54 protein-coding genes and 4 pseudogenes (1 of these 58 cut by a window edge) are annotated in these 56,647 nt (G+C 68.0%); 17 read left to right on the top strand and 41 right to left on the bottom strand.

Annotated features, from left to right (window positions below):
• From A5784_RS39210 to A5784_RS16445, 6 genes and pseudogenes are all read right to left on the bottom strand, one after another.
• Positions 1 to 465: pseudogene (locus A5784_RS39210) on the bottom strand (molybdopterin-dependent oxidoreductase) (its annotated part extends 777 nt beyond the left edge of the window); the annotation flags it as partial.
• A gap of 60 nt (positions 466 to 525) precedes the next feature.
• A pseudogene (locus A5784_RS39205) lies at positions 526 to 642 on the bottom strand (hypothetical protein); the annotation flags it as partial.
• A 131-nt stretch (positions 643 to 773) separates the two neighbouring features.
• Positions 774 to 1,166: a universal stress protein gene (locus A5784_RS16460; RefSeq protein WP_064945976.1), complete on the bottom strand. Its 393-nt coding sequence runs from the start codon at positions 1,164 to 1,166 to the stop codon at positions 774 to 776.
• Entirely contained in the window at positions 1,163 to 2,704 is a 1,542-nt protein-coding gene (locus tag A5784_RS16455) for a tripartite tricarboxylate transporter permease (protein ID WP_064945975.1), read from the bottom strand. Before A5784_RS16455 ends, A5784_RS16460 begins: the two co-directional genes overlap by 4 nt.
• Entirely contained in the window at positions 2,704 to 3,228 is a 525-nt protein-coding gene (locus A5784_RS16450) for a tripartite tricarboxylate transporter TctB family protein (RefSeq protein ID WP_064945974.1), read from the bottom strand. Before A5784_RS16450 ends, A5784_RS16455 begins: the two co-directional genes overlap by 1 nt.
• Entirely contained in the window at positions 3,225 to 4,220 is a 996-nt protein-coding gene (locus A5784_RS16445) for a Bug family tripartite tricarboxylate transporter substrate binding protein (protein ID WP_064945973.1), read from the bottom strand. The genes A5784_RS16450 and A5784_RS16445 overlap by 4 nt, the downstream gene beginning before the upstream one ends.
• Before the next feature lie 64 nt (positions 4,221 to 4,284).
• Here A5784_RS16445 and A5784_RS16440 point away from each other — a divergent pair, with 64 nt between their 5' ends.
• The 3 genes from A5784_RS16440 to A5784_RS16430 all read left to right on the top strand — a co-directional run bounded on the left by A5784_RS16440 (position 4,285) and on the right by A5784_RS16430 (position 7,916).
• Positions 4,285 to 5,928, top strand: coding sequence for a sensor histidine kinase (locus tag A5784_RS16440; protein ID WP_064945972.1), 1,644 nt, complete (start codon positions 4,285 to 4,287; stop codon positions 5,926 to 5,928).
• Positions 5,921 to 6,601 (top strand): response regulator, encoded by a 681-nt coding sequence (locus A5784_RS16435; protein WP_064945971.1) that lies wholly within the window; start codon positions 5,921 to 5,923, stop codon positions 6,599 to 6,601. The genes A5784_RS16440 and A5784_RS16435 overlap by 8 nt, the downstream gene beginning before the upstream one ends.
• 70 nt (positions 6,602 to 6,671) lie before the next feature.
• Positions 6,672 to 7,916: a cytochrome P450 gene (locus A5784_RS16430; protein WP_082944887.1), complete on the top strand. Its 1,245-nt coding sequence runs from the start codon at positions 6,672 to 6,674 to the stop codon at positions 7,914 to 7,916.
• Here the strand turns inward: A5784_RS16430 and A5784_RS16425 are convergent.
• On the bottom strand, positions 7,873 to 8,256 hold the full coding sequence (locus tag A5784_RS16425) for a DUF2784 domain-containing protein (protein ID WP_064945970.1): 384 nt from the start codon (positions 8,254 to 8,256) through the stop codon (positions 7,873 to 7,875). The genes A5784_RS16430 and A5784_RS16425 overlap by 44 nt on opposite strands.
• A 45-nt stretch (positions 8,257 to 8,301) precedes the next feature.
• On the opposite strand from A5784_RS16425, the gene A5784_RS16420 reads away from it, so the two are divergent.
• The gene (locus A5784_RS16420) at positions 8,302 to 9,024 is read left to right on the top strand and encodes a type 1 glutamine amidotransferase (RefSeq protein ID WP_156750607.1); all 723 of its coding nucleotides are present in this window, start codon (positions 8,302 to 8,304) and stop codon (positions 9,022 to 9,024) included.
• Between the two features lie 27 nt (positions 9,025 to 9,051).
• Positions 9,052 to 9,735, top strand: coding sequence for a phosphoribosyltransferase (locus A5784_RS16415; protein WP_064945968.1), 684 nt, complete (start codon positions 9,052 to 9,054; stop codon positions 9,733 to 9,735).
• Here A5784_RS16415 and A5784_RS16410 read toward each other — a convergent pair.
• From A5784_RS16410 to A5784_RS16315, 20 genes are all read right to left on the bottom strand, one after another.
• Positions 9,732 to 10,145 carry a hypothetical protein gene (locus A5784_RS16410; protein WP_064945967.1) on the bottom strand — a complete coding sequence of 138 codons (414 nt, stop codon included), beginning with the start codon at positions 10,143 to 10,145 and terminating at the stop codon, positions 9,732 to 9,734. The two genes, A5784_RS16415 and A5784_RS16410, sit on opposite strands and share 4 nt — an antisense overlap.
• A gap of 54 nt (positions 10,146 to 10,199) precedes the next feature.
• Positions 10,200 to 11,024 (bottom strand): DivIVA-like cell division protein Wag31, encoded by an 825-nt coding sequence (wag31, locus tag A5784_RS16405; protein WP_064945966.1) that lies wholly within the window; start codon positions 11,022 to 11,024, stop codon positions 10,200 to 10,202.
• 218 nt (positions 11,025 to 11,242) lie between these two features.
• Positions 11,243 to 11,533, bottom strand: a complete 291-nt coding sequence (locus A5784_RS16400; protein WP_029368355.1) for a YggT family protein — start codon at positions 11,531 to 11,533, stop codon at positions 11,243 to 11,245.
• Between the two features lie 158 nt (positions 11,534 to 11,691).
• Complete coding sequence (locus tag A5784_RS16395; protein ID WP_064945965.1) at positions 11,692 to 12,333, bottom strand: cell division protein SepF; 642 nt, start codon at positions 12,331 to 12,333, stop codon at positions 11,692 to 11,694.
• Positions 12,330 to 13,163, bottom strand: coding sequence for a YggS family pyridoxal phosphate-dependent enzyme (locus tag A5784_RS16390; protein ID WP_064945988.1), 834 nt, complete (start codon positions 13,161 to 13,163; stop codon positions 12,330 to 12,332). Before A5784_RS16390 ends, A5784_RS16395 begins: the two co-directional genes overlap by 4 nt.
• The gene (gene pgeF / locus A5784_RS16385; protein ID WP_156750606.1) at positions 13,160 to 13,879 is read right to left on the bottom strand and encodes a peptidoglycan editing factor PgeF; all 720 of its coding nucleotides are present in this window, start codon (positions 13,877 to 13,879) and stop codon (positions 13,160 to 13,162) included. Before pgeF ends, A5784_RS16390 begins: the two co-directional genes overlap by 4 nt.
• 37 nt (positions 13,880 to 13,916) lie before the next feature.
• Complete coding sequence (gene ftsZ, locus A5784_RS16380; protein WP_064945963.1) at positions 13,917 to 15,071, bottom strand: cell division protein FtsZ; 1,155 nt, start codon at positions 15,069 to 15,071, stop codon at positions 13,917 to 13,919.
• Between the two features lie 171 nt (positions 15,072 to 15,242).
• The gene (locus A5784_RS16375; RefSeq protein ID WP_082944888.1) at positions 15,243 to 16,193 is read right to left on the bottom strand and encodes a cell division protein FtsQ/DivIB; all 951 of its coding nucleotides are present in this window, start codon (positions 16,191 to 16,193) and stop codon (positions 15,243 to 15,245) included.
• 17 nt (positions 16,194 to 16,210) lie between these two features.
• On the bottom strand, positions 16,211 to 17,656 hold the full coding sequence (murC, locus tag A5784_RS16370; RefSeq protein ID WP_502687518.1) for a UDP-N-acetylmuramate--L-alanine ligase: 1,446 nt from the start codon (positions 17,654 to 17,656) through the stop codon (positions 16,211 to 16,213).
• A gap of 38 nt (positions 17,657 to 17,694) precedes the next feature.
• Positions 17,695 to 18,840: an undecaprenyldiphospho-muramoylpentapeptide beta-N-acetylglucosaminyltransferase gene (murG, locus tag A5784_RS16365; protein ID WP_064945961.1), complete on the bottom strand. Its 1,146-nt coding sequence runs from the start codon at positions 18,838 to 18,840 to the stop codon at positions 17,695 to 17,697.
• Between the two features lie 17 nt (positions 18,841 to 18,857).
• A complete protein-coding gene (gene ftsW / locus A5784_RS16360; protein WP_502687517.1) occupies positions 18,858 to 20,495 on the bottom strand; it encodes a putative lipid II flippase FtsW in 1,638 nt (545 codons plus the stop codon).
• 14 nt (positions 20,496 to 20,509) lie between these two features.
• Positions 20,510 to 21,952: a UDP-N-acetylmuramoyl-L-alanine--D-glutamate ligase gene (murD, locus tag A5784_RS16355; RefSeq protein WP_064945986.1), complete on the bottom strand. Its 1,443-nt coding sequence runs from the start codon at positions 21,950 to 21,952 to the stop codon at positions 20,510 to 20,512.
• Between the two features lie 85 nt (positions 21,953 to 22,037).
• Complete coding sequence (gene mraY, locus A5784_RS16350) at positions 22,038 to 23,117, bottom strand: phospho-N-acetylmuramoyl-pentapeptide-transferase (RefSeq protein WP_064945959.1); 1,080 nt, start codon at positions 23,115 to 23,117, stop codon at positions 22,038 to 22,040.
• Positions 23,114 to 24,637, bottom strand: coding sequence for a UDP-N-acetylmuramoyl-tripeptide--D-alanyl-D-alanine ligase (locus A5784_RS16345; RefSeq protein ID WP_064945958.1), 1,524 nt, complete (start codon positions 24,635 to 24,637; stop codon positions 23,114 to 23,116). The genes mraY and A5784_RS16345 overlap by 4 nt, the downstream gene beginning before the upstream one ends.
• The gene (locus A5784_RS16340; protein WP_064945957.1) at positions 24,634 to 26,223 is read right to left on the bottom strand and encodes a UDP-N-acetylmuramoyl-L-alanyl-D-glutamate--2,6-diaminopimelate ligase; all 1,590 of its coding nucleotides are present in this window, start codon (positions 26,221 to 26,223) and stop codon (positions 24,634 to 24,636) included. Before A5784_RS16340 ends, A5784_RS16345 begins: the two co-directional genes overlap by 4 nt.
• A 38-nt stretch (positions 26,224 to 26,261) precedes the next feature.
• Complete coding sequence (locus A5784_RS16335; protein WP_064945956.1) at positions 26,262 to 28,163, bottom strand: peptidoglycan D,D-transpeptidase FtsI family protein; 1,902 nt, start codon at positions 28,161 to 28,163, stop codon at positions 26,262 to 26,264.
• On the bottom strand, positions 28,160 to 29,263 hold the full coding sequence (ftsL, locus tag A5784_RS16330) for a cell division protein FtsL (protein WP_064945955.1): 1,104 nt from the start codon (positions 29,261 to 29,263) through the stop codon (positions 28,160 to 28,162). The genes A5784_RS16335 and ftsL overlap by 4 nt, the downstream gene beginning before the upstream one ends.
• Complete coding sequence (gene rsmH, locus A5784_RS16325) at positions 29,260 to 30,408, bottom strand: 16S rRNA (cytosine(1402)-N(4))-methyltransferase RsmH (RefSeq protein ID WP_232006075.1); 1,149 nt, start codon at positions 30,406 to 30,408, stop codon at positions 29,260 to 29,262. Before rsmH ends, ftsL begins: the two co-directional genes overlap by 4 nt.
• Positions 30,383 to 30,814, bottom strand: a complete 432-nt coding sequence (gene mraZ / locus A5784_RS16320) for a division/cell wall cluster transcriptional repressor MraZ (protein WP_064945953.1) — start codon at positions 30,812 to 30,814, stop codon at positions 30,383 to 30,385. Before mraZ ends, rsmH begins: the two co-directional genes overlap by 26 nt.
• A 316-nt stretch (positions 30,815 to 31,130) precedes the next feature.
• Positions 31,131 to 31,529, bottom strand: coding sequence for an SCO2097 family morphological protein (locus A5784_RS16315; RefSeq protein ID WP_064945952.1), 399 nt, complete (start codon positions 31,527 to 31,529; stop codon positions 31,131 to 31,133).
• Between the two features lie 231 nt (positions 31,530 to 31,760).
• Between A5784_RS16315 and A5784_RS16310 the strand changes: the two genes are divergently transcribed.
• The 4 genes from A5784_RS16310 (at position 31,761) to A5784_RS16295 (ending at position 35,783) form a co-directional block, all read left to right on the top strand.
• Positions 31,761 to 32,369 (top strand): GNAT family N-acetyltransferase, encoded by a 609-nt coding sequence (locus A5784_RS16310; protein WP_064945951.1) that lies wholly within the window; start codon positions 31,761 to 31,763, stop codon positions 32,367 to 32,369.
• An 82-nt stretch (positions 32,370 to 32,451) separates the two neighbouring features.
• Positions 32,452 to 33,072, top strand: a complete 621-nt coding sequence (locus A5784_RS16305; RefSeq protein ID WP_197514774.1) for an LppM family (lipo)protein — start codon at positions 32,452 to 32,454, stop codon at positions 33,070 to 33,072.
• 90 nt (positions 33,073 to 33,162) lie between these two features.
• Positions 33,163 to 34,251, top strand: coding sequence for a bifunctional (2E,6E)-farnesyl/geranyl diphosphate synthase (gene idsA2, locus A5784_RS16300; protein WP_064945950.1), 1,089 nt, complete (start codon positions 33,163 to 33,165; stop codon positions 34,249 to 34,251).
• On the top strand, positions 34,248 to 35,783 hold the full coding sequence (locus tag A5784_RS16295) for an alpha-(1->6)-mannopyranosyltransferase A (RefSeq protein WP_064945949.1): 1,536 nt from the start codon (positions 34,248 to 34,250) through the stop codon (positions 35,781 to 35,783). The genes idsA2 and A5784_RS16295 overlap by 4 nt, the downstream gene beginning before the upstream one ends.
• Positions 35,784 to 35,838: 55 nt before the next feature.
• On the opposite strand, the gene A5784_RS16290 is transcribed toward A5784_RS16295, so the two are convergent.
• Entirely contained in the window at positions 35,839 to 36,243 is a 405-nt protein-coding gene (locus tag A5784_RS16290) for an Rv2175c family DNA-binding protein (RefSeq protein ID WP_064945948.1), read from the bottom strand.
• A 36-nt stretch (positions 36,244 to 36,279) separates the two neighbouring features.
• On the opposite strand from A5784_RS16290, the gene A5784_RS16285 reads away from it, so the two are divergent.
• Positions 36,280 to 37,539 (top strand): protein kinase domain-containing protein, encoded by a 1,260-nt coding sequence (locus A5784_RS16285; RefSeq protein ID WP_064945947.1) that lies wholly within the window; start codon positions 36,280 to 36,282, stop codon positions 37,537 to 37,539.
• Between the two features lie 18 nt (positions 37,540 to 37,557).
• Here the strand turns inward: A5784_RS16285 and A5784_RS16280 are convergent, their stop codons facing one another.
• The 3 genes from A5784_RS16280 to A5784_RS16270 are packed head-to-tail and all read right to left on the bottom strand — an operon-like array spanning position 37,558 to position 40,353.
• The gene (locus A5784_RS16280; protein ID WP_064945984.1) at positions 37,558 to 38,946 is read right to left on the bottom strand and encodes a class II 3-deoxy-7-phosphoheptulonate synthase; all 1,389 of its coding nucleotides are present in this window, start codon (positions 38,944 to 38,946) and stop codon (positions 37,558 to 37,560) included.
• A gap of 4 nt (positions 38,947 to 38,950) precedes the next feature.
• Entirely contained in the window at positions 38,951 to 39,493 is a 543-nt protein-coding gene (locus tag A5784_RS16275) for a polyadenylate-specific 3'-exoribonuclease AS (RefSeq protein WP_064945946.1), read from the bottom strand.
• The gene (locus A5784_RS16270; RefSeq protein ID WP_064945945.1) at positions 39,493 to 40,353 is read right to left on the bottom strand and encodes a hypothetical protein; all 861 of its coding nucleotides are present in this window, start codon (positions 40,351 to 40,353) and stop codon (positions 39,493 to 39,495) included. Before A5784_RS16270 ends, A5784_RS16275 begins: the two co-directional genes overlap by 1 nt.
• An 83-nt stretch (positions 40,354 to 40,436) precedes the next feature.
• Here A5784_RS16270 and A5784_RS16265 point away from each other — a divergent pair, with 83 nt between their 5' ends.
• The gene (locus tag A5784_RS16265) at positions 40,437 to 41,732 is read left to right on the top strand and encodes a glycosyltransferase family 87 protein (RefSeq protein ID WP_064945944.1); all 1,296 of its coding nucleotides are present in this window, start codon (positions 40,437 to 40,439) and stop codon (positions 41,730 to 41,732) included.
• Between the two features lie 22 nt (positions 41,733 to 41,754).
• Here the strand turns inward: A5784_RS16265 and A5784_RS16260 are convergent, their stop codons facing one another.
• The 5 genes from A5784_RS16260 to A5784_RS16240 all read right to left on the bottom strand — a co-directional run bounded on the left by A5784_RS16260 (position 41,755) and on the right by A5784_RS16240 (position 45,099).
• On the bottom strand, positions 41,755 to 42,483 hold the full coding sequence (locus A5784_RS16260) for a lysophospholipid acyltransferase family protein (protein ID WP_064945943.1): 729 nt from the start codon (positions 42,481 to 42,483) through the stop codon (positions 41,755 to 41,757).
• An 86-nt stretch (positions 42,484 to 42,569) separates the two neighbouring features.
• The gene (locus tag A5784_RS16255) at positions 42,570 to 42,950 is read right to left on the bottom strand and encodes a hypothetical protein (RefSeq protein ID WP_064945983.1); all 381 of its coding nucleotides are present in this window, start codon (positions 42,948 to 42,950) and stop codon (positions 42,570 to 42,572) included.
• Entirely contained in the window at positions 42,947 to 44,188 is a 1,242-nt protein-coding gene (locus tag A5784_RS16250) for an ArsA family ATPase (RefSeq protein WP_082944885.1), read from the bottom strand. Before A5784_RS16250 ends, A5784_RS16255 begins: the two co-directional genes overlap by 4 nt.
• Before the next feature lies 1 nt (position 44,189).
• Positions 44,190 to 44,627 carry an SRPBCC family protein gene (locus tag A5784_RS16245; RefSeq protein WP_064945941.1) on the bottom strand — a complete coding sequence of 146 codons (438 nt, stop codon included), beginning with the start codon at positions 44,625 to 44,627 and terminating at the stop codon, positions 44,190 to 44,192.
• Positions 44,628 to 44,709: 82 nt separating this feature from the next.
• Complete coding sequence (locus A5784_RS16240) at positions 44,710 to 45,099, bottom strand: hypothetical protein (protein ID WP_064945940.1); 390 nt, start codon at positions 45,097 to 45,099, stop codon at positions 44,710 to 44,712.
• A gap of 99 nt (positions 45,100 to 45,198) precedes the next feature.
• On the opposite strand from A5784_RS16240, the gene A5784_RS16235 reads away from it, so the two are divergent.
• Positions 45,199 to 46,995 carry an AMP-dependent synthetase/ligase gene (locus A5784_RS16235; protein ID WP_064945939.1) on the top strand — a complete coding sequence of 599 codons (1,797 nt, stop codon included), beginning with the start codon at positions 45,199 to 45,201 and terminating at the stop codon, positions 46,993 to 46,995.
• Between the two features lie 21 nt (positions 46,996 to 47,016).
• On the opposite strand, the gene pimB is transcribed toward A5784_RS16235, so the two are convergent.
• From pimB to A5784_RS16215, 4 genes are all read right to left on the bottom strand, one after another.
• Positions 47,017 to 48,156, bottom strand: a complete 1,140-nt coding sequence (pimB, locus tag A5784_RS16230) for a GDP-mannose-dependent alpha-(1-6)-phosphatidylinositol monomannoside mannosyltransferase (RefSeq protein ID WP_064945938.1) — start codon at positions 48,154 to 48,156, stop codon at positions 47,017 to 47,019.
• Between the two features lie 79 nt (positions 48,157 to 48,235).
• A complete protein-coding gene (locus A5784_RS16225) occupies positions 48,236 to 49,111 on the bottom strand; it encodes a hypothetical protein (protein ID WP_064945937.1) in 876 nt (291 codons plus the stop codon).
• Positions 49,080 to 50,222: a peptidoglycan hydrolase RipC gene (gene ripC, locus A5784_RS16220; protein WP_064945936.1), complete on the bottom strand. Its 1,143-nt coding sequence runs from the start codon at positions 50,220 to 50,222 to the stop codon at positions 49,080 to 49,082. The genes A5784_RS16225 and ripC overlap by 32 nt, the downstream gene beginning before the upstream one ends.
• A gap of 172 nt (positions 50,223 to 50,394) precedes the next feature.
• Positions 50,395 to 50,637 carry a hypothetical protein gene (locus tag A5784_RS16215; protein ID WP_064945935.1) on the bottom strand — a complete coding sequence of 81 codons (243 nt, stop codon included), beginning with the start codon at positions 50,635 to 50,637 and terminating at the stop codon, positions 50,395 to 50,397.
• Positions 50,638 to 50,831: 194 nt separating this feature from the next.
• Here A5784_RS16215 and A5784_RS16210 point away from each other — a divergent pair.
• Positions 50,832 to 52,640, top strand: a pseudogene (locus A5784_RS16210) (DEDD exonuclease domain-containing protein); the annotation flags it as partial.
• Here A5784_RS16210 and trpD read toward each other — a convergent pair.
• Complete coding sequence (gene trpD, locus A5784_RS37625; RefSeq protein ID WP_082944884.1) at positions 52,578 to 53,672, bottom strand: anthranilate phosphoribosyltransferase; 1,095 nt, start codon at positions 53,670 to 53,672, stop codon at positions 52,578 to 52,580. The pseudogene A5784_RS16210 and the gene trpD sit on opposite strands and share 63 nt — an antisense overlap.
• Positions 53,673 to 53,803: 131 nt before the next feature.
• Between trpD and ctaE the strand changes: the two genes are divergently transcribed.
• The 4 genes and pseudogenes from ctaE to A5784_RS16190 all read left to right on the top strand — a co-directional run.
• Positions 53,804 to 54,415 (top strand): aa3-type cytochrome oxidase subunit III, encoded by a 612-nt coding sequence (gene ctaE / locus A5784_RS16205; RefSeq protein WP_062830356.1) that lies wholly within the window; start codon positions 53,804 to 53,806, stop codon positions 54,413 to 54,415.
• Between the two features lie 11 nt (positions 54,416 to 54,426).
• Positions 54,427 to 55,257, top strand: a complete 831-nt coding sequence (qcrC, locus tag A5784_RS16200) for a cytochrome bc1 complex diheme cytochrome c subunit (RefSeq protein ID WP_170064313.1) — start codon at positions 54,427 to 54,429, stop codon at positions 55,255 to 55,257.
• Positions 55,254 to 56,423, top strand: a complete 1,170-nt coding sequence (gene qcrA / locus A5784_RS16195) for a cytochrome bc1 complex Rieske iron-sulfur subunit (RefSeq protein WP_064945933.1) — start codon at positions 55,254 to 55,256, stop codon at positions 56,421 to 56,423. The genes qcrC and qcrA overlap by 4 nt, the downstream gene beginning before the upstream one ends.
• Positions 56,420 to 56,647, top strand: a pseudogene (locus A5784_RS16190) (cytochrome bc1 complex cytochrome b subunit); the annotation flags it as partial. The gene qcrA and the pseudogene A5784_RS16190, both read left to right, overlap by 4 nt.

The raw sequence follows: 56,647 nt of genomic DNA, 5'->3' as shown, positions 1-56,647 counted from the left end.
CTCGGCCGTGGCGGTGCGGCGCGGGTCCACCACGATCAGCTTGGCCCCGGCCTTGAGCCGGTCGGCCATCCGCAGGAACAGAATCGGGTGGCAATCGGCCATATTCGAGCCGATCACGAAAAACAGGTCCGCACAGTCGAAGTCGGCGTAGGAGCCCGGGGGCCCGTCGGAGCCGAGCGATTGCTTGAAACCCGTTCCGGCACTGGCCATGCACAACCGGGAGTTCGATTCCAGGTGGCGGGTACGCAGATACCCCTTGGCGAGCTTGGTGGCCAGGTACTGGGCTTCCAGCGACAGCTGGCCCGACACGTACAGCGCGACGGCATCCGGACCGTGCTCGTCGATGATGGCCCGCAGCCTGCGGCCGGCCTCGGCGATCGCGTCGTCGACCGGGGTGGGCAGCAGTTCGTCGTCGCGGGTGCACCGCAGCAACGCCGACCGCAGCCGATCGTCGTCGACGGCCATCATCTCGGCGTGCATGAGGCCTTTGGTGCACAACCGGCCGAAGTTCGCCGGGTGCAGTTTGTCCCCTGACACCCGGGCGATCACCGTGCGGTCACCTTCAACCCTGGTGGTGACCTCGATGCCGCAGCCGACACCGCAGTACGAACACGCAGTTCGGGTGGGTGTGCCATCTGCCATGCGGCCATGGTCAGCTGCGGCTGTTCCGGCAACTTTCCCCGCAGGTTATCGCGACGAAAATTGGTCCTCACCGGGCCCGGGGCGCTGCGGTGAGGATGGTTTGCCCAGCTCAGCGGGAGATCGCCCGGCGCTCAAGCCCCTTCGGGTTTGACCGCAAGCACCGGTTTGGGGCATTCCAGCAGCAATCGTTGCGCGACGCTGCCCAGCAGCAGCTTGCCGACCGGGCTGCGGTGCCGGATACCGATGACCAGCAAATCGGCGTCGGCGCGGTCCATCGCCCTCAACAGCTCGCCGACGGTATCGACACCGACTGGACGCTGCAGCTCGAACTGCACCCCGCTCGCCCGCAGCTGCTCCTCCACGTCATGGATCTCACCGGAGCGGGCGAACCGGGTGTCGACGTAGGCATCCCCGGAGGTCGCATTGATCACCAGCAATCCGGTGTCGCGCCGTCTGGCTTCGGCGATGCCGTGCTCGAGGGCTGCCCGGCCGAACGGATCCGCGCTATAGCCGACGACAATCATGAGTGGGCCGCCTTCTCTTTCTGATCCGCATCGTCCTCGACGATCAGCAGGGTTTCCTCGCTACGGTGCATGAGCTTGAGCACCAACGGCACCAGCAGGGGGATCGCCATGAGCACATAGGTGACGATCGCGACCGGTTCGGTGAACAAACTGCTCCAGTCACCGCCGCCGAGCTGCAGACTCTGCCGCAGCTGCCGTTCGATGCGTGGGCCCAGGATGACGCCGATGATCAACGGCAGCACCGGCAATCCGAAGCGGCGCATCATGAGGCCGAGCAGGCCGAACACCAACAGCAGCGCGAGATCCAGCGGTTGCACGTTGACCGCCAACGCTCCCAGGGTCGCGAAGAACAGAATGCCCGCGTACAGGTACGGCCGCGGCGTGCGCAGCAGCTTCGCCCAGATCGGCGCCAACGGCAGGTTGAGCACCAGCAGCAGGAAGTTGCCGATGAACAGGCTCGCGATGAGCGTCCAGATCAGAAGCGGTTCCTTCTCGAAAAGGGTTGGCCCGGGCTGGATTCCGTACGACACGAACGCCGTCAGCATGACCGCCGCGGTGGCGTTGGTGGGTAGGCCCAGCGACAGCATCGGCACCAATGTGCCTGCGGCAGAGGCATTGTTGGCCGCCTCGGGCCCCGCCACGCCTTCGATCGCGCCCTTGCCGAACTCCTCGGGATGCTTGGAGAGCTTCTTCTCGGTGATGTAGGACAGGAACGTCGGAAGTTCGGCACCGCCTGCCGGCAGCGCACCGAACGGGAACCCGTACGCGGTGCCACGCAGCCACGGCTTCCACGACCGCCCCCAGTCCTGCTTGCTCATCCACGGCCTGCCCACGGGGATCACGTCGGCCGGGCGCCGACGCAGGTGCGCGGCCACCCACAGGGCCTCGCCGAGCGCGAAGATCGCCACCGCGATCACCACGATGTCGATGCCGTCGGACAGCAGCGGCAGCCCGAACGTCGCGCGGGGCTGGCCGGTGAGGAAATCGATACCGACGACGCCGATCGCCAGGCCCAGGAACAGGGAGATGGCGCCGCGCAGCTTCGAGGCACCCAGCACCGCGGTCACCGCGACCAGGGCGAACAGCATGATCGCGAGATACGACGGGGCGCCGAGCGTGACCGCGAAGCGCGAGATCGGTGGGGCGAACGCCGCCAGCAGCGCGGTGCCGATCGCCCCCGCGACGAATGATCCGATGGCCGCGGTGGCCAGGGCCTGGGCGGCTCTGCCGGCCTTGGCCATCTTGTTGCCCTCGATCGAGGTGATCACCGACGACGATTCGCCCGGAGTGTTCAGCAGGATCGACGTGGTCGACCCGCCGTACATGCCGCCGTAGAAGATGCCCGCGAACATGATGAACGCCGCACTGGGGCTGACGTTGTAGGTCACCGGCAGCAGCAGCGCCACGGTCATGGCCGGGCCGATGCCCGGCAGAACCCCGACCGCGGTGCCCAGTAGCACGCCGATGCAGGCGTACAACAGATTCATCGGGGTGGCGGCCTGCTCGAACCCCTGCAGCAGCCAGTCGAAGTTCTCCATCACAGAATCCCGTCCAAAATGCCTGCGGGCAGCGGAATTCCGAGCCCGGAGTAGAACCCGTAAAAACTCAGCACCGACAGCACCGCGCCGATCGCGATGTTGCGGACGTAATGCCGATTACCGAGGATGGTCGCGGCTCCACCGAAGAACAGTGCCCCGGCGATCGCCCAGCCCAACGGCTTGACCAGCACGATCAGCAACACGAACAAACCCACCAGCAGCCCGACGGTGCGCCAGTCCCCCGGCGAATTGGGATCGACGTCCTCGCCGGCGTCGGCTTCTCCGACTGACCCGCGGGGTATCGCGATCGCCAGGATGATCGCCAGCACGATCAGCACGACGCCGATGGCCACCGGGAAGAATTTCGGGCCAACGGGGTCGACCTTGGCGAAGCCCGCCGTCAGCGACAGTGCGTCGAAGATCAGGTAAGCCCCGACCGCGACCATCACCACACAGACGAGGTACTGGGCCTTGTCGACCGGTTTGGCGACTTCATCAGCTTGCGGTTCTGGTGCGGCGGTCATATCAGCCCCAACTCGGTGAGTGTCGACGAAACACGTTCGTCCTGGTCCTTCAAGAACTGTTCGAACTGCTCACCGGTGACGAACGCATCGGTCCAACCGTTCTTCACCAGCGCCTCCTTCCACTGCTGCGTGGCGTGCAAATCCTCGAGGGCCTTCAGCATGGCCTTCTTCGCGTCATCGGAAATGCCCGGCGGCGCAAGGACTCCGCGCCAGTTCGCGAAGGTCAGGTCGATACCCGACTCTTTGAGCGTCGGGGCGTCGACGCCCTTGATCCGCTCGTGGCTGGACACCGCAAGCACTCGCAGTTGTCCGGCCTCGATCTGGTCGATGAGTTCACCCGGGCTGGAGGTTCCGACGGTGATCTTCTTGCCGAGCAGCGCGGTCAGCAGATCACCGCCGCCGTCGTAAGTGACGAAGTTGACCGATTTCGGCTGGACGCCAACGGCCTTGGCCAGCTCCATCGGGAACAGGTGGTCGGGGCCGCCGGGTGACGAGCCGCCTCCGATGGTGACCTTCGACGGATCGGCCTTCCACGCCGCGACGAGATCGCCGATCGTCTTCAACGGCGAGTCGGCGGGCACGAAGACCGCACCGGGATCCTCGATCAGCTTCGCCAATGCGGTTGCGTCAGAAGCCTTTATCCGCGATCCGTTGGTGTAGGTGGCACCGACCACACCGAGACCCATCGTCATCATGAGGTCGTCGTTGCCCTTTTCGTTCATCAACCGCGCCATGGCAACCGTGCCGCCCGCGCCGATCACGTTGAACACCTCGACACGTCCGGTGATGTCGGTGTCTTCCATGATCTTCACCGCGGTACGCGCGGTCAGGTCATAGCCGCCGCCCGGGCTGTTCGGCACCATCATGCGCAGCCGGTGCAGCCCGCGTGAGTCGTCGTTGCGGGTCACCCCGCACCCGGTCAGCGCGAGCGCCGCGACCACCGTCAGGATCACCCCGAGCACCGTCGCCAGGTGTCCTCGTCGACACGTCATCAACCCGTCCCCAATCACTTGTGATGCTCAGCAATACTGAATCGTGACGTGACCCAGGTCACTGATGAGTTCGCAAAGGAAGTATTGGTCATTGAGTTCACGCTCGGCGCTAGTGCGCCTGCTGCGGGGCCGGAGCCTCGCCGGCCAGTTCCTGGCCTTCCAGCTGGTGGTGGTCGCGGTGGTGCTGGTCGCCGTCGCGGCGGTGTCGGTCACGCAGTCCACGCGTGAATTCCGCGACGTTCGGGGCCAACGCATGATCGCGGTGGCGGAGAACATCGCCTCGACACCGATCGTGCGGGACCGTTACAGCGATCCGTTCGCCGCGACCATCCTGGCCCCCGACGTGGATCGGGCGGTCGCCCTCTCGGGCGCCGAACTGGCCGAGATCATCGATCCGACCGGCACGGTGCGCGCGTCGTCGGATCCCCAGCGCCTGGGCACGCGGATCGACCTCGGGCCCACCCGCGCCGACGAAGGCCGGGCGTGGTTCGGCGACAGCGACATCGACGGCGCCCACAGCCTGGTCGGCCAGGTGCCGATCCTGGCGCCCGACGGCGATGTCCTCGCCATCGTGTCGGTCAGCGAACGGTATCCGTCGGTGTGGCAACTGCTCGGCGGGGCCGGCGAGCGCCTGCTGATCTACCTCGGCATCGGCGCCGCGCTCGGTCTCGTGGCCTCGTGGCTGCTGTCCCGACGCATCAAACGGCACACCCGCGGCCTGGAGGTCGCCGAGATCGCCGGCCTGGCCGATCATCGGGAAGCGTTGCTGCACAGCATCCGCGAGGGCGTCGTGGCGGTGAGCACCGACGGCGCCATCACGGTGCTCAACGACAGCGCGCAGGAATTGCTGGGTCTCGACGACAGCGCGGTCGGCCGCCGGGTGGACGACGTCGGCCTGGACCCGACGATCGCGGGGTTCCTGCTGGAAGGGGCCGCGGGCCGCGACGAGGACGACGTGATCATCACCACCAGAACACGGGTCCTTGCGCTGAACCGGCGCGCGGCGAGCAGCCAGGGTCAGCGCATCGGTACCGTCACCACGATGCGCGACAGCACCGAACTTGCCGCGCTGCAGGCGCAATTGTCATCGCACCGCAGTGTGACCGACACGCTGCGGGCGCAGACCCACGAGTTCGCCAACCAGCTGCACACCATCTCGGGGCTGACGCAACTCGGGGAGTTCGACGCGGTCCGCGATCTGGTGGGCACGCTCACCCGACGCCGCGCGGAGATCAATGATGCTGTGACCCAACATATTTCCGACCCAGCCGTGGCTGCGCTGCTGATCGCCAAGACCTCGCTGGCCGCCGAGAGCGGCGTCACCCTCATCCTGACCGGCGACAGTCACCTGGCGGCCCTCGACCCGGCCCTTGCCACCGACGTGATCACGCTGCTCGGCAACCTGGTCGACAATGCCGTGGACGTCTCGGTCGGGGCCGGGCCGGCACAGGTGCGCATCCACATCGATGATGCCCAAGGGCTGCTGCTGACCGTGGCTGATTCGGGTCCCGGTGTGCCCCAACACCTTCGGGAGTCCATCTTCTCGCGCGGTGTCACCTCGAAACCCGATGTCCCGGGTGGCCGCGGAATCGGCCTTGCGTTGGTGCGGTTGGTGACCGCCCAGCACGGCGGCACCGTCGAGATCACCGACAACCCCGGCGGCGGTGCGATGTTCACGGTCCGAATCCCGGAGGCCGCCCATGTATGACGTCCTGGTGGTCGACGACGATTTCATGGTCGCCGAGATCCATCGCCGATTCGTCGAACGGGTCGACGGATTCCGCACCACCGGCGTCGCGCGAACCGGAACCGACGCGCTGGCCGCGGTGGCCGAGCTGAATCCCGACCTGGTGCTGCTCGACGTGTATCTGCCCGACATGACCGGGCTGCAGGTTCTGCACCGGTTGCGGTCGGAGGGCAACCGCGTCGGAGTCATCATGATCACCGCGGCCCGCGAACTCGACACCGTGCGCGGCGCCCTGGACGGCGGCGCCGCCGACTACCTGATCAAACCGTTCGAATTCGACCAGCTGCGAGCCAAACTGCTCGCGTACGCGGCGCGTGCCGACGCCCTGGCGGCCGAGGGCGGCGCCGACCAGTCGATGATCGACGCCTTGTTCGGCGGCGGCGCCGCCGCCCCCAAGGCCGCGCTGCCCAAGGGTCTGGGCACCGAGACGGCCGGCCTGGTACTCGATGCCGTACGCGCCGCCGGGGAGGTCTCGGCAGCTGAATGCGCTGAACTCGTGGGGATTTCGCGGGTCAGCGCGCGCCGCTACCTTGAGTACTTCCTCGGTACGGGGGCGCTGGAGCTGCGGCTGCAGTACGGCACCGGGCGCCCGGAGCGACGCTACCGCGCGGTGGCCCCACCGACACTGAGGTAGCGCGCTACTCACGCATGCGGATTTCTGCCGGGGCACCATCGCAGTGGGGGTTGTTCAAGGGAAGGCTGCGATGACCACGATGACCGCGCCGACTATGCGACGCACCTACCCCGACGTGTTCGACGCGGGCCTGCCATCCGTCAACTACGAGCACGCCTCCGACCCGGAGGAAGCGCACCGGATCATCGCGCAGGCCCGCGGGCAGGCCCCGATCGCGATCGGACCGCACGGTCCGGAGATCCTCAGCTACCCGCTGGTGCGCGCCGTGCTGCGCGATGAACGCTTCGTCCCACCCAAGGGATTGTTTCTCGCCGCGCAGGGCGTCACATCGGGACCGCTGTGGGACCGTGCGGCGGCCAACCTGCTCAGCCTGAACGGCCCCGCGCATCACCGGCTGCGCCGGTTGGTGGCCAAGGCCTTCACCCCCAGGGCCGCCGAGCGGCTGCGTGGCACCTGTGTCGAGGTCATCACCGAGCTGACGGACCAGTGGGCGCCGATCGGCGCCTGTGATGTGGTGGCCGACGTCGCACGTCGCTATCCGATCCCGGTGATCTGCGCTCTGCTGGGTGCGCCGCCGAGCGACTGGGACCTGATTTCGGGATGGGCCGACGACATCTTCAAGATGTTCAGTTGGAATGTCGGCGGCAACGGGGCCGTCATCGAGCAGGCGGGCTGCGAATTCGACGAGTACATCGAAGCGATGGTGGCCGGGCGTCTGTTCACCCTCACCGACGATCTGCTCTCCGATCTGATCCGCGCGGAGGTCGACGGAGACCGGCTCACCCATGCCGAGCTGCTGATGCTCGCCGGTGGCGTGCTACTGGCAGGCACCGACACCACCCGCAACCAATTGGCCGCGGCGGTACAGGTGCTGTGCAAGCATCCTGCCGAGTGGCAGCGCCTGGCCGAATATCCCGAACTGGCACCGGTTTTCGTCGAAGAACTGATGCGGCACACGCCAATTGCGTTGAGCACCATCAGAATGGCCCGCGAAGATGTCGAACTCGGCGGCGTGACGATCCCTGCCGGAACCGTCGTCGTCGCCAATACCGCTGCGGCCAACCGTGACCCGGATGTCTATCCGGATCCGGACCGCTTCGACGTCACGCGCGAGCACCCGGCGGCAATGCTGACCTTCGGCGGCGGGGCCCACTATTGCCTGGGCTCACACCTGGCCAGGCTCGAACTCACCCAGGCCCTCACCGTACTGACCCGCCGGTGGCGCAACATCCGGCTCGATGGTCCGGTCCGGTGGAAGCCGCTGACCGGCGTCAGCGGCCCGGCCGTCCTGCCGGTGCGCTTCGACGCCACCTGATCAACACCAGCGCCCAGGATGTCAGCACCACCGCGAACACCGCCGCCTGGACCGGCAAAACCCAACTCGCCGGATACAGCACCCCGGTGATGTAGTGCGCGATGAACCCCGCAGATGGCAGCGGCGGCATCCCCGCGCGAGCTCGCGCCCACCGTTCCGCCGCGGTGAGCGGACAGGGCAAATCGAGTGCGACGCTGCCAAGACCCCACAGGACGGCCGCCACGTGCAGCGCGATCGTGCGCGGCCACCGGCACGCGATGAACCCGCCCAGCAGAAGATAGGCGATGAAGGCGAAGTGAATCGCGACGGTGAGGGCGACCAGCACCGAGTACACCGTCATGGACCCAGCCCCTGTTCACAGCGGCTCCGCGCGATAATGTGTGGCGTGACATCGAGAGTACTGTTCATCCGCGTCGACCCCACGGCACCCGAGGCGATGCTGGGCGAGGCGTTCAGCGAATGTGGTTTCGAGATCGACACATTCGACGTGGTGCCTGCCGACCGTCTTGATTCCCCGGTCGCCGACGTGCAGTTCCCAGATCTGACCCGCTATGACGTCGTGGTCGTGCTGGGCGCACGCTGGTCGGTGTACGACGAAAACCTGCGCGCCAGTTGGATGGGAACGTTGATGACCCAGCTGACGGAGGCCGCCGACGCGGGCGTGGGTCTGTTCGGTGTGTGCTTCGGTGGTCAGTTGCTGGCACAGACGTTCGGCGGGTCGGTCAGCAGGTCCGATGCACCCGAGATCGGCTGGTACGAGGTCGAAACCGACGATCCCGAGCTGATCCCGCCCGGTCCATGGTTCGAGTGGCATATCGACCGCTGGACGGTGCCGCCGGGGGCCACCGAGATCGCCCGCAACGGCAACGCATCCCAGGGGTTCGTGCTGGGCCGGGCGCTGGCCCTGCAGTTCCACCCCGAGCTCGATGAGACCGTGCTGGAGTACTGGCTGGCCGACGACCGCGACGGCCATGCCGGCATGGTCGGCCGGACCCACGACGAATTGCGCGTCGAGACAAAAGAACTCAGTGACGACGCAGCGCAGCGCGTCCGCGCGTTGGTACGCAATTACCTGACGCGGGTGGTCGGCGCGACTCCGCAGCCGTAGGGTGGTCACTGGAAGTTCAGATTCGCCATGTGTGCGTGGGGCAGCGTTACCCGGCACGATGCCGGGCGGGTGTTCCGGGACCGCCGCGAGGCGGGCCAGGTCCTGGCCCAGGAGTTGATGTCCTACCGCGGCCAGTCTGACGTGGTGGTGTTGGGCTTGGCCCGCGGCGGCGTGCCGATCGGCTGGGAAGTGGCGGCCGGCTTACAGGCTCCGTTGGATGTGTTCCTGGTACGCAAGCTGGGTGTGCCGCAGTGGCCCGAGTTGGCGATGGGCGCACTGGCCAGCGGTGGCGGAATCGTGGTCAACGAGCAGCTTGTGCAGCGGCTCGACATCAGTCGCCGGGAACTCGACGCCGCGATCGAGCGCGAAACGGCCGAACTGGCCCGGCGCGAGAAGGCGTATCGAGGCGGCCGCCCGCCCACGGAGCTGGCCGGCCGAACGGTGATTCTGGTCGACGACGGCATCGCGACCGGTGCGAGCATGCTCGCCGCGGTGCGGGCCGTGCGGGCCGCGCGCAGGCTTGTGGTGGCGGTACCGGTAGGGCCTGCGTCGGCATGTCGGGAACTCGCCCGGGAAGCCGACGAGGTGGTGTGCGCGAGCACGCCCACGGAGTTCTCGGCCGTCGGCCAGGCGTTCGCCGACTTTCACCAGGTCACGGATGACGAAGTGCGTGCCCTGTTGGCAACACCGACCGTGAGCGCCTCGGACTAGCTCTTGTGTTCCTCTGCCGCTTCTTCGGCGGTCGACTCGACGTCGTGCGCGGCGCTCTCGGTGGACTCGGTGGTTTCGTCCGATCCCGATTCAGCCGGTTCAGCCGATTTCTCCTCGGCGGTTTCGTCGGCAGGTTCTGCCTCGGCAGCCGGCTCGGCCTCAGCCTCGGCCGGCTCGTCGGGATAGTCCTCGACTGCGTCCTCGGTGCTCTCAGCAGCCGCCGGGGTCTCGTCGGCCGACTTCTCAGCCGCCCCACGTGAACGTTCCCGCAGCGCATCGACGATCAGCAGCACCACGCCGAGCACGCTGGCACCGATGCACACCCAGGCGATCAGCTCGTTGCTGGTCACCACGGCGGTCACCAGCGCGGCCAGACCGATGACGGCAAGCACCAGCGCAATGATCAGCATCAATCAACCCTAGCTAGGTAGTGGCCTGACGAACGGTCGCGTTCCGGTCAGGGGTTAGTTGTTGCCCCGGTTGAACTGGCCGAAACCACTGGCGTCGCTGTTGGCGCTGGAATCGACCGGCGCCGCGGAGCCGCGCTGACCGAGCTCTTCGAGCTGAGATTCCAGGTAGGTCTTCAGCCGCGTGCGGTATTCGCGTTCGAACGTCCGCAGCTGCTCCAGCCGGCCTTCCAGCACCGTGCGCTGCTGGTTGATGGTTCCCATGATCTCGGAGTGCTTGCGCTCGGCGTCGGCCTGCAGTGCGTCGGCCTTCTCCTGGGCCTGACGCAGCTGGGTCTCCGAGCGGGTCTGCGCGTCGGCCAGCATGGCGTCGGCGCGCTGCCGAGCCTCGGTGACCGTCGTCTCCGCCGTCTTGCGGGCATCACTGACCATGGCGTCGGCCTGTGCCCGTGCGTCGGCGAGCATCTTCTCCGACTCGGCCTTGGCCGAACCGGTGAGCCGGTCAGCCGTGTCCTGCGCCAGGCTGAGCACGCGCGCGGCACGGGCCGCGGTGTCCTCGTTGGTCGCCGTCGGGGCTACCGGCGCAGCCGGTGCCTCGTAGACGGGCTTCGGCGCGGGGGCCGGCTCCGGCTCGGGCTCAGGCTCGTAGAGCGGGATCGACTTGGTCGGCTGAGCAGCGCCACCACCGGAGCGCGCGGACGCCAGCTCGGAGTCGAGCTCGGAGACGCGCTGCCGGAGATCGGCGTTCTCTTCGATGAGTCGGGTCAGCTCATTCTCAACCAGATCGAGAAAGGCGTCGACCTCATCCTCGTTGTACCCGCGCTTGCCGATGGGCGGCTTGCTGAACGCGACGTTGTGGACGTCCGCCGGTGTGAGCGGCATTGTCTGCCCCCTTGGAGTCTTGGACCGTCAATCGATCTCGAAGTGTAGAGCCTGTTGTGTAGAGCCTTGTTTGGACGCAACTGGCGTCCATCCTGTCACACCAGAACCGGAGGTTGCAGTCGAGGCCAATTTTTAAGAACGAATTTCAATCTTCTCACGCGTTTTCGGCCACTCCGGCAAACGATCTCGGCGCAGGTGGAGCGCCGTGACCGGCCGGGTCAGCCTGCCGCCCCGAGCGCCAGTTGCATGCCGATGAACACGACGAGCAGCAGCACCATGATCGACAGATCCAGCCGCACGGCGCCGATGGTCAGTTGCGGGATGATCCGGCGCAGGAGCTTCACCGGCGGATCGGTGAGCGTCAGGATGACCTCCAGGATCACCACCGTCAGACCCTTGGGGTGCCAGTCACGACTGAACGACCGGATGAACTCGACAACGACCCGCGCGATGAGCAACAGCCAGAAGATGAACAGCGCGAAGAACAGGATCTCGAAGAGCAGCGACAACTGGGCCGACCTCACTCAGGCAGATGTATGACATTCGATACAGGTCGCCTCAGCGGTAGAACCGGCCGATTGTGCGACGCCGCCAGCCTACCCGGCCGCCGGATAGGTCCTGCGCACGCGAGGAGCTGCGCACGCCAGGACGCCGGCGGCTCGGGGAACTACTGGTAGGCGTAGAAGCCGGCCTCGGCGATCCGGCGGCGCTGCTCGGCGCTGACGTCGACGTCGGCGGGCGACAGCAGGAAGACCTTGGTCGCCACCTTGTCGAACGACCCCCGCAGCGCGAAGGCAAGCCCGGCGGCGAAGTCGACGAGTCGCTTGGCGTCGGCGTTGTCCATCGACACCAGGTCCATGATCACCGGCGTGCCGTCGCGGAACCGCTCGCCGATGGTGCGGGCCTCGCTGTAGTCCTTGGGGCGCAGCGTGGTGATCTTCGACAGCGGGCTGCCCGCCTCGAACAGCTCGGCCATGCGCCGGGGGTCCATGGCCAGCGCGCCGCGGGTGGAGCCGGCCAGTGTGCCCAAACGCTGTGCGGGACGCTCGAACTCACGCGGGGTACGCATGCGCGATTCGAACCGGGGCTCCTCCGCGTAGCCACCGCCCGGATAGCCGCCGCGGTAGGCAGGACCTTCGTCGAACTCCCGGCCCTCGTAGCCGTAGCCCTCGTCCTCGAAGCGCTCTTCACGCGGGCGCCGGGCATAGCTACGGGCGGCGCCACGGTCGTCGTCCTCGTAGTACTCGTCGTCGTAGTCATCCATCGGCGCCATGCCGAAGTAGGCCTTGACCTTGTGCAGTGTGCTCATCTCGGCGACCCTTCTGCTGACCGTGGGAGTTGTGGTGTCTGTGATGAAGATGTGACTGGTGTGACTACTGGTGGTGACGTTAGCGGCCGCTGTCCCATAAGCGCGGTACCGACACGCACACACGTCGAACCGTGTCTCACGGCGACCTCCAGGTCGTTCGACATCCCCGCAGACAGACCCAGGCGCTGCGGATAGTCCCGCTGCACCCGCTCCAACTCCCCTGCCAGCCGCGCGAAGGCCTCATCGGGGTCGACACCCAGCGGCGGTATCCCCATCAACCCGACGAACTCCAGCCCTTGCGCGGCCTGGGCCGCCGCGCAGAGTTCATCGACCAGAGCGGGCCGGCCGACGTCGACGCCGCCACGTTCGGTGTCCCCGTCGAGGCTGATCTGCAGGTAGACCCGCAGCGGCTCGGTGCGCGCACCGCTGTCCAGCGCGGCGATCGCCCCGCGGTCGAGCGCGCCCACGAGCCGGACGCTGTCGACGGAGTGCGCGGCGTAGGCCCAAGCGGCAACGGCGCGAGCCTTGTTGCGCTGGATGCTGCCCACCATGTGCCAGCGAATCGGCTCGCCGGGCAATTCCTCGCGCACCGTAGCGACTTTCGCGGCCGCTTCCTGTTCGCGGGATTCACCGAATGCGTGACAACCTAATCGGTGCAAAATGAGAATATCGGTGGCCGGAAAGAATTTTGTAATGGGAAGTAATTCGATCTCATTGACATTTCGTCCGGCCGATTCGGCGGCCCGCGCAAGCCGGGCCCGCGCGGCGCCCAGCGCGGTGGTCAGTTCACCGACTCGATCGGCGTCGCGCGACTGCTGCTCGGTGCTCATCGGCGGCTCGACTCCATCCACACCAGCGACGCAAGGCGTCCCGTCGGAGCATCCCGGCGATGACTGAACAACATCGGGTCATCGACCGTACAGCGCGGATCCACGTCGACCGCGCGGACGCCCAAATCCTTTAACTGCCGGGCTATTCCGGCCCGCAAGTCCAATCCCGGGGTACCCCGCCCCGTCGTGGTGCGGCTGCCCGGCAGGGCCGCCTCCACCTCGGCGGCCATCTCGGCAGGCACCTCGTAGTTGCGGCCGCTGACCGCGGGGCCGAGCAGCACGGACACGTCCTGGACGTGCGCACCACCGGCCACCATCGCTTCCAGGGTGCGCACCACGACACCCAGCTGTGCGCCCACCCGACCGGCATGGGCCGCGCCGATGACGCCCGCGCGCGCGTCGGCCATTAATACCGGAACGCAATCTGCCGTCACGACCGCCAATGCCAAACCGGGGGTGGTGGTCACCAAAGCGTCGGCATTATCGACCGCGGCACCCGATTCAGGCGCGGCAGTGACCGTGACGACGCGGTCCCCGTGCACCTGGTTCATCCAGACCACGGCGTCGGCCCCGATGGCCTTGGCCAGCCTGCGGCGGTTGGCCGACACGGCGGCGGGATCATCGCCGACGTGGTCGCCGAGATTGAAGGAGTCGAAAGGCGGGGCCGAGACACCACCGGCACGGGTGGTGGTCACCCGACGTATGCGAACACTCACAATCCCAGTATCCGAAGTCCGCAGTCGCGGGCCCGACTCAGTGCCGCATGAACGGCGGGACGTCGACATCGTCGTCAGCGATACCGCCGTCCCCGCCGATGCTGACCGTGGCCCCGTTGGTGTGCGCGGGGACGCTCACGGCATCCGTCGGCTCGAACAGCGACGTGGTCATCTTCCCGGAGCGGGCCGTCGCGATCGGCTGAGTCGGGGCCTGGCTGGGGCTGGTCACCGGCTTGCGACTGGGACCGGCCATGTCGAACCCGGCCGCGATGACCGTGACCCGGACCTCGTCGCCGAGCGAGTCGTCGATCACCGTGCCGAAGATGATGTTGGCCTCGGGATGGGCCGAATCCTGCACCAGGGAGGCGGCCTCGTTGATCTCGAACAGCCCCAGGTCGCTGCCACCCGCGACGGACAGCAGCACGCCCTGCGCACCCTCCATCGAGGCTTCCAGCAACGGCGAATTGATGGCGATCTCGGCGGCCTTGAGCGCGCGGCCGTCACCGCGGGCCGAACCGATGCCCATCAGCGCCGTGCCTGCACCGCTCATCACACCCTTGACGTCGGCAAAGTCGACGTTGATCAGACCCGGGGTGGTGATCAGATCGGTGATGCCTTGAACGCCGTTGAGCAGCACCTCGTCGGCGCTGCGGAACGCGTCCATGAGCGATACCGCGGCATCGCCCATCTGCAGCAGCCGGTCGTTGGGGATCACGATCAGGGTGTCGCAGCTCTCGCGCAGTGCGGTGATGCCGGCTTCGGCCTGATTGCTGCGGCGCTTGCCCTCGAAGGAGAACGGCCGCGTCACCACGCCGACCGTCAACGCACCGAGCTTGCGCGCGATGGTCGCCACGACGGGCGCGCCGCCGGTGCCGGTGCCACCGCCCTCGCCCGCGGTGACGAACACCATGTCGGCGCCGCGCAGCAGTTCTTCGATGTCATCTTTGGCGTCCTCGGCGGCCTTGCGACCCACTTCGGGGTCCGCGCCTGCGCCGAGCCCACGGGTGGAATCGCGGCCGACATCGAGCTTGACGTCGGCATCGCTCATCAACAGCGCCTGGGCGTCGGTGTTGATCGCGATGAACTCAACGCCCTTGAGGCCCTGCTCGATCATCCGGTTGACGGCGTTGACGCCGCCGCCGCCGATGCCAACCACCTTGATCACTGCCAGGTAGTTATGCGGGGGGGTCATGGATCGTCTTCCTCCCTGGTTGGGGTGTTCGTGACGCCGAACCCCTCTCCTGCAAACCCTCAACCTCAACCATAGGCTTAGAGTTATGTCAAGTAGTTCCGCGCAAACAGAACGGTAGGGGGCCAACCCGCGCGAACGCGTCAGGCGCGCCGACGCGCCGCGCGGCAATTTCTACTTGACCGTCGGAAGATCGGGGCTCGAGACGTCGTAGGTGTGACCGGGCTGAGTCAACAAAGCGGCCAGCTTCAAGGCCTTTTCGTCGGTCCGGTCGTTGGTGCCCCACACCACGATCCGACCGTCGGTGAGCGTCAACGTGATCGACGCCACGGACGGCGCGGCGATGCGGCCGACCTGCCCGGCCACGTCGGGCGGCAGGGCCAGCATCACCTTGAGTGCGGCCAGGGTCGGCAGATCGCTGGGCCCCGGGTTGTCGGTGTCGAGGTACGGCAGCGACAGCGGAGCGGGCCCGGTCGCGAAATCGACCCCGTCCCGGTCGAACAGGTGGGGGCCGTCCGGATAATCCTTGACCACCACCGGAACCCGCTCGACCACGGTGATTCGCAGCGTCGACGGATACTCCCGCTGCACCCTGGCGGTGGCGACCCGCCGGATCGCAGCCACCCGCTCGGCGACGGCGTCGGTGTTGACCTGCAACAGCGGGGTCCCGGACGGGACTTTCGCGGCGGCAACCACCTCTTCGCGGCTCACCGTCGAGAGCCCGGCCACCACCACATTGCGGGCCGACATGATGGGCGTGAAGTACAGCAAGAGCCCGATCGCCACCGCGACCACGCTCGCCAGCGCCGACCACAACAACACCTTGAGGCCCCGAATCGCGCCCGAGGCAGGCACTTTCACCGATTCACCGGCGGACCCGACCACCCGGCGTTTGGCTTCCCTGCGGGCCTGCTCGATGGCTATCGCGCGATCGCGGGCCGCGCGGCGCTCCTCGCGCTCGCGCCGTGCGCGGCGGCGGGGACCCTCGTAGTCTTCCGCTGCCGCAGGCGGCAAGTCGGACCCAGCTGCCGCAGGCGGCAAGTCGGACCCAGGCGCCGCAGGCGTCGGCTCGCCGTCATCCGGTCCCGCCTGCGCGGGTCCCTGTTCCTCGACGGCACCGGCCATTTCCGGATCAGGTCCGGTCACGACGTTTCCTGTCCGCCAAGCCCGCGGGGGGATTCCGATCCTCCTCGCGTGCGGGGAGTGCTGCGGTTCAACCTGATCTGCAACTCGGTGAGAATCTCGCTGCCCAGCATGGTCACATCCCCGGCGCCCATGGTGATCACCACGTCACCGGGCCGGGCCGAGGCCGCGACCTCGGCGGCCACCGCCGAGAAATCCGGGATGTAGGTCACCGGCACGCTGACGCGTCCCGCGACCGTGGCGCCACTGACCCCGGCGATGGGCTGTTCCCGGGCGCCGTAGACGTCGAGGACGAACACCTGATCGGCCGCGTCAAGGGCGGCGCCGAAATCGCCCGCGAAAGTCGCTGTGCGCGAATACAAATGGGGCTGGAAGGCGACGATCAGCCGACCGCCTGTCGCCGTCACGACGGAGCGGGCCGCCGCCAGCGTGGCGCGTACCTCGGTGGGATGGTGCGCGTAGTCGTCGAAGACCCGAACGCCGTCGGTGCTGCCGACCAGCTCGAAGCGTCGGCGCACACCCTCGAACCCGGCCAGCCCGTCGAGGACCGCTTCGGCGGGTGCGCCGACGGCCACCGCGGCCAGCACCGCTGCCAGTGCGTTGAGCGCCATGTGCCTGCCGGGCACCGCGAGCCGGATCGCCCGCGGATGCGGCTCGCCGGCCAGCTGGATGTGGGCCACCGCGCCGGTCCCCTGCTGATCCCAGCTGAGCAGCGTGCCGGCCAGGTCGTCACCGGCGCTGCCGTACCGCAACACTTTGATACCGAGTGCGTCCGTGCGGTCGGCGAGCGCGGCCGCGCCCGGATCGTCGGTGCACACCACCAGGGACCCGCCCGGCGCGATCCGCTCGACGAACGAGTCGAACACCGCGACGTAGGCCTCCTCGGTGCCGAAGAAGTCCAGGTGATCGGCCTCGATATTGGTCACCACGGCCACATCCGGGGTGTATTCGAGCAGTGAGCCGTCGCTCTCGTCAGCCTCGGCGACAAAGCAGCGACCACTGCCGTGATGCGCATTGGTGCCGGCCTCACCCAGCTCCCCACCCACGGCGAACGACGGGTCGAAACCGCTGTGCTGCAACGCCACGATGAGCATCGACGTGGTCGTGGTCTTGCCGTGGGTACCGGTGACCATCAGCGTGGTGTACCCGGCCATGAGCTTGGCCAGCACCACCGGCCGCAGGATCACCGGGATGCCGCGGCGGCGGGCCTCCACCAGCTCGGGATTGGTCTTGGGGATCGCCGCGTGGGTCGTGACCACCGCGGTGGCGCCACCCGGCAGCAGATCCAGCGACGACGCGTCGTGGCCGATCCGGATCTGCGCGCCGCGAGCCCGCAGCGCCACCACGCCGCGCGATTCCTTGGCGTCCGACCCCGACACCATGGCACCGCGATCCAGCAGGATCCTGGCCACACCGGACATGCCGGCTCCGCCGATGCCGACCATGTGCACCCGCTGCAGCTCGGCGGGCAGCGAATTGCCGTTCACTGCAGCTTCTTTCGTCCGTCGCGGGCCACATCGAGGGCGACCTGGGCCACCTTGCGCGCGGCATCGCGATGTCCCGACAGCGAGGCGGCCGCCGTCATCTCGGCCAGCCGGGCGTCGTCGGTCAACAGGCCGACGACGGTGTCGGCGACGAACTGCGGGCTCAGTTCGGCATCGTCGATGAGCATGCCGCCACCGGCGGCCACCACCGGTTGCGCATTGAGGCGCTGTTCACCGTTGCCGATCGGCAGTGGGACGTACACCGCGGGCAGACCGACGGCCGTCACCTCGGCCACCGTCATCGCGCCCGAGCGGCAGATGGCCAGGTCGGCCGCCGCGTACGCCAGGTCCATGCGGTCGAGATAGGGCACCGCCCGATACGGCGGCCGTTGCCCGCCAGGCGATTCCGGGAGATCGAGGGTGTTCTTGGGACCGTGCGCGTGCAGTACCGAGATGCCTGCCGCACCCAGTTGACCGGCCGCGCCCGCCACTGCCCGGTTGATCGACTGGGCCCCTTGGGAACCGCCGAACACCAGCAGCACCCTGGCGTCCTCGGCGAAGCCGAAATGGGCGCGTGCGGTCTGGCGCAGCGCCGCCCGGTCCAGTGACGTGATTGCCTCGCGGACGGGCATCCCGACCACCTCGACGCGGCGCAAGCCGGGATCGGGCACAGCCGAGAGCACCCGGCGCGCCGAAAGGGCACCCACCCGGTTGGCCAGCCCGGCGCTCGCATTGGCCTCGTGGATCACCACCGGCACCCGCCTGCGCCCGGTCAGCTTGCTGCCGCGGGCCGCCAGGTAGGCGGGCAGCGCGACATAGCCGCCGAAGCCCACCACCACGTCGGCGTCGACGTCGGCCAGCACGGCGCGGGTCTGACGGATCGCCGTGCGGACCCGCATCGGCAGCCGGGCCAGATCGCCCGACGGTTTACGGGGCAGCGGCACGGGGGTGATCAGCTCCAGGTCATAGCCCCGCTCCGGCACCAACCGGGTTTCCAGACCGCGTGCGGTCCCCAGCGCGGTGATCCGGACGTTCGGGTCGATGGCGCGAAGCGCGTCGGCCACCGCCATCGCCGGCTCGACGTGGCCGGCAGTGCCGCCACCGGCCAGGACGACGGAAATCGCCTGCTCGCTAGGTTCCGACATCCCCCGAGAAGCCTCGCTCACCCGTAACGCTGACCTTCCAGTGCTCGGGCCCGACGGCCCTGGTTCCGCTGGCCCGAACCATAGCGGACCGATGAGGATGCCGCCCCAACCGGCTGGTCGGCGCGGGTGCGATCAGACCGGCGCGCCGATCGATCGCCCGGCTGCGGCTTGCGCCGGTTGGCCACCGCCTTGCGGTCGGGGCGCCGGTCCACTCTCCGGTCCGTTTTGCGCTCAGGCCTGCGCTCCGGTTTGCGGTCGGCCTTTTGCGCCGGCTTGGCCTTGGCCTTGGTCTTGGCCTTGGCGGGCAACGCGGTGGCCTTGCGGGTGCGCAACCGGTCGCGGGCCGATTCCAGCCGGGTCGGGACATATGGCTCGGGCATCGGCAGCCGCAGCAGCCGGTTCACCCGGTCGTCGCGGCCTGCGCGCAGCGCGGCGACCGCCTCTGGTTCGTGCCGGGCCGCGTTGGTGATCAGGCCCATCATCAAAAGCGTTGTGGCCTGGGCTGATCCACCCGCCGATATCAGTGGCAGCTGCAGGCCGGTGATCGGCAGCAGGCCCACCACGTACCCGACGTTGATGAACATCTGGCCGACCAGCCACAGCGTGGTGGTCGCGGTGAGCAACCGCAGGAACGGATCGGCCGAGCGCCGCGCGATCCGCATACCGGTGTAGGCGAACAGCCCGAACAGGGCGAGCAGGCCGACCGCACCGACCAGGCCGAGCTCCTCCCCGATGATCGCGAAGATGAAGTCGTTGTGGGCGTTGGGCAGATAGTTCCACTTGGCGGTGCCCTGCCCGAGCCCGTCACCGAACACGCCGCCATTGGCCAACGCGAACCGCGCTTGGCGCGACTGATAACCCGAACCCTGGCCGTCCGCCGTGGGGTTCAGCCAGGACTGCACGCGATCCGACCGGTAACCGGCGGACACTGCGAGGACCGCGGCAGCCGCGACCGCCGCCATCAGAGACGTCACGAACACCCGCAGCGGAAGGCCCGCGTACCAGAGCAGACCGAGCAGGATGATGCCCATCGACACCGTCTGGCCGAGGTCCGGCTGGGCCACGATGAGCGCGAGCGCGACCACCGCGCCCGGCACCAGCGGGATCAGCATCTCGCGCAGCGATGCGTGTTCGAGCCGGCGCGCGGCCAGCAGGTGCGCACCCCAGATCGCGAACGCGATCTTGGCCAGCTCGGAGGGCTGCATCGAGAAGCCCGCGACCACGAACCAGCCGCGGGACCCGTTGGAGTACGTGCCGATCCCGGGGATCAACACCAGCACCAACGCCACGATCGTCAGGGCGAACACCGGGAACGCGAAGCGGCGCATCGTCTTGATCGGCACCCGCAAGACGACATAGAACGCGATGAAACCGACGATGGTCCACATCACCTGGCGGCCGAACACCGCCCACGGCGAGCCGTCCATGTCGTAGGAGTAGACGCCCGACGCCGAGAGCACCATGATCAGGCCGAGTGTCGTCAGCAACGCCGTGATCGCGATGATGAGGTGGAACGACGTCATCGGCCGGCCCAGCCAGGCCCCGAACCGCGTGCGCGGTTCTTTCACCGTCGCTGCCGATTCGGAGCTCCCCGCAGCCGGGTCGGCGGCGGGCGCGATGTCACTCTCCTTGCCCCGGCGCAACCGGTTGAGGATGTTGCCCACAGCAGTTACCCCGTGACAGCACGCACGGCTGCAGCGAACATGTCGCCACGCTGGCCGTAGCCGCTGAACTGATCGAAGGATGCTCCGGCCGGGGCCAGCAACACCGTGTCGCCGGGGCCCGCCAGCCGGCGGGCAGCGTCGACGGCGGCCGCCATGACAGCTTCGGAGACCGGCCGCTCCGCCACATCGATCACACGAGTCACATGATTACCAATAGACCCACTAGTCTCAAGCACCCCAGAATCCTCCCCCGTCACAAGCTCGACGACGGGGACATCGGGTGCGTGTCGCGATAACGCCTCGGCAACCGTTCGGCGGTCGCGCCCGAGCACAATCGCGCCTGCGAGCCGGCTCGCGACGTGTCGTACCAGCTCATCGACCGAAGCGCCCTTCAACAGACCGCCTGCGATCCACACCACCCTCGGGTAGGCAGTGATCGACGCCTGCGCGGCGTGCGGGTTGGTGGCCTTCGAATCGTCGACATAGCGCACCCCGTCGACGGTCCCGACCACCTCGGCCCGATGCCGGCCGACCCGGAAGGACGCGAGTGCTGCCGCGATGGCCTCGGGCGGTACGTCGACGGCGCGCGCCAGCGCCGCCGCCGCGAGCGCGTCGAGCACACCGACCGGACCTGCGACCCCTATGGTCGCCGCGTCAGCCAACTCGACGTCGTCGCCGAAGGCCCGGTCGACGAGCTTGCCGGCCCGTACGCCGAGCTCCCCCGGCGCAGGCTCGGCGAGCCGAAAACCCACCCGAACAGGGGCGGCGGCGGAACCGATCAGCCCGGCGGCAACCGGGTCGTCGAGCCCCACGACCGCCACCCGACCGTCGAGCACGCGGGACTTGTCCCGCGCATAGGCATCCATCGAACCGTGCCAGTCGAGATGATCCTCGGCCACGTTGAGCACCACACCGGCCTCGGGCCGCAGAGAAGGCGCCCAGTGCAGCTGGAAGCTCGACAACTCGACGGCCAGCACCTCGGCGGGCTGATCGAGTACCGCCAGCACCGGGTCACCGATGTTGCCGCACAACACGCTGCGTCGCCCCGCGGCCACGAGCATCTCGTGCAGCATCGACGTTGTCGTGGTCTTGCCGTTGGTCCCCGTCACCACCAGCCAGCGTCGCGGCGGGCCGAAGCATCCCGCGGCATCCAGCCGCCAGGCCAGCTCGACGTCACCCCAGATGGGCACGCCCGCGGCCGCCGCGGCCGCCAGCACCGGCGCACTCGGTGGGAAGCCCGGGCTGGTCACCACCAGCGCGTAGTCAGCGATCGCGGCGACGGCCCCGGCCGGATCCACCACCGCGACACCCTCGTCCGCGTACGTCCGCAACGCCTCGACGTTGTCATCGCACAGCGTGGCGGCGACGCCGAGCGGTGCCAGCACGGCCAGCACGGCCCGGCCGGTGATACCGGCGCCGGTGACCAGCACCGGCGCCCCCGCGGTCAACGGCGCGGGAAGTTCTCTGTCCTCCTCGCGTGCGGGGCGTCTTGTGTCCTCCTCGCGTCCGGGCCAGGCCGGCACGTCAGGCACGTCAGGCCCCGACAGCGGTCAGCCATTCGCTGTAGAACAGCGCAACGCCGAGTCCACAGGCGATCGCCGTCAGCAGCCAGAACCGGATGATCACCGTCGTCTCAGCCCATCCGACCAGCTCGAAGTGATGATGGAACGGCGCCATCCGGAACACCCTGCGGCCCGTCGTGCGGAACGCGAGAATCTGCACCACGACCGAGGTGACCTCCGCGACGAACAGCGCGCCGAGGACCACTGCGAGGATCTCGGTGCGGCTCATTACCGACAGGCCGGCGATGATGCCACCCAGGGCCAGCGAACCGGTGTCACCCATGAAGATCTTGGCCGGCGCGGCGTTCCACCACAGAAAACCGATGCAGGCCCCCGCCGACGCCGCCGCGATCAGCGCCAGGTCCAGTGGGTCACGCACGTTGTAGCAGCCCAGTCCGGGCGCGGTGGCACACGCATTGCGGAACTGCCAGAACGTGATCAGCACATAGGCCGCACAGACCATCGCCATCGCACCGGCGGCCAGGCCGTCCAGACCGTCGGTGAAGTTCACCGCATTCGACCACGCACTGACGATCACCACGCAGAACAGCACGAACACCCACGAAGCCAGCGTGACCGTCGCGATCTCGCGCACATAGGACAGTTCGGGGCTGGCCGGCGTCAGCCCGTCGGTGTTGCGGAACTGCAGGGCCAGCACGCCGAACAACACCGCGGCCAGCAGTTGACCGACCGTCTTGGCGGTCTTGTTCAGCCCGAGGTTGCGCGACCGCCGCAGCTTGATCAGATCGTCGAGGAAACCGACACCGCCGAGCATGGTGGCCAGGCCGAGCACGAGTAGGCCCGATGCCGACGGACCATCGCCGCCCATGGCCATGCCCACCAGGTGCGTGCCCAGATACCCCGCCCAGATGCCTGCGACGATGGCCACCCCGCCCATCGAGGGAGTGCCACGCTTCTTGGCGTGGCTGGCCGGGCCGTCTTCCCTGATCTCGTGGCCCAGCCCGCGCTTGGTGAACAACCGGATCAACGCAGGCGTCAGCAGAATCGAGACCGTCAACGCGATGCCGACGGCGATGAGGATCAGCTTCATCGGCTGCCCCCGGCGTCACCAGTGTCAACAGCGATGGCCTCGGCCAGCGCACCGAGCCCCGCCGAATTGGACGCCTTCACCAGCACCACGTCACCCGGCTGCAACTCGGCGCGCAAAAGCTCCAGTGCGGCATCCGCGTCGGCGACGATCGTCGACTCCGAACCCCACGAACCCTCCATAACCGCCCCGTGGTGCATGGCGCCCAACGACCTCCCGGTTCCGACGACGACGAGTCGAGAAACATCTAAGCGCACAGCCAGCCGGCCGATGCGATCGTGCTCGGATATCGCGTCCTCGCCCAACTCGGCCATCTCACCGAGCACCGCCCAACTGCGCCGCCGCCCGGTGCCGCCTTCCCCGGGTTTGTCACTGGCCATCCAGGCCAGTGCCTTCAGCCCGGCCCGCATCGAATCCGGGTTGGCGTTGTATGCGTCGTTGATCACCGTCACGCCGTCTGCCCGGGTGCTCACCTGCATGCGGTGCCGCGACACCGGCCCGGCGCCCGCCAGCGCCTCGGCGACCTGCTCCAGCGTCGCCCCGCACTCGAGGGCCACCGCCGCCGCGCTCAGCGCATTGGAGACCTGATGGTCACCGTGCACGGCCAAGGCGACATCCACCTGTCCGCCGGCGGTATGCAGCGTGAACCGCGGACGGGCCAACTCGTCGAGGGCGACGGGGCCTGCCCACACGTCCACCGTCGTGCCCGGCTCGCGCGACACCCGCACCACCCGCGCGTCAGTCAGCGCGGCCATCGCCGCCACCGCGGTGTCGTCGGCATTGAGCACCACCACGCCGGAACTCGGAACCGATTGCGGCAGTTCACCTTTCGTCTGCGCGATGACCTCTCGTGAGCCGAACTCACCCAGATGCGCGGTGCCGACATTGAGCACCACGGCGATCGACGGCCGAGCGATCGCGGCCAGCGCCGCGATGTTGCCGGGGTGCCGCGCCGACATCTCCAGGATCAGGTAATCGGTGTCCCTCGTGGCGCGCAACACCGTCCACGGATGGCCGAGCTCGTTGTTGAACGACCCCGGCGGAGCGACCACCTCCCCCAACGGGGACAGCACCGCCGCCAGCAGATCCTTGGTGGAGGTCTTACCCGACGACCCGGTGACCCCGATGATCTGCAGCCCGCCCTCGACCAACTCGGCGGCCACCGCGGCAGCCAGCCGAGCCAACGCCGCCAGCACCGCCGCCCCCGAACCGTCGGTGTCGTGTTCGAGCGCACCCGAGGCCGCGTCGGCCGTGCCGGGTTCAGGCCGCACGACGATGGCGGGTACGCCCACCGGCCGCGCGGCGAGCACTGCGACGGCACCTGACGCCACCGCGGTCGCCGCGAAGTCGTGGCCATCCGACCGCGCGCCCGGCAGCGCCAGAAACAACCCACCTGGTCCGACCGCACGCGAATCGAACTCCACGGTGCCGGTGACCCGCGTCTGTTCCGCCTGCTCGGCGGTGATGTCGGCCAGCTCCCCGCCCACGATCTCGGCGATCCTGGCGACAGTCATCTCGATCATGCGCCCGACTCCCCTGGCTCCCCGACCCGCTGTGCCCCTGTCTTCAACTTCTCCAGTGCCGCCGCCAGCTCGTCACGATCGTCGAACGGGCGGGTCTGGCCACCGCTGGTCTGCCCGGACTCATGGCCCTTGCCCGCGATCAACACGATGTCGCCGGGCCGCGCCCAAGCCACGGCGTGCTCGATGGCCGCCCGCCGGTCGCCCACCTCGACCACCTGGGCGTCTCCGGCGACCGCGCCGGCCATGATGGCGGCCCGAATCGTCGCGGGATCCTCGTCGCGCGGGTTGTCATCGGTAACGACCACCAGATCGGCCAACTCGGCCGCCACCCGACCCATCGGCTCACGCTTGCCTGCGTCCCGGTTGCCGCCCGCCCCGAACACCACGGCCAGCCGAGCCGTCGCTGCGCTCGCCCGAGCCATTTCCCCCGTCGCTGCGCTCGCCCGAAGCGTCTGCAGCACCGCCTCAAGCGCACCCGGCTTGTGGGCGTAATCCACGAGCGCCAGGAACGGTTGCCCTCGGTCGATGGCCTGCAGCCGGCCCGGGACAGCCGCGTTGCGCAGCCCGGGAGCCGCCTGCTCAGGCGAAACCCCGACCGCGTCGAGCAGGGCCAGGGCCAACGCGGCGTTGGCCACGTTGTAGCCGCCGGGCAGTCCGATGCCGAGTTCGTGGTGCACACCGGCGGGGTCGGCCACGGTGAATTCCTGAGCGCCGGCGCCCGTCGCCGCGACCGCTTGCACGGCCCAATCGGCGGGACGACCGGTCGCACTGACCGTCACCGGGTTCTCGGCCCGCTCGGCCATGGCCTGTCCGGCCTCGTCGTCGACGCAGATCACGGCCGCGGCCGCGTGATTCGGCGAGGTGGGATCGAACAACCGGGCCTTGGCCTCGAAGTAGTCCTGCATCGTCGGATGGAAATCCAGATGATCGCGTGAGAGGTTGGTGAACCCGCCGACGGCGAACCGCAGCCCGTCCACCCGCCCGAGCACCAACGCGTGGCTGGACACCTCCATCACCACGGTGTCCACTCCCTGCTCGACCATGACGGCCAGCAGCGCCTGCAGATCGGGTGCCTCCGGCGTGGTCAACGCGCTGGGCAGGTCGTTGCCGTCGATGCGGACTCCGACTGTGCCGATCAGGCCCGCCACCCGGCCCGCAGCCCGCAGACCCGCCTCCACGAGGTATGTAGTTGTCGTCTTGCCCGAGGTCCCGGTGACACCGATGACCCGCAACCGGTCGGCCGGATTGCCGTACACAACGGCCGCCAGGTCGCCGAGCACAGACCTCGGGTCCGGATGGATCAGTACCGGCACGCCGGGCGGGTCGGCGAGTTCGGCGACCCCACTCGCGTCGGTCAGCACCGCCACCGCGCCGCGCGCCACCGCGTCGGCCGCGTAACGCGCGCCGTGGGCGGCCGAACCCGGCAACGCCGCGAACAGGTCGCCGGGCCGGGCATCCTGGCCGCGCAGCGTCACTCCGGTCACCCGGAGCTCGGGTAATCCGGACGCACCTGAGGGAACAGCCTGGATCTGTGCGGCGAGCGACGCGAGAAGTTCGCCGGCGGAATGACTGGGACGCGGCTTCATGGCCCTGCCACAGTACCTACCGCCGATCCGGCGAGCCGTCAGGTCGCCTGCAGCGTCAACCGTGGACCGGGATCCGCCGACAGCGGCACATTGTGGCGCTGCAGCAGCCACGACGCGATGTTGTGGAACAGCGGCGCCGCCGACGAACCCGGCGCGCCGTCGGCCGCGCGCTGCGGCGCGTCCATCATGATGCCCACCACATAACGCGGATCATCCGCAGGAGCCATGCCTGCGAAGGTGATCCAGTAGACGTTGTCGAAGTAGCAGCCGCAGGCCGGGTTGATCTGCTGGGCGGTGCCCGTCTTGCCCGCGATCTGGTAGCCCTCCACGGCTGCCTGCGGACCCGTGCCCTGCTGGTAACCCATGGGATCGCGCTGCACGATCGCCCGGAACATGTTGCGGACCGTCCGTGCGGTTTCCGGCGACACCACCCGCACGCCGTCGGGACGCGGCTCGTCCTTGACGCTGCCGTCCGAGCTGACGGTCGACTTGATGATCCGCGGCGGGATCCGGACGCCGTCGTTGGCGATGGTCTGGTACATCGAGGTCATCTGCAGCAGCGTCATCGAAAGGCCCTGGCCGATAGGCAGGTTCGCGAACGAGCTGCCCGACCACTGGTCGATGGGCGGCACCAGCCCGGAGCTTTCACCGGGCAGGCCGACGTTGGTGCGCTGCCCCAGCCCGAACTTGCGGACCATGTCGTAGAACTTGTCCGGCCCGATCCGCTGGGCCAGCATCAGCGTGCCGACGTTCGACGACTTACCGAACACCCCGGTGGTCGTGTACGGCATCACGCCGTGATTCCAGGCGTCCCGCACGGTGACCCCGCCCATGTTGATCGAACCCGGAACCTGCAGCACCTCATCGGGATTGGTCAGGCCAAGCTCGATTGCCGTGGACGCCGTGATGATCTTGTTGACCGAACCCGGCTCGAACGGCGAGGACACCGGCAGGTTGCCCATCTGCCGATCGCCCTGCCTGCCGATGTCCTGCGACGGGTCGAACGTGTTGTCGTTCGACATCGCCAGCACCTCACCGGTTTTCGAGTCCAGCACCACCGCGGACACGTTCTTGGCGCCGGAAGCGTCCTTGGCCATCTGTACTTGCTGCTGCACGTAGTACTGGATGTCGTCGTCGAGGGTCAGCTGCACAGTGGAACCGTTGACCGCGTCGTGGCGGTTGCGGTAGCTGCCAGGAATCACCACACCGTCGGAACCGCGGTCGTAGGTGAGCGAGCCGTCCGAACCGGACAACTCGGCGTCGAGCGAATCCTCCATACCGAGCAGTCCGTGACCGTCCCAGTCGATACCGCCGACGATGTTGGCGGCCAGCGCCCCACCGGGGTACTGACGCAGGTCCTGACGTTCCGCGCCGACTTCGGGGAACTTGTCCATGATGGCGCTGGCGACCGCGGGATCGACCGCACGTGCCAGATACACGAACGTGTCGTCACTCTTGAGCTTGCGCAGCACGGTCTTCGCGTCGGGCTTGTTGTTCAGCCGGGCCGCGACCTCGTTGGCGATGTCGGAGAGCCTGCGATCGGGATCGGGCGCCTTCGGTGACTTGGCCTTGGCCTCGGCCAGTTGCTTGCGGACCCGGACCGGCTGGAAGGTCAGCGCCTTGGCCTCGATGGTGAAGGCCAGCTTGTCGCCGTTGCGGTCGATGATGCTGCCGCGCAGCGCCGGTTCGACATCGGTGACCTTGAGCTGGCTGGCCGCCTCGGCCCGCAGCCCCGCCGCGCGCGGAACCTGAAGGCTGAACAGCTGTGCCACCGCAATGGCCAGCACAGAGAAGATGACAATGTTGCCGGTCCGGTGACGGAACATGAATGATGCACTGCCCGAACCACTTTCCGTGGCGACTCGGACACGCCGGGCTCGCGCCGGACGCCCCTGGCCGGTCGGGTCCGCCTTCTTGGGCGGCTGCTGCCGCCCCCTCATGCCGCCGGTGCGGGGACGGGAACGGGGGCCGCAACGGCCTGTTCGGCACCTGGGACCGGGCCCGCGGGCAACGGCACCCCTGGCACCGGCGCCGCAGGCACGGGCGCGGGTGCGGCCGCGACCGATGGGGCCTCGGGAGGGGGCGCCAGTGCGGGCACCGGTGCTGCAGGCACAGGTGCGGGCACCTCGGCCGGCGGCGCCGCGGGCGGTGCGGCGACCTGCGGCGCGGACGCGGGAAGCGGGGCCGGAACGGCGCCGGGCGCCGCCGGTGCGGCCAGCGGCTGACCGGGTAGTTGCCCGGGAACCGGTTGACCGGGTAGTTGAACCGGCTGGCCGGGCAGCACCTGGCCGGTGGCGGGCATGTGCACGGTCACCTCGCGGGGATCGACCACTCGCGGCGCGGGAGGTGCGGGTGGCGGCGTGGTCGGGTCGGGCAGCGGAACGTTCATCGGAGGCGGCGGTACGCCTTCGGCAGGCTTGGGTGTGCCCACCACGGTCCAACTGCCGGTGGGGTCCTGCACCAGGTGCGCGGTGTCGCGCGACGGAATCATGCCCAGGTTGCGGGCGGCCTCAGCCAGCGCGGGAGCGGCCTGCGCTTCGAGTACATCCCGTTCCAGCGCCTCTTTCTGCTGCTGCAGGCCCTGCGTCGTCTGCCGGGCGTGGCCCAGCTGGTAGGACCGCTCGGCCGAGCCGGTGGACAGCCACAGCGTGACGCCCAGCCCGAAGCCCAGCGCTGCGATCACGAGGGCGACGAACGGAACCCTGGAGATCAGCTCGCGTGGGTTCAGTTCGATCGAAGCCAGCCTGACCAGCAACCGCTCTCGCAGTGGCGGGCGAACGACCTTGGGCGCCTTGGCTTTCCGGGCCTTTGCTCGCGCCTTGGCCTGGCTGGCACTCTTGGGACGCGCCGGCTGGGTCTTGGGCCGCGGGATCGGACCGGTGGCCGGCGCCGAACGGGCGCGCCGCTGGTCGACATCGGGCCTGCGGGTGCGGGCGCGGGGCGGCGCCTCGGTAGCGCGTCGGGCCACGGCCCGGCCCGGCTTGCGTGCGTCGCGTCGACGCTTGCTCTCAGACGCCGGTGCAGGTCGCTTCGTCTTCATGAGTTGCCCCTTCCCCCAACCTTTTCGAGTGCTCGCAGCCGCACCGGGGCACTACGTGGATTACGTTCGATCTCATCTGCGCGGGCCCGCTCGGCGCCTCGGGTCAGAGTCACGAATTCCGGTTCGTGCCCAGGCAATTCGATCGGCAGGCCAGGCGGCGTCCGCGACGCCGTCGCGGTGGCGAACGCGTTCTTGACGATCCGGTCCTCCAACGACTGGTAGGCCATCACCACGATGCGCCCCCCGGGCCGCAACGCCGCCAACGCGGCAGGCACCGCGGCGCGTAACGATTCGAGCTCACCGTTGACGGCGATGCGCAGGGCTTGAAACGTGCGTTTGGCCGGGTGTCCGCCGGTCCGTCGCGCCGGGGCCGGGATGGCTTCGTAGAGCAGCTCGACCAGTTCGGCCGTGGTCTCGAAAGGCTTCTGGGCACGCCGCCGGACAATCTTGTCGGCGATCCTGCCAGCGAATCGCTCCTCGCCGAAGTCCCGCAGCAGGCGCGCCAGGTCCTTGGCGTCGTACGTGTTGAGGATTTCGGCGGCGGTGAGGCGCGCATCGGGATCCATCCGCATGTCCAGTGGCGCATCAACCGAGTAAGAGAAGCCCCGCTGCTTCTGGTCGAGTTGCATCGATGACACGCCCAGGTCGAACAACACACCGTCGACCCGGTCCACCCCGGCCTCGGCCATGGCTGCGGGTATGCCGTCGTAGCGCGTGCGCACAAACGTCACCCGGTCGGCGAACGGCGCCAGCCGCGCACCGGCGATGGCCAGGGCGTTAGGGTCTCGGTCCAGCGCGATCAGCCGCAGACCCGGAAACTGGGTGAGAAAACGTTCGGAGTGCCCGCCTGCACCCAGGGTGCCGTCGATGAGCACCGCCTCGGATCCATCTGTGTGACGACGGGTCAGCGCGGGGCTGAGCAGTTCGACACAGCGGTCCAGCAGGACTGGGATATGACCGTGGTCACCCACGTTCGCGTCCACACCAACACCTCCGCTATGGCCTGCCCCTGCGACGAGGTCTCTGTCCGAACCCTTGGACCTGGCGTTGGGGAAGTACGCCAGGGCCGGCTCGGGCAGAGGCCACGCCGCACGGGCCTCGTTCGGGTCAGCATCCGAATCAAATGATGTCGCGCAGAGTTTCATCAGTGGCCGCGGAGAAGTTCTCTTCGTGGATCTGCTGGTACTCCTGCCAGGCTTGGGCGTCCCAGATCTCCAAATAGTCGACGGAGCCGATCACAACGCAATCCTTGGAGAGGTTGGCGTAGCGACGGTGATCTGCCGACAGGGTGATCCGGCCCTGCGCGTCGGGGTGCTGCTCATCGGTTGCGGCGGCCAGGTTACGCAGGAACGCACGAGCTTCCGGATTGCTCCGGGAGGCCTGTGAAGCGCGTCGGGCCAGCTTTTCGAACTCGTCGCGCGGGTAGACGGCGAGGCTGTGATCTTGGCTTTTGGTGACCATCAGTCCTCCTGCCAGCGCGTCGCGGAACTTGGCGGGCAGCGTCAGCCGCCCCTTGTCATCGAGCTTGGGCGTGTAGGTGCCCAGAAACATCTGGCCACCTCCCACACGGGGTTCCGGTTTCCCCGCTGGCCGCCACTTTACCCCACAATCCCCCACTTTGCTCCAATTGATGGCATGAGTTGGTTGCAACGCCCCACACTCGGCTGCAAAGTGCTGGTGGTTTCGCGCGCATCACCCGCCGTCATCCATCAACCGGCAGAAAATCCGCAGGTCGATAAGCATGCGGCAGAAGTGGGGCGCAGTGGGGGAAATGCCCACGCATGACCCCGTGCTGGCGTGTCGCGGACCGGCCAGAGACACAAAAAAGGGGTAGCCCATGTGGGCTACCCCTGGAACCAGTCCCGGCTTACTCGTCGAAACGCCTGCGGAAACGGTCTTCCATCCGGTTGGTGAACGAACCACCACGCTGACGGCGCTGCCGCGGCGCTCCAGGTGCCGCAGCCGAGCGATCACGCCCGCCCGTGACACGCGGGCCCGTGATGGCGAACACCACGCCGGCGAACATCACCACGAAACCGAGGACCGACAGCACCGGGAAGCCGCCAATCATGGTCGCCTTGACGGCGACACCGACGACAAGCATCGCCAAACCGAGGACGAAAAGGAGAGCACCCTGCAGCCTGCGGCGCGCCGAGGGCGCGCGTAGAGTCCCACCACGAACGCTCGACGCGAACTTGGGGTCCTCGGCATAGAGCGCGCTCTCGATCTGATCGAGCATGCGCTGCTCATGATCGGAGAGTGGCATTCGTCCCTCCTTGCCGACGCCGCCGTCGCATTGTCCGAAGTAGTCTGTCCAAATTCTTCGATGCCCGTTCATCACGGACACCTAACAATGATGATACGAGGTCGATCCGAGCCGTACCACCTAGTTCGCCGTCGATTGTATGTCGTTGGGCACACCGGGGACCGGGCACCTCGCCGCCCGGATAATGACTTCGATAATCGACGTAACGACAGCCGCCGGGAGGCTACCGAATTGGCGATGTATCTCATCGATCTGTCGCCGGACGACATGCAGCGCCGGCTTCCCGATGCGCTGCGCGTATACGTCGACGCCATGCGATACCCCCGCGGCACCGAGGAGCAGCGCGCGTCGCTGTGGCTCGAACACACCCGACGGCTCGGATGGAAGGGCGTGGCAGCCGTCGAGGTCGACGATTCAGCGCTCGGGCCCGACGTCACGCCCAGCACCGACGAACTGGCCACTGCCCCACTGCTGGGCATCGCCTACGGCTACTGCGGCGCGCCCGACCAGTGGTGGCAGCAGCAGGTGGTGGCAGGCCTGCGTCAGGTCGGCGCCGACCCTGCACACATCGCCGAGCTGATGAGCAGCTATTTCGAGCTCACCGAACTGCACATCGAGCCCCGCGCCCAGGGCCGTGGGCTCGGCGAAGCCCTCACCAGGCGCCTGCTCGCCGGGCGCGGAGAATCCCACGTGTTGTTGTCGACGCCGGAGATCAACGGGGAGGCCAACCGCGCGTGGCGGTTGTACCGCCGATTGGGATTCACCGACGTCATCCGCGGTTACCACTTCGCCGGAGACCCACGTGCCTTCGCCATCCTCGGCCGCGCCCTGCCGCTGTGATCCTCGCCCCATCTGGCACGATGACCAGGTGCGCAAGAACCGACTACCGGCACTGCTGATCTTGGTGTTGCTGGTGTTGCCGATGGCGGTGGGTTGCGTCCGCGTGCGCACGTCGCTGACGGTCTCGCCCGACGACCGCGTTTCGGGCCAGATCATCGCCGCTGCCAAACCCCGTGACGCGAACGACAAGGGCCCGCAGCTGCTGAACAACCTGCCGTTCGCCACCAAGGTCGCCGTCAGCCCGTACAGCCGCGACGACTACGTGGGCTCGCAAGCGGTGTTCTCCGACCTCAGCTTCTCCGAACTACCGCAGCTGGCCGGGATGAACCGCGATTCCGCGGGCGTGGACATCTCCCTGCGACGCGCCGGTGAGCTCGTCATCCTCGAAGGACGCGTCGACCTCACCACGCTCAACGACCCGCAGGCCGACGTGTTGCTGACCGTGTCGTTCCCCGGCGAGGTCACCTCCACCAACGGCTCGCGGGTGAGCTCGTCGATCGTCGAGTGGAAACTGCGGCCGGGCGTGGTGAGCACGATGAACGCGCAGGCCCGCTACACCGATCCCAGCGCCCGCTCGTTCACCACCGCCGCCATCTGGCTCGCGGTGGGCGCGTTCGTGGTCGCCGGTGTCATCGGGGCGCTCGCCTGGCAGAGCCGGGACCGCACGCCCAAACCAGGCGAGCCCGTGACCACGCGCGACTGACGAACCGTTCCTGAAAAGACCGCAGCAGGCTCTACGCTGAAGGCACCGCGGGGGGCGCGATCACACAACGAAAGGGGTAGGGCGCTGAGCGTGGATGCAGCGGCACCATCGGCTGCGGAGTTGGCCGGCGCCGTCACCGAACAGTTGCGCGAGTACCTGCACGAACGCCGGCAGGACTGCGCCTACATCGGCACCGATTACGCGGAGCTGACCGCGGCCCTCGAAGAATTCGTGCTGCGCGGCGGCAAGCGGGTGCGGCCCGCGTTCGCCTATTGGGGTTGGCGCGCCGTCGCCGATACCCCGGACACCCCGGCCGACGCCGGTGTCCTGCGTCTTTTCGCGGCCCTGGAACTACTGCAGGCGTGTGCGCTGGTGCACGACGACGTGATCGACGATTCGGCGACCCGGCGCGGCCTACCCACCGTGCACCGCATCTTCACCGAGCGGCACCGCGAACGGCACTGGCGCGGATCCTCCGAACAGTTCGGCCTGTCGGCCGCGATCCTGCTCGGCGACCTCGCGCTGGCATGGGCCGACGACATCGTGGCCACTGCCGAGCTGCCCGCCGACGCGCGGCTGCGCGTCCAGCAGGTGTGGGCACACATCCGCACCGAGGTACTCGGCGGCCAATATCTCGACATCGTCGCGGAATCCAGCGGCGCCGAAACCGTGGCCTCCGCGATGAACGTCAACACCTACAAGACGGCGTCCTACACCGTGGCCCGGCCCCTGCAACTGGGCGCCGCCGCTGCCGCCGACCGGCCCGATGTGCAGGAGATCTTTCACCGCATCGGCAATGACCTCGGCGTGGCGTTCCAGCTGCGCGACGATGTGCTCGGCGTGTTCGGGGACCCCGCGGTGACCGGTAAACCCTCCGGCGACGACCTGAGGTCAGGCAAGCGCACGGTACTGCTCGCCGAAGCGCTCGAGCTGGCCGACAAGACCGATCCCGTCGCGGCCAAACTGCTGCGCACCGCCGTCGGCACCGACTTGACCGATGTCCAGGTCCGCGAGCTGCGCCTTGCCATCGAATCGGTCGGAGCACTGGCTGCCGTTGAGGAGCACATCGGGATGCTCACCAGGCGTGCGCTCGAGGTGCTGACCGCGGCCCCCGTGCACGCCCCGGCCAAGGCCGGCCTGGCCGAACTCGCGCGGCTCGCCGCCAACCGGTCGGCATGACCGCACAGACCGCCCCTCAGACCTCGAACAGCGGTTTGATGCACCATATTTCGCGCCTCGTCGGGTTCGCCATGTCCCCGCAGGGGGCCCAAGCGAGGCTGGGTTTCCTCGGCGCGGTGCTGCTGACCATCGGCGGGCTCGGCGCGGGCAGTACCCGGCTGCACGATCCCCTGCTGGAGTCACTGCACCTGTCCTGGTTGCGGTTCGGCCACGGCCTGGTGCTCTCGTCGGTGCTGTTGTGGGTCGGCGTTGCCTTGATGCTGATGGCCTGGCTGTGGCTGGGTCGACGGGTGATCGACCGCACCGCAACCGAATACACCATGGTGGCCACCACCGGATTCTGGCTGGCTCCGCTGCTGCTGAGCGTGCCGCTGTTCAGCCGGGATACCTATTCGTATCTGGCGCAGGGCGCCCTGCTGCGTGACGGGCTCGACCCGTATGTGGTTGGCCCGGTGGACAACCCGAACTCCTTGTTGGACGACGTCAGCCCGATCTGGACCACGACCACCGCGCCGTACGGGCCGGCCTTCATCCTCGTCGCGAAGTTCGTCACCATGCTGGTCGGCAACGACATCGTCTCGGGCACCATGTTGTTGCGGCTGTGCATGCTGCCCGGTTTGGTGTTGCTGATCTGGGCGTCGCCGCGCGTCGCCCGCCACGTCGGAGCCAACGGTGCTGCGGCGCTGTGGATCTGCGTACTGAACCCGCTGGTGATCATTCACCTGATGGGCGGCGTGCACAACGAGATGCTGATGGTCGGGCTGATGATGGCCGCGATCGCGCTGACGTTCGCGGGCCGCCCGGTGTGGGGTGTCAGCCTCATCGCAGTCGCCGTCGCTGTGAAAGCCACGGCCGGACTTGCCCTTCCATTCCTGGTCTGGGTGTGGATGCGGCAGCTGCAAGAACGCCGCAACCTACGCCCGGTACGCGCGTTCGCGATCGCCACGGCGGCATCCGCGCTGATCTTCGTCGCGGTGTTCGCCGTGTTGTCACTGGCGGCCGGTGTCGGGCTGGGTTGGCTGACCGCGCTGGCAGGCTCGGTCAAGATCATCAACTGGCTGACCATTCCGACCGCGGCATCCAACCTCATCAACGCCGTTGGCGGCCTGCTCTTCCCGGTCAACTTCTACGCGGTGCTCGAGGTCGCCCGGATCATCGGCATCGTGGTGATCGTGGTGGCGTTGCCGTTGCTGTGGTGGCGGTATCGGCACACCGACCGCGAAGCCCTCACCGGTATCGCCCTGGCGATGGTCGTCGTGGTGTTGTTCGTGCCCGCGGCACTGCCCTGGTACTACACCTGGCCGCTGGCCGTGGCCGCCGCGTTGATCCAGACCCGGCCCGCGATAGCGGCGGTCGCCGGGTTCTCGACCTGGATCATGGTGATGTGGAAGCCCGACGGCGCCCACGGCATGTACCAATGGGCGCACGTGCTTCTCACCACGGCGTGCGCTGCCGTGGCCTGGTATTCGCTGTACCGGGCGCCCGAACCCGACGCCGCAACGGCCGACGAACCCGAACCTGCCGCTGCCTAGTTTGGCCGAGCGCGCGTGTCTGTCCCTCGACACGCGCGCTGGCAGTGCAACGGGGTCAGTACGCCATCGCCTGGGCCCGGCGGACCACCTCACGGGCCTGGTGTGAATGCAGCGCGTCGACCGGGCGCGCGTTGGCCTGCCGGTCGGTCGAGCCGTCACGGCTGATGGTCAGCGACTCATCGGGCGTGAACAACCAGCGCACGATCTCGGTGCTGCGATAGCCACCGTCATTGAGCACCACGAGCAATCCCGGCAGGGACTTCACCACATGCCCTGAGGAATCGAAGAAGATCTTGGGCACCACGAGCACCCCGTCGCGGCGCACCGCGATGAGGTGACCTTCACGCAATTGTTGGTGCACCTTGGTGACGGATATGCCGAGCATGTCGGCGACAGTAGGAAGGTCGTAGACGGCCTCGCCGGGATCCAGAACGTCATCGGCGGCCGGAATGCTGCTCACCGCACTGATTCTAGGACTACCCGGGCGGCTCGTAACATGTGTTCGGTGGAGGCGCACCAGCAATCGGACCCGCTCGTCGGCACCGTGCTGGATCGGCGGTATGAAGTTCAGACTCCGATCGCCACCGGTGGGATGTCGACGGTCTATCGCGGGCTCGACACCCGACTCGACCGTCCGGTCGCCATCAAGGTCATGGATTCGCGGTACGCAGGCGACGCCCACTTTCTCGCAAGGTTCCAGCGCGAGGCCCGCGCGGTGGCCCGGCTGAGCCATCCCGGGCTGGTTGCGGTCTATGACCAGGGCGGCGGAGGCGCTGCTCATCAACCGCCGTTTCTCGTGATGGAGCTCATCGAGGGCGGCACGCTGCGCGAGCTGCTGACCGAGCGCGGCCCGATGCCGCCGCACGCGGTGGCCGCCGTCCTGACCCCCGTGCTGGGCGGCCTCGCCGTCGCGCACCGAGCGGGCCTTGTGCACCGCGACATCAAACCGGAGAACGTGCTGATCTCCGACGGCGGCGACGTGAAAATCGCCGATTTCGGGCTCGTGCGCGCGGTCGCCGAAGCCAAGATCACGTCCACCAGCGTGATTCTCGGTACGGCGGCTTACCTGTCGCCCGAACAGGTCAGCACCGGGGACGCCGACCCCCGCAGTGACGTCTACGCGGTGGGCATCCTGACGTACGAACTGCTCTCGGGCGTGACGCCGTTCACCGGCGACTCCGCGCTCTCCGTCGCTTATCAGCGGATGGACCACGACGTACGGCCACCCAGCACTGTAATCGCCGGTGTGCCACCGGAATTCGACGCGCTGGTACGCCGGGCCACGGCCCGTGACCCCGCGGACCGCTACGCCGATGCTGACGAGATGAGCGACGACCTGCACGACATCGTCGAGGAACTCGGGCTGCCCGCCTTCCGGGTCCCGGCACCACGCAACTCTGCGCAGCACCTGGCGGCGACGAGGGTCCACAGCCGGCAGGCCCCGCCTGCCGAGATGACGTCACCGCCCGCGCCGCAACCGGCGCAACCCGCGCAGCCGCCGGTGCCACCGCGGCAACTCACGCGCGAACTGACCCGCGACCAGGACTGGGCACCGATCCCGGACAACTCGGGCGACTACCCCGAATATCCAGCTGCGGCAACGCGATTCGCCGGTATCGAGATGAGTGAGTTCTACTGGGCGCAACAGCGCGCCAAACGTGCCCTGGCGTTCTGGGTGATCGCAGTGCTGACGTTCACCGGGCTTGTGGCCGCGGCGGCGTGGACGCTGGGCAGCAACATCGCTGCGCTCATCTGACCGCCGCGGCCGAATGCCTCAGTCGCGCAACATCTCCGCGACGAGGAACGCCAGCTCAAGGCTCTGCTGGGTGTTCAGTCGCGGATCGCACGCCGTCTCGTAGCGGCCGGCCAGATCCGAGTCCGAAATGTCCTGGGCCCCACCGAGACACTCGGTGACGTTCTCACCGGTGATCTCGACGTGGATGCCACCCGGATGAGTGCCGAGGGCGTGGTGCACCTCGAAGAAGCCCTGCACCTCGTCGACGATGCGGTCGAAGTGCCGAGTCTTGTAGCCGGTCGACGACTCGTGGGTGTTGCCGTGCATCGGGTCGCACTGCCAGACCACTTGGTGGCCGGTGGCCTGCACCTTCTCGATGATGGGAGGCAGCAGATCGCGCACCTTGTTGTTGCCCATGCGGGTCACCAGCGTCAGCCTGCCGGGTTCGTTGTGCGGGTCGAGCCGCTCGACGTACTCGACGGCGAGCTCCGGCGACGTCGTCGGCCCCAGCTTCACCCCGATCGGGTTGGCGACCACCTCGGCGAACGCGATGTGCGCGCCGTCGAGCTGACGGGTGCGCTCACCGATCCACAGGTAATGCGCCGACTGGTTGTACAGCCGGGGCGTGCCGTCCAGTTCGTCGGACAGTCGCAGCATCGCACGCTCGTAATCCAGCACGAGGGCCTCGTGGCTGGCGAAGATCTCAGCGGTCTGCAAGTTGCGGTCGGCCACACCGCAGGCCGACATGAACCGCAACCCGCGGTCGATCTCACCGGCGAGCGCCTCGTACCGGGCTCCCGCGGGCGAGGTCCGGACGAACTCCCGGTTCCAGTCGTGCACCAGGTGCAGCGAGGCCAGGCCCGACGAGGTCAACGCGCGCACCATGTTCATCGCGGCGCTGGCGTTGGCGTAGGCGCGCACCAACCGCGACGGGTCGTGGGCGCGGACCGCGGCGTCGGGGGCGAACCCGTTGACCATGTCGCCACGGTAGGACTCCAGGCCCAGCGCATCGATGTCGGTCGAACGCGGCTTGGCGTACTGCCCGGCGATCCGGGCCACCTTCACCACCGGCATGCTCGCGCCGTACGTCAGCACGACGGCCATCTGCAACAACGTGCGGATGTTGGCCCTGATGTGCGGCTCGGTGTTGTCGACGAACGTCTCGGCGCAGTCGCCGCCCTGCAGCAGGAACGCCTTGCCGAGCGCGACCTCCGCGAGCTGACCCTTGAGCTTCTCGATCTCCGACGGCACGGTGACCGGCGGGACGCTCTCCAGAACCGTCCGCATGGCCTTGGCGGCATCGGCGTCCCAGTTGGGCTGCTGTGCGGCCGGCCGGGCCAGGGCGGCGTCCAGACGCTGCCGCAGCTCGTCGGTCAACGGGGGCAACGGCGGCAGCTGCTCGATGGGAATGTCGACGGTCCAGTTCACCCGTTCATGGTAGCCGCCGGTCAACACCTGTTTCTGCGGCCTGAGCGGAGTCACCGTGCGGCGCGGAACCTGTTCCGCTGATCAAGCGGAACCGCTCCAGGTTCTGCCGCGCGTCGACGAGAGCGTCGTGCGCATCGCGCGACCGCGGCGGCATCCGCGGCGAACCGCGGTCCTCCCAGAACTGGCGCAGCTCCCGCGTGAACCGTGGGATGGCCTGCGGCAGCTCGGTCATCGGGCCCCACAGCTGACACAACACCACGTGGTCGTAGGCACCCACCCAGGCCCACAGTTCGATCGGCTCGTCACCGTCGATGCCGAAGAACTCCTCGAGCTCCTCGCGAATCTGGCGGCGGGACCGCCACAGCTTCGACGACGGCGACGGCAACTTGGGCAACACGTGCTTACGGACCCAGCGGCCCGCCCGGTCCGGATCGAATTCCGTTGATATCGCGTAATACTCGCGCCCGTCTTCGGCCACCACGCCGATCGAGATCAGGTCGATGGTGCGGCCGTCGTCGATGAACTCGGTGTCATAGAAGTACCGCATCAGGCCACCTGCCCTGGCGCAGGCGCCGCGTGGATCTCCCGATCCAGCTCCTTGTCGACCGCAGCGTCGTCGGGAAACTTCGGCGTCCCGGCGATCGCGTCCTGGACCCACAACTTGGCCTGCACCACGGGACGACGCAACCAGCGCTCACGCTCCAGGGCGCGGCGCATCTTGCGGGGCCGGGTGGTGTACCGCCACCGCGCCCACGGCGCATGCGGCCGCGACAGCCTGATGGCGCCGACGAACAACAACGGGGTGATGAACATACCCACCAATCCGGTCCACACCTTGCCTTTGAGCAACACCACGACCGCGAGCAGCAGGGTGATCACCGCGACCACCACCACGACCGCCCGGGCGAACACGGTCTGATCCTCACGCCAGATATTGATATCGAAAAACGACAGCGGATTGAAACCCAGGATCAGCAGCCCCGCCACGGCCACCGCGGCGAACACCGCATCCACCGAGGTCCGGCCGTCCTCCTCCCAGTACACGTCGGACAGGTGAAGCACCAGCGCGAACTCGTCGAGCACCAGCGCCGCACCGATGCCGAAGAACGTCGAGGCCACGGCGAACTCGGGAACCCCGCCGCTGACCGACAGCGTCACCATCGTGATTCCCGAGAGCATCACCAGGATGATTCCGATCACCATGTGGTGAATGTGCATGCCGCCGCCCTGCGAAACCGAGATGTTGCGGGGTTGCCACCACTTGGGCGGCTTGTCGCTGTTGGCGTGCCGACGGATGTAACGCACCACGGTCCGGGTCACGAAGAACGTGAGGATGAACGCCACCAGGCAACACAGCAAGGGCAGGCGATCGCGAGTCACGAGGTAGAGGTGGGCGGTCACGTGCACGCTGAGAAAACTTACGCCGAGCAGAGCGCGCCGGGGCCGTGGATTCACCTGTGCCAGGTGGCCACCGATAGTCTGTTGAGGACATGAGTAAGCGGAAGGCGCCCGGCTGGGCTGGTTGGGCACCGACCATCGCATGGCGAATTTTCCAGCTGCTGACTTTGGCGGCGCTGGCCTGGGCGGGATACAAACTGCTCGGACACACGCCGTATCGGATCGACATCGACGTCTACCGGATGGGCGGACGGGCCTGGCTGGACGGTAAGCCGCTGTACTCCGACGGTGCCATCTTCCACACCCAGGGCGGGCTGGACCTGCCGTTCACCTATCCCCCGCTGGCCGCCATCTCGTTTGCCCCGTTCGCGTGGCTGTCCCTGCCTGCCGCCAGCGCCGCGATCACGCTGACCACGCTGGTGTTGCTGATCGCCTCGACCGTGATGGTGCTGACGCGACTGAACGTCTGGCCGCAGACGACGATCACGTCCGAACCGGCCTGGCTGCGGCGCTGCTGGCTGGCAGCCGCTGTGGTCGCCCCTGCGGTGGTCTACCTCGAGCCGATCCGGTCCAACTTCGAGTTCGGCCAGATCAACGTCGTGCTGATGACCCTGGTGATCGCCGACTGCGTGCCGCGGCGCACCCCGTGGCCGCGCGGTATCCTGCTGGGCCTGGCCATCGCGGTGAAGCTCACCCCCGCCGTGTTCCTGCTGTACTTCTTGTTGCGCCGCGACATCCGGACCCTGCTGTGGACCGCGGGCTCGACCGTCGTCGCGACACTCGCAGGCTTCGCACTGGCCGCTCGGGATTCGGTCGAGTACTGGACCGAAACCGTCCGCAACACCGACCGGATCGGCACCGCGACGCTGAACACCAACCAGAACATCGCGGGTGTGCTGGCTCGCCTGGGCCTCAGCGAGGGCCCCCGGTTCGTGCTGTGGGTGCTGTGCTGCCTGGCGGTGTTGGTGCTGACCGGGTGGGCCGCGCACCGCGCGCTGCGCATCGCAGCGGTCGATCCGGACATGTCCGACGCATCATCGATGCTGGCGTTGATCTGCGTGGCGATGTTCGGGCTCGTCGTCTCCCCGGTGTCGTGGTCACACCACTGGGTGTGGACGCTCCCGACGCTGCTGGTGACGGGGATCACCGCTTATCGCCTGCGCAACGCCGCACTGACCGCGGTGACGGTGGCCGGGGTGGCGTTGACGATCTGGACGCCCATCACCCTGATGTCACCGCACCACGAGACCGCCGCGTCACTGTGGCGGCAGCTGGTCGGCTGCTCCTATGTGTGGTGGGCGCTGGCCGTCATCCTGGCGACCGGGCTGACGTCGACGACGCACGCAGGCGACCGGACCAGCCACGCAGCCGTCGCGTCGTACCGGTAAACGTCGTACCGCTGACGCCGGCTCAGCCGGCGGCTGCCTGCGGAAGGCGCGCCGCGGGATTCCCCGCCGTAGCGCCGGCAGGGTTGCCCTTCACGTCCGCGGCGTACAGGTCGACGTACTCCTGACCGGACAGGCCCATCAGCTCGTACATCACCTCGTCGATCACCGCACGCTCGATGAATCGGTTACCGGCCAGGCCGTCGAAACGACTGAAATCCATCGGCTTGCCGAACCGCACCTCGACGCGGCCGAACTTCCACATCTTGCTCCCGGGCGGGTTCACCACATTGGTTCCGACCATCGCGACCGGAATCACCGGTACGCCGGTCTGCAGAGCCAGCCGGGCCAGGCCCGTCTTGCCCTTGTAGAGCCGTCCGTCCGGGGAGCGGGTGCCCTCGGGGTACATGCCGAGCAACTTGCCCTCGCTGAGGATGCGCTCGGCGGTGCTCAACGCGCTCTGCGCCGAATCGGCATCGGTCCGGTCGATCGGTACCTGTCCGGCCACCGTGTAGAACCACCGGGTGAACCAGCCCTTGATCCCGGTACCGGTGAAGTATTCGGCCTTGGCGAGGAAGGTGATCCGGCGGCTCACCACCAGTGGCAGATAGAAACTGTCTGCCACCGCCAAGTGGTTACTGGCGAGGATCACCGCACCGGACGCCGGAACATGTTCAAGCCCAGTGACTTTCGGTCGACCGAGCAAGGACAGCACGGGTCCCATGAAGATGAACTTGAAAAGCCAGTACCACATGGACCCTCCCCATCGGAATGCTCTGGGACAACTGTACTCAGGGGTTGTGGCGGCTACCACCGGACCGCCCGTCTGCGAGACCGGTCTCACTCTTCCACGGTGACGGGAATGTGCTGGTAGCGGCCGGGCCCTGCCGGGGGTGAATCGTCGGGCGACGGAGAATCAGGTCCTCCGTCAGGTCCCGAAGGTTCCGGGGTGTGCGAATCGTTGTCGAGCACCGCGCGGATCACCGTCAGCAGCGCCACACTGTGCTCGGCGATCACGCCGAGCAGTGGATGCTGTTCACCGTTGATGAGCGCCGCCAGCGCGCACACCGGGCACCACACCTGCTGGCATTTGCCCGGCGCCCCGGCCGCGCTGGCCGCCAAACCGGCCGCCGCGAGCCGCACCGCAGGGTCGAGCCGGTCGAGGATGGCCTGTGCCAACTCTCGTAGCTCCGGGCCCAGGTCGGGATGAGACCCACTCATGCCGGCCATACCTCCGGATCCGGTCGAAAACGCACCGTCAGCTCACTGCCTCGTAACTGGGCGTCCGTCACGATGCATCGCCGCAGCACAGACGCCAACCGAACCCGGCGTCGCACACCTGAAACACCGATGATCAAGTCGTCGCCGACCCGGCCAAGCGTCAGCGCGGATGAGTCGACCTGCGGCAACTCTAGCCGCAACCGGTAGACCGCCTCGAGCCCAGACCCCGATTCCCGGTCCACAACCGGACGAAGCGGCCCCGGCGGTGGCGTGCCGTCGCGGCGGCGGGCGCACTCGAGCAGCTCCCCCAGCGCCTTGGGACCGATCGGTTCCCCGGCCAGGTGCGGCACCATGACCAGCTGCACATCGCCGATGGACGCGGCGAGTTGGTCCAGCACGGTTCGCTGCTCGGCGATCCGTTCGGAGTACCAGTCGAACGCCGGATGCGCAGGAAGGTTCGAATACTCGAACGAATCATCCTGCACCAAAACCTGATTGACGATCAGCTCGGCCACACCCACGCCCATCAAGGCCAGTGAACCCAGCGTGCGGATCGCCTCGGCTGCCACCACCCGCTCGGCCGTGAGCACCAGATAGGCGCTCACCTGCTCGCTGTCGGTGATCAGGGAACTGAGCCGCGAGATGCCCGCATCGATGCGCTCGAGCACCTCGACGATGGCCGCGTTCTCGGCTCCGCCCGACAATCGGCGATGCCGAGGCCACGCGCGCTCCAGATACAGCCCGAACGTGGCAGGCAGGGTCAGCATCCGCAAGGCATCGGCGGTCGAGGCGCAGTCCACCACGACGTGGTCCCACCGACCCGATGCGGCGAGCTCACCCACCTCGTGCAGGCCCAGCACTTCCTGAATCCCCGGTAGCGCCGAAAGCTCCTCGGGCGCAACGTTTCCCAGATCCGATTCGGTGAACCGTTCGGACAGCGGCGTCGCCACCTCGACCCAGCGGGCCTCCAGCAGAGCCAGGGTGTCCAGTGCCAGGGCGTCGAGAAAACCGCCGCCGGCATCAGCGTCGTCGGCCAGGACCCTGGTGGGTGCCCGTTGCCCGGTCGGGGGCAGCACAGTGCCGAGGACATCACCCGTCGAATGCGCCTGGTCGGTGGACACGATGAGCACCCGCAGCCCGGCCCGGGCGTCACGCACCGCGGTCGCGGTTGCCAGCGTCGACTTGCCCACCCCGCCCTTGCCGACGAACAGGCTGATCCGCGCCCCATCACCGCTCAGGTCAGTGCACCTCGACTCGCTTCTTGAGGTCTTTGAGCGCGGTGTCGGTGAGCCGCCGTTCGGCCTTGCGCTTGAGCAGCCCGATCATCGGGATCATCAGATCGACCGATAGTTCATAGGTCACGTCCGTGCCGGATCCCTTGGGCGCCAAGCGATATGTCCCCTCCAGCGCCCGCAGCAACGAACTCGACTCCAACGTCCAGCTGACCGACGTGCGGTCAGCGGGCCATACGTAGGACAGCACCATGGTGTCCTTGAGCACCGCCGCGTCGAGGACCAGCCGGGCCTTTTTCGGCAGGCCGTTCTCGTCGACGTCGAGTACCTCGGCCTCCTTGTACTCGGCCACCCACTCCGGATAAGAGTCGATGTCGGCGATGACATCCATCACCGTCGACGGGTCGGCCTCGATATAGATGGTCTGCGCCGTCTTGTCGGCCACTGCACGCCCTTCTCCCCACCACGCGGAGTTGCCACCGCCTTCGCGGAGAAATCTACTCTCCCGCATCACGTGCGGGGCATTGTCAGACGAGGCGGGAAACCCCGATAGGTCGGGATGCCTCCAGCCGCTGCTTGATCTCGAATGCCATCGCCTTGCCCGCCACCCGGCGCTGGTGATTCAGCTTGGCCAGATCCATCTTGGCCAGTTCCCATGCCGCGGCACCTGCGGGTTCGGCGTGCAGGAAGTAATGCAGGATCACCCCGTCGAGCGCCTCTTCGAGCCAGACCTCCATGGTGCCGGTGAGGGCACCGGCAACGGTCCAGCGCTGCCCCTTCTCGGCGCGGTCCTCGATGACGGTGAGCCGCAGGTCCGGCCACCAGCGCCGCCAGTTGGCGGAATCGGCAACGGCACGCCCGACGTCGGCGGGATCTGCGCAGACGAAGGTCTCATCCGCGATCTGGACGCTGTTCATGAGCACCTAGCTTCACATATGCGCTGCGGAGTGATCGACGCGGCCGACTAGGCTTGTCGCGCGGAAGTTCTGCCACCGGCGACTAAGGGGCCCAAGATCGTGCGTGAGTACAGCGTTCCGGCAACGTTTCAGATCGGCGAACACGACACGGTTGTCGACGCCGTATACACCCATGAGCGCGAGGATCCCGACTACGTCATCTTCCAGCGGCTCGTCAACGGGGCCTGGACCGACGTCACCTGTGCGGAGGTCGCAGCACAGATCCGTTCGACCGCTTTGGGTTTGATTGCCGAAGGCGTACAGCCCGGCGACCGGGTCGCGATCCTGTCGGCCACCCGCTACGAATGGCCGATCATCGATTTCGCCATTTTGTCCGTCGGCGCAGTCACGGTGCCGATCTACGAGACCTCGGCGCCCGAGCAGATCCGCCACGTGCTGGACAACTCCTCGGCCGTGCTGGTGGTCGCCGAGACCGACGCCCATGCCGAACGGGTCGAAAAGCTGCGCGATCAGCTGCCCACTATCCGCAAGGTGCTGCGCGTCGACGGCACCGGCCCCGCCGCGCTGGACGCACTGGCCGAGGCGGGCTCGTCAACCGACCCCGCCGAGCTGGAAACCCGGCTGGCCGCGGTCAAGTCCTCCGATCCGGCCACCCTGATCTACACCTCGGGCACCACCGGTCTGCCCAAGGGCTGCCAGCTCACCCACGCCAATCTGCTCTCGGAGATCCACGGCGCCAAGGCCGCGTTCCCGGCGCTGCTGACCAAGGGCCAGCGGATGCTGGTGTTCCTGCCCCTGGCGCACGTGCTGTCGCGGGCGATCACCGTGGCCGCGTTCACCAACAAGGTGGCACTCGGGTTCAGCAGCGACATCAAGAACCTGGTCCCGATGTTCGGGGTGTTCAAGCCCACGCTGGTGGTGTCGGTGCCCCGGGTCTTCGAGAAGGTGTACAACACCGCCGAGCAGAATGCCCGGAACGACGGCAAGGGCTGGATCTTCGACCAGGCCGTTGCCACCGCGATCGAGTACAGCCAGGCGCTGGACACCGGTGGTGCGGGCGTGGTGCTCAAGCTCAAGCACGCGCTGTTCGACAAGCTGGTGTACGGCAAGCTGCGGGCGGCACTCGGCGGGGACTGCCGCGCGTCGATCTCGGGTGGTGCACCGCTGGGCGCACGGCTCGGGCACTTCTACCGCGGCGTCGGCCTGACCATCTACGAGGGCTACGGGCTGACCGAGACCAGCGCGGCCATCACCGTCAACCAGATCGGCGCACTCAAGGTCGGCTCGGTCGGAAAGTTGTTGCCCGGCAACAGCATGCGGCTCGCCGATGACGGTGAGCTGCTGGTCAAGGGCGGCGTGGTGTTCAACGGCTACTGGCACAACGAACAGGCCACGGCCGAGGCCATCGAAGACGGCTGGTTCCACACGGGCGATCTCGGCGCCATCGACGACGACGGCTTCCTGACCATCGTGGGCCGCAAGAAGGAGATCATCGTCACCGCGGGCGGCAAGAACGTCGCCCCCGCCATCCTGGAAGACCGGCTGCGGGCGCACCCGCTGATCAGCCAGGCCATGTGCGTCGGCGACCAGCAGCCCTTCATCGCCGCGCTGATCACCATCGACCCGGAGGCGTTCGAGGGCTGGAAGCAGCGCAATGGCAAGGATGCCGCGGCCACCGTGGCCGACCTGGCCGACGATCCGGATCTGGTTTCCGAGATCGACCTGGCGGTCAAGGAGGCCGACGAGGCGGTGTCCAAGGCCGAGGCGATCCGCAAGTTCCGCATCCTGCCCGTGGACTTCACCGAGGAGACCGGCGAGCTGACGCCGACGCTGAAGGTCAAGCGCAAGGTCGTCGCGGAGAAGTTCGCCGACGACATCGCGGCGCTCTACAACTGAGCGCCGCGGGCGGTAATCGGCTCAGCCGGACAGCAACTCGGCGAGGCGGGCGCCCTTGGCCCGCCACTGCCAGTTGTCCACCGCCCAGTGCCTGCCTGCGACGCCCATGGCGGCGGCCCGTCCCGGATCGTCCAACAGGTCGCCGACCGCGGTCACGATCGCGGTGACGTCGGTGCCGTCAACGACGGTGCCGGTTTCCCCGTCGAGCACGGTTTCGGGTGCCCCACCGGAGGTTCCGGCGACCACCGGCACGCCACTGGCCGAGGCCTCCAGGTAGACGATGCCAAGACCCTCGACGTCCAACCCGGCGCCCCGCGTGCGGCACGGCATCGCGAACACGTCCGCCATGGCGTGATGGGCGGGCAGTTCGTCGCTCGGCACGCCGCCGGTGAACACCACATGCTCGGCGACGTCGCACTCGCGTGCCAACTGCTTGAGCTTGTCGAGATACGGCCCACCGCCGACGACGACCAGAATGGTGCCGGGCACTCGCCGCCGGATCGCAGGCAGCGCCCGGATGAGCATGTCCTGCCCCTTACGCGGTACCAGTCGCGACAGGCACACCACCACGGGGCTGCCGCCAAGGCCGTAGCGCTTGCGCATATCGGCGCGGGCTGCCGGATCAGGCTGGAACCGATCGGTGTCGACGCCGGGCGGCAGGTGTTCGAGAGCGGCGCGGGGTCCGAACGCCGAGGCGAACCGTCCCCGGGTGTAGTGGCTGACGAACGTCACGACGTCAGCGTCGTCGCCGATGCGGCGCAGCGCGCTGCGGGCCAGCGGCAGCATCGACCAGCCCACCTCGTGCCCGTGAGTGCTTGCGACCACCCGGCTCGCCCCGGCCCGCCGCGCCAACGGTCCCAGCAGGGCCAGTGGTGCGGCCGCACCGAACCAGACCGTGTCGATGCCGTGTTCCCCGATGAGTCGGCACATCCGCGTCGCGACCGTCGGCTCCGGGATCATCAGCGTGGTCGGGTGCCGGACCACCTGGTAGGCGGACGAGGCGGCCTCGTCATAGGCCTCGGCGCCTTTCCATTTCGGCGCGTAGACCGTCAAGCGGTGCTCACCCGAACTCGTCAACTGCCCGACGAACGCCTCGAGATATGACTGGATGCCCCCACGACGCGGCGGAAAATCGTTGGTGACCAACAGAACCCGCGTCATTGTGCCCTCACCTTACACATCGGCGATCAGGCCGCGCACGTGAGGAGCACGGTCAGGCCGCGCACGTGAGGAGCACCAATCAAGCTGGGCGGCTGAGCCACTGCCGCCAACCGGCGAGTACCTGATCAAGATCGACCCCCAGCACATCGTGCACCGCGGTGCCCACGTCGGGATGACCGAATCCGCAGGCACGCAGATACAGCTCACGCAACGCACGCGGGCCGTATCGGTCGGCCACGTAGCGACTGAACCACCAGGCCCGGTCATAGGCGAGCGATCTCGCGGCACCGATCGCGTCCAGGTCGGCATCGGTGGGCAACTGGGCCAGCTCGGCGGCGCGCGTCGGGCCCGGGAGCGGTTCGGCGGGGCGCCCGACGTAGTCGGCGACGCCCTCGGTGAGCCAGCGGGGCGCGTCCGGCGCGGTACGCGCCCTCGCCGCGTAGTGGAACAGTTCGTGGCGCAGCACGATTCGCAGCGCGGGCCTGCTCATGTCGGCAGCCCCCGGGGCGAACATGATGCGCTGCGCCGTCGTGGTCGCGGCGATGTCCTCTGCGCCGCCGGCCAGCACCCGGAATTGGTTGTCTGATCCAGCGACGACCAGGTTGATCTCGTGGGGCCAATCGGGGCCCCAGAAGCCGGTGACGACTGTCGCGGCCGTACCCAGTTCGGTGTCGAGGCGGCCCAGCAGAGCCGCGGTGCGTTCACCACCCAACCCGAGCAGCTGCGCCGTGCGGCCGCCGGGCAGGACCACCGACATCACGGGATCCGGGTCGCTGACGGCGGGAACCATGCCGACCGCGGGCAGTGCCGACGGCGTGGGTGCCGGCGATTGTGCCGGCGCAGCGGCGGGCCACAGCACTGCGGCCGCCACGATCAGCTCAGCCAGTAAAGCGGTGCCCAGAACCGGCCGAGAGAAGGACGGATCAGTACCGACGGATGTCGTAGATCGGCGCATTGTTGACCGGTGCGACCCGAACGGGGACGCCATAGGTCGACGCGTGCACCATCATTCCGTCGCCGATGTAGATGCCGACATGCGAGGCATCCGAGTAGTACGTCACGAGGTCGCCAGGCTGGATCTGGTCCATGGAGACCGGCTGTCCACCCGCGGCCAAGGCCTGGCTGGAGTGCGGCAGCGAGATGCCTGCCTGCTGGAAGGACCACATCACCAGACCCGAGCAGTCGAACGAGCCCGGGCCTGCCGCACCCCAGGAGTACGGCGAGCCGATACGGCTCAGCGCGGCCTGGATGACCGTTGCCGAATGCCCGCTACCACCGGGCGTCGCGGCCTCCGGCGGTGCGACGTCGCCGGGCGGGATGCCGTCGGGTGCAGAGGCCTGGATGCTGGGATCCTGTGCCGGTGGCAACGCCTCCGGAGCTGGTGGCGGCGGGGCGACCGGCGCGGGCGGCGTTGCCGCGAGCGCTTCGCGCTGCCCCGGGGTGAGGGCCTGGTACTGCGACTTGACGATGGCGATCTGCACCTGCAGCTGGCTTTGCTTGGATTGCAGATCCGCGCGCACTGCGGCGGCCTGTTCGGCCGCGGTCTTCGCATCGGCAGCGGACTTGGCCGACTCCGCCTCGGCGTCAGCGGCCTTCTTGCCGATCTCGCGGTAGTTCTGCATCTGCCCGGCCATCTCGGCGGCCATCACGCGCTGGACGGCGAGTTGATCGATCAGCTGCTGCGGCGAGTCGGCGGTCAGCATCGCGTCGAAGCCCGACGTCCGGCCACCCATATACTGCGCCGCGGCTACCTTGTCGACAGCAGTCTGAAAGGTTGCCAGCTGAGCCTTGGCCGTGTCGACAGCCGCGATGTCATCGGCATGCTTCTTGTCCGCAACCTCTTGTGCCACAAGCTTTTTGTTCAGGTCGATTTGTGCCGAGTGCATCGCCTCGGTAGTCTGCTCGGCCTGCCGAGATAACTCATTGAGCTTTGCCAGAGCGTCCTGCGCAGGGTCCGCCTGCGCAGCGCCGGCAAGAAGTCCGGCCATTACGGTCAAGCCCGCGATTGCACCTGCAATGGGTCGCTTGACACGACTTGTGGGCCCGTGCGCGCGGTCGTGCCTCAAGTTTTCGTCCTCACAACTGGCGTTAGCGAGCCGCCTCGAACTGCTCTTAGGTCTCAGATAGGTTACGAAACGGCATCGGTCTTGTCCAACAGGAGATGGAAATCTCCGACGGGAGATGCAAATCTAACAGCCTCAGAGGAATATTTTCCTGTGCAACCGGCGATGCGTGTCGTCAGGCGACCCCGGGTGTGCCGTTGCGGTGAATCGGCACGAGCCTCAATCGCGGGGCCAATCCCGCATCTGCCAGCACTTCCAGCGCCCGGCGCTCGTCGTCCAGCAACGTTTCAGGCACGCCGAGCAATACGCTGACAACGCAGTCCTGACAGCCGGGACCGCGGACCGCGCAGTCGTCGCAGTCGATGGTCACGCTGCCGATGTCAGGCGCGGGCCTGCCGGGCTGGTGCGCAGATGTCATCTTGACCGTCCTCTCGATCGGTGTTAAGCGCACGCTAACGGGGGCCACCGACAAGTAGCGGAGCGGATTGGAGCGATGAACCCGACAAGTAGCGGAGCGGATTGGAGCGATGAACCCGACAAGTAGCGGAGCGGATTGGAGCGACCGGCGCGGCGGCCGCGCGTTGTCGGTGGTTGTGCCTAGCGTCTTGTGCCATGGGCCAGCGCCGCGTTGCCGACATCGGGCAGCTGCCGTTGGACTTCGAGAACGAGTTGGAGGCGGTCAGCCTCGCGGACACGACTTTCGTGGTGGTCGACCTGGAGACCACGGGCGGGCGGGCCACTGCGACGCAGGCGGGCGGCGGCTACGACGCCATCACCGAGATCGGTGCAGTCAAGGTGCGCGGCGGAGAGGTGCTCGGTGAGCTGGCCACCCTGATCGACCCCGGCCGGGCCATTCCGCCGCAGATCGTCCAATTGACCGGCATCACAACGGCCATGGTGCGCGACGCACCCCGAATCGACAGCGTCCTGCCCGCGTTCCTCGAGTTCTCCCGGGGCGCGGTGCTGGTGGCGCACAACGCCGGGTTCGACATCGGCTTCCTGCGCGCGGCAGCGCAACGGGCTCAGCTGCCGTGGCCGCGCCCGCCGGTGCTGTGCACGGTGAAGCTGGCCCGCCGTGTCCTCACGCGCGACGAAGCGCCGAGCGTTCGGCTCGGGGCGCTGGCCCAGCTGTTCGGCGCATCCACCACGCCGACGCACCGCGCCCTCGACGATGCCCGGGCCACCGTCGACGTTCTGCATGGGCTGATCGAGCGGGTCGGCAATCAGGGCATCCACACCTACGCCGATCTGCGGTCGTACCTGCCCAACACCACGCCTGCGCAGCGCCGCAACCGGGCATTGGCCGACCGGCTGCCGAACCGGCCCGGGGTGTATCTGTTCCGCGGGCCGTCCGACGAGGTCCTCTATGTCGGCACCGCCGTTGACCTGCGCCGCCGGGTCCGCCAGTACTTCACCGGCGCCGACCCCCGGGCCAGGATGAAGGAGATGACGTCGTTGGCCCGCGCGGTCGACCACGTCGAGTGCGCACACGAGCTGGAGGCCGGGGTACGCGAGCTGCGGCTGTTGGCCGCCCACGCGCCGCCCTACAACCGGCGGTCCAAGTTTCCGCAGCGCTGGTGGTGGCTGGCGCTCACCGATGAGGCGTTCCCGCGCTTCTCGGTCGTGCGAAACCCGGGGCAGCGCACCGCCGTCGGGCCGTTCTCCGCCCGCGCCGACGCCGCGCTGACCGGCGACCTGTTGGCCCGGTTCACCGGGATTCGTACGTGCACCGCCCGTTTCGGCGCCGCGGCTGCGCACCGGTGCCCGGAACGCGAGCTGTCACCGTGTCCGGCACCCCAGGGCGTCGACGCGGCCGCCTATGCCGCCGCTCCCGAGCGCGCCGGCGCGCTGATCGACGGGACCGCAAGCGCGCCACTGGCGGCCGTGCTGGCCCATATCGACGAGCTCGCCGCAGCCAACCGTTACGAGACCGCGGCCCGGATGCGTGACCACGCCGCAGCGGCCATCGAGACACTGTGGCGGGGTCAGCGGCTGCGGGCCCTGGTCGCCGTGCCGGAGCTGATCGCAGCGCGCAGCGACGGCAACGGCGGCTGGCAGCTGACGGTCATCCGGTCCGGTCAGCTGGCCGCGGCGGGTAATGCCGCCCGCGGGGTTCCGCCGATGCCGGTCGTGGACGCGCTGTGCGCGGCGGCTCAGGTGGTGCTACCGGGCAGCGGGCCGCTCGGCGGTGCGCTCGTCGAGGAAACGGCGCTCATCGCCCGCTGGCTTGCGCAGCCCGGGGTTCGGATCGTTCGGGCCGACGTGGGTTACGCGACGCCGCGGGAGTCGGCGGGCCGCTACGCACAGTGGGCGGCGACGGCGAGGTCGGCCCGGCTGGCGGCCCAGAAAGATCTGGCCTCAGAGTTGCTGACCGAACCGCACCCATCGCGCGAGCAGTTGTTCGGCCGCGCCCGAGTCGATGGCCTCGGCGGCTCGAGCCAAACCGGACTCCCACGCAGGAACCCACTTGGCATCGCTGGCTAGCCCGGCGTGGGCCACCATCGCCCCCGCCGCGTTGAGCACCACCGCGTCGCGCACCGGGCCCTTGGCCCCGCCCAGGACGGCTCGCGCCTCGGCGGCGTTGGTGGCGGCGTCACCGCCGACGAGTTCGGTGATCTCCGCGCGGGCGAAGCCGAAGGCGGCGGGGTCGAACGTCAGGCGTTCCACGGTGCCCGCCTGCACGCGCCAAATGGTGCTGGTGGTCGTGGTGGTGAGCTCGTCAAGGCCGTCGTCGCCGTGGACCACGAGCACGCTGGAGCCGCGGGCCGCGAAGACGCCTGCCATCACCTCGGCCAGGTCAGCCCATGCGCAACCGATCAGGCCGGCCCGTGGCCGGGCCGGGTTGGTCAGCGGCCCAAGCAGATTGAAGACCGTCGGCACACCGATCTCGCGGCGCACCACCGACGCGTGCCGGTAGGACGGGTGGAACTGCGGCGCGAACGCGAAGCCGATGCCCACCTCGTCGACGCTGCGGGCCAGATCGTCGGCGCCCAGGTCGATCTTGACGCCGAGCGCTTCGAGCGTGTCCGCCCCGCCGGACAGCGACGATGCCGCGCGGTTGCCGTGTTTGACGACCGGGACGCCGCACGCGGCCACCACGATGGCCGCCATCGTGGAGAGGTTCACGGTGTTTGCTCCGTCGCCGCCGGTACCGACGATGTCGACGGTCTCGGTGCCGATCCGGTCGGTGGGCACCAGGCGGGCGTGAGACAGCATGTTGTCGGCCAGCTCGCCCACTTCTGCAGAGGTCGGCCGTTTCATCTTCATGGCGACCGCGAAACCGGCGATCTGCGCGGGAGTCGCCGCGCCCGTCATGATCTGGTCCATCGCCCATGTCGCATGCCCGTTGGGCAGGCTCTGCCCTGTGGTCAGCCGCCCCAGAACGTGCGACCACGTCGGCGCTCCGGCGGGGCGAGACGGGGACGAGGACGGCTGTGAAGATGCGGTGACCACTGCCGAATGTTATCGCCCGGCCTGATCGCACCCGACGATCCGCCCGGATCAGCCCGCACTGCGCGACACGAATCCGACCAATTGCTCGACCCGGGTGGAGTTCGACAACTACAAAGCGTCATACTTGCGGGGTGACGAGCGCTGTAGGCACCTCGGGAACCGCCATCACCTCGCGTGTTCATTCGCTGAACCGCCCGAATATGGTGAGTGTTGGCACCATAGTATGGCTTTCCAGTGAGTTGATGTTCTTTGCTGGGCTGTTTGCGATGTACTTCACGGCCCGCGCCCAGGCAGATGGCGTGTGGCCACCACCACCCACGCACCTGAACCTCGCCGAGGCAGTGCCGGTGACGCTGGTGCTGATCGCGTCGTCGTTCACCTGCCAGATGGGCGTGTTCGCCGCCGAGCGCGGTGACGTGTTCGGCCTGCGCCGGTGGTACGTCCTGACGTTCTTCATGGGCGCATTCTTCGTCGGTGGCCAGGCGTACGAGTACTTCATGCTCGTCCACGAGGGCACCACGATCCCCAGCAGCGCCTACGGCTCGGTGTTCTACCTGGCGACCGGTTTCCACGGCATGCACGTGATCGGCGGTCTGGTTGCGTTCATCTTCCTGCTCGCGCGCACCAAGATGAGTAAGTTCACTCCCGCGCAGGCCACCGCGGCGATCGTCGTCTCGTACTACTGGCACTTCGTCGACATCGTGTGGATCGCACTGTTCGCCACCATCTACTTCGTCCGCTAGTCGGACGGCCGATGAGTCCGATGAGAAGGAGTTCGATGACCAGCAAGTCGCGCCGTCGGCTGCGCCGGCGATTGTCAGCAGGCCTACTGCTGTTGATCGGTCTGGCAGTCGCGGGGGGTGTGGCGGCAACGCTGACGCCGACACCGCAGGTAGCGGTCGCTGATGAATCACAGTCGGCCCTGCTGCGCACCGGCAAGCAGCTGTTTGACACGTCCTGCGTGTCTTGCCATGGCGCCAACCTGCAGGGCGTTCCCGACCGTGGGCCCAGCCTGATCGGTACCGGCGAGGCCGCCGTGTACTTCCAGGTGTCCACCGGCCGCATGCCCGCCATGCGCGGCGAGGCCCAGGCCCCGCGTAAGCCCGAGCACTTCGACGAGTCCCAGATCGACGCGTTGGGTGCCTACGTGCAGGCCAACGGCGGCGGCCCGACCGTCGTCCGCGACGCCAACGGTGGGGTTGCCCAGGAGTCGCTGATCGGTCCGAACGTCGCCCGCGGTGGCGATCTGTTCCGCCTCAACTGCGCGTCGTGCCACAACTTCACCGGCAAGGGCGGCGCGCTGTCCTCCGGTAAGTACGCACCGGATCTCGGCGAGGCCAACCCGGCCCAGATCTACACCGCGATGCTGACCGGTCCGCAGAACATGCCCAAGTTCTCCGACCGCCAGCTCTCGCCCGAGGAGAAGCGCGACATCGTGGCTTACGTCCGCGAGTCGGCCGAGACCCCGAGCTACGGCGGGTACGGCCTCGGCGGCTTCGGCCCCGCGCCCGAAGGCATGGCGATGTGGATCATCGGAATCGTCGCGGCCATCGGCATCGCGATGTGGATCGGAGCACGCGCATGAGCGCCAATACCCCAGAAGGCACGCCGACCGACGCCGAACTGGCGTCGATGACGCGTGAGGAGCTCGTCGAACTCGGCGGCAAGATCGACGGCGTCGAGACCATCTTCAAGGAGCCGCGCTGGCCGGTTCCGGGGACCAAGGCCGAGAAGCGCTCTGAGCGTCTGGTCGCGTACTGGCTTCTGCTGGGCGGACTTTCGGGCCTGGCCCTGCTGCTGGTGTTCATCTTCTGGCCGTGGGAGTACAAGCCCTTCGGTTCCGAGGGCCAGTTCCTGTACTCGCTGGCAACCCCGCTGTACGGCCTGACCTTCGGTCTGTCGGTCCTGGCCATCGGCGTCGGCGCCGTGCTGTTCCAGAAGAGGTTCATCCCCGAGGAAATCTCGATCCAGGACCGCCACGACGGGCAGTCCACCGAGGTGGCCCGCAAGACCGTCGCTGCCAACCTGACCGACGCTCTTGAGGGCTCGACCATCAAGCGGCGCAAGCTCATCGGTCTGTCGATGGGTATCGGTCTCGGTGCGTTCGGCGCAGGCACCCTGGTGGCGTTCATCGGTGGTCTGATCAAGAACCCGTGGAAGCCGGTCGTTCCCACCGCCAACGGCAAGGAAGCCGTGCTGTGGACCTCGGGCTGGACGCCGCGGTTCCACGGCGAAACGATCTACCTCGCTCGCGCCACCGGCGTTCCCGGCTCCTCGCCATTCGTCAAGATGCGGCCTGAGGACCTGGACGCGGGCGGTATGGAAACCGTGTTCCCTTGGCGCGAAGAGGACGGCGACGGCACCACGGTCGAGTCCAACCACAAGCTGACCGAGATCGCCATGGGCGTGCGCAACCCCGTCATGCTGATCCGCATCAAGCCGGCGGACATGCACCGCGTGGTCAAGCGCAAGGGTCAGGAGAGCTTCAACTTCGGTGAGCTGTTCGCCTTCACCAAGGTGTGCTCGCACCTGGGCTGCCCCTCGTCGCTGTACGAGCAGCAGACCTACCGCATCCTGTGCCCGTGCCACCAGTCGCAGTTCGACGCGTTGCACTTCGCCAAGCCCATCTTCGGTCCGGCTGCGCGCGCGTTGGCGCAGCTGCCCATCACCATTGACAAAGACGGCTACCTGGTTGCCAACGGCAACTTCATCGAGCCCGTCGGACCGGCATTCTGGGAGCGCAAATCATGAGCCCTGACCTTGCCAAGATGGCTGCCGCGCAAGGCAATGCGATCGACTCGCGGTATCACCCGTCGGCGGCGGTACGCCGTCAGCTGAACAAGGTGTTCCCCACCCACTGGTCGTTCCTGCTGGGTGAGATCGCCCTGTACAGCTTCATCGTGCTGCTGATCACCGGTGTGTGGCTGACCCTGTTCTTCGACCCGTCGATGGCCGAGGTCACCTACAACGGTGTG

Source organism: Mycobacterium sp. 852013-50091_SCH5140682, assembly GCF_001665685.1.
Lineage (GTDB): Bacteria > Actinomycetota > Actinomycetes > Mycobacteriales > Mycobacteriaceae > Mycobacterium.
Note: the sequence above shows the minus strand (reverse complement) of the source record. Positions and strands in the feature narration are given on the sequence as shown.

Bases quoted from the DNA above. Each gene is read 5' to 3' on its own strand.
- A5784_RS16460 (WP_064945976.1), bottom strand. From the start codon at position 1,166: ATGATTGTCGTCGGCTATAGCGCGGATCCGTTCGGCCGGGCAGCCCTC.
- A5784_RS16455 (WP_064945975.1), bottom strand. From the start codon at position 2,704: ATGGAGAACTTCGACTGGCTGCTGCAGGGGTTCGAGCAGGCCGCCACC.
- A5784_RS16450 (WP_064945974.1), bottom strand. From the start codon at position 3,228: ATGACCGCCGCACCAGAACCGCAAGCTGATGAAGTCGCCAAACCGGTC.
- A5784_RS16445 (WP_064945973.1), bottom strand. From the start codon at position 4,220: ATGACGTGTCGACGAGGACACCTGGCGACGGTGCTCGGGGTGATCCTG.
- A5784_RS16440 (WP_064945972.1), top strand. From the start codon at position 4,285: ATGAGTTCGCAAAGGAAGTATTGGTCATTGAGTTCACGCTCGGCGCTA.
- A5784_RS16435 (WP_064945971.1), top strand. From the start codon at position 5,921: ATGTATGACGTCCTGGTGGTCGACGACGATTTCATGGTCGCCGAGATC.
- A5784_RS16430 (WP_082944887.1), top strand. From the start codon at position 6,672: ATGACCACGATGACCGCGCCGACTATGCGACGCACCTACCCCGACGTG.
- A5784_RS16425 (WP_064945970.1), bottom strand. From the start codon at position 8,256: ATGACGGTGTACTCGGTGCTGGTCGCCCTCACCGTCGCGATTCACTTC.
- A5784_RS16415 (WP_064945968.1), top strand. From the start codon at position 9,052: ATGTGTGCGTGGGGCAGCGTTACCCGGCACGATGCCGGGCGGGTGTTC.
- A5784_RS16410 (WP_064945967.1), bottom strand. From the start codon at position 10,145: ATGCTGATCATTGCGCTGGTGCTTGCCGTCATCGGTCTGGCCGCGCTG.
- wag31 (WP_064945966.1), bottom strand. From the start codon at position 11,024: ATGCCGCTCACACCGGCGGACGTCCACAACGTCGCGTTCAGCAAGCCG.
- A5784_RS16395 (WP_064945965.1), bottom strand. From the start codon at position 12,333: ATGAGCACACTGCACAAGGTCAAGGCCTACTTCGGCATGGCGCCGATG.
- A5784_RS16390 (WP_064945988.1), bottom strand. From the start codon at position 13,163: ATGAGCACCGAGCAGCAGTCGCGCGACGCCGATCGAGTCGGTGAACTG.
- ftsZ (WP_064945963.1), bottom strand. From the start codon at position 15,071: ATGACCCCCCCGCATAACTACCTGGCAGTGATCAAGGTGGTTGGCATC.
- A5784_RS16375 (WP_082944888.1), bottom strand. From the start codon at position 16,193: ATGGCCGGTGCCGTCGAGGAACAGGGACCCGCGCAGGCGGGACCGGAT.
- murC (WP_502687518.1), bottom strand. From the start codon at position 17,656: ATGGTCGGCATCGGCGGAGCCGGCATGTCCGGTGTGGCCAGGATCCTG.
- murG (WP_064945961.1), bottom strand. From the start codon at position 18,840: ATGTCGGAACCTAGCGAGCAGGCGATTTCCGTCGTCCTGGCCGGTGGC.
- mraY (WP_064945959.1), bottom strand. From the start codon at position 23,117: ATGAAGCTGATCCTCATCGCCGTCGGCATCGCGTTGACGGTCTCGATT.
- A5784_RS16345 (WP_064945958.1), bottom strand. From the start codon at position 24,637: ATGATCGAGATGACTGTCGCCAGGATCGCCGAGATCGTGGGCGGGGAG.
- A5784_RS16340 (WP_064945957.1), bottom strand. From the start codon at position 26,223: ATGAAGCCGCGTCCCAGTCATTCCGCCGGCGAACTTCTCGCGTCGCTC.
- A5784_RS16335 (WP_064945956.1), bottom strand. From the start codon at position 28,163: ATGAGGGGGCGGCAGCAGCCGCCCAAGAAGGCGGACCCGACCGGCCAG.
- ftsL (WP_064945955.1), bottom strand. From the start codon at position 29,263: ATGAAGACGAAGCGACCTGCACCGGCGTCTGAGAGCAAGCGTCGACGC.
- rsmH (WP_232006075.1), bottom strand. From the start codon at position 30,408: ATGAAACTCTGCGCGACATCATTTGATTCGGATGCTGACCCGAACGAG.
- mraZ (WP_064945953.1), bottom strand. From the start codon at position 30,814: ATGTTTCTGGGCACCTACACGCCCAAGCTCGATGACAAGGGGCGGCTG.
- A5784_RS16315 (WP_064945952.1), bottom strand. From the start codon at position 31,529: ATGCCACTCTCCGATCATGAGCAGCGCATGCTCGATCAGATCGAGAGC.
- A5784_RS16305 (WP_197514774.1), top strand. From the start codon at position 32,452: ATGGCGGTGGGTTGCGTCCGCGTGCGCACGTCGCTGACGGTCTCGCCC.
- A5784_RS16295 (WP_064945949.1), top strand. From the start codon at position 34,248: ATGACCGCACAGACCGCCCCTCAGACCTCGAACAGCGGTTTGATGCAC.
- A5784_RS16285 (WP_064945947.1), top strand. From the start codon at position 36,280: ATGTGTTCGGTGGAGGCGCACCAGCAATCGGACCCGCTCGTCGGCACC.
- A5784_RS16275 (WP_064945946.1), bottom strand. From the start codon at position 39,493: ATGCGGTACTTCTATGACACCGAGTTCATCGACGACGGCCGCACCATC.
- A5784_RS16265 (WP_064945944.1), top strand. From the start codon at position 40,437: ATGAGTAAGCGGAAGGCGCCCGGCTGGGCTGGTTGGGCACCGACCATC.
- A5784_RS16260 (WP_064945943.1), bottom strand. From the start codon at position 42,483: ATGTGGTACTGGCTTTTCAAGTTCATCTTCATGGGACCCGTGCTGTCC.
- A5784_RS16255 (WP_064945983.1), bottom strand. From the start codon at position 42,950: ATGAGTGGGTCTCATCCCGACCTGGGCCCGGAGCTACGAGAGTTGGCA.
- A5784_RS16240 (WP_064945940.1), bottom strand. From the start codon at position 45,099: ATGAACAGCGTCCAGATCGCGGATGAGACCTTCGTCTGCGCAGATCCC.
- pimB (WP_064945938.1), bottom strand. From the start codon at position 48,156: ATGACGCGGGTTCTGTTGGTCACCAACGATTTTCCGCCGCGTCGTGGG.
- A5784_RS16225 (WP_064945937.1), bottom strand. From the start codon at position 49,111: ATGCGCCGATCTACGACATCCGTCGGTACTGATCCGTCCTTCTCTCGG.
- A5784_RS16215 (WP_064945935.1), bottom strand. From the start codon at position 50,637: ATGACATCTGCGCACCAGCCCGGCAGGCCCGCGCCTGACATCGGCAGC.
- qcrC (WP_170064313.1), top strand. From the start codon at position 54,427: ATGAGTCCGATGAGAAGGAGTTCGATGACCAGCAAGTCGCGCCGTCGG.
- qcrA (WP_064945933.1), top strand. From the start codon at position 55,254: ATGAGCGCCAATACCCCAGAAGGCACGCCGACCGACGCCGAACTGGCG.